The organism is Accumulibacter sp., from assembly GCF_023806565.1.
Lineage (GTDB): Bacteria > Pseudomonadota > Gammaproteobacteria > Burkholderiales > Rhodocyclaceae > Accumulibacter.
In genome coordinates this window covers 1-57,671 of sequence record NZ_JAMTDV010000062.1, presented here as the reverse complement: position 1 = coordinate 57,671, position 57,671 = coordinate 1, and the positions used below count along the sequence as shown (strand labels likewise).

Genomic DNA, 57,671 nt, shown 5'->3' with positions numbered 1-57,671 from the left:
CCTGATCGGCGAGCGTGGTCGCGAAGTCAAGGAGTTCATCGAGCAGATTCTCGGTGAGGAAGGACTCGACCGTTCGGTAGTCGTTGCCGCCCCGGCCGATGTAAGCCCTCTGATGCGCCTGCAGGGGGCGGCCTACGCAACCTGTATCGCCGAGTATTTCCGCGACCAGGGCCGTCATGTGCTGCTGATCATGGACTCGCTGACCCGCTATGCGATGGCGCAGCGAGAGATCGCTCTCGCGATCGGCGAGCCACCGGTCACTCGCGGCTACCCGCCGTCGGTTTTCGCGCGACTACCGCAGCTTGTCGAGCGCGCCGGAAATGGCGCCGACGGCGGTGGTTCGATCACTGGCTTCTACACAGTACTGGCGGAGGGTGACGATCAGCAGGATCCCGTAGTCGATGCCGCGAGAGCCATCCTCGACGGTCACATCGTGCTCTCGCGAACCTTGGCCGACGCCGGTCACTATCCGGCAATCGACGTCGAACAGTCGATCTCGCGCGCCATGGTGAACTTGGTAAACCCTGCACACCTCGAACACATCCGGAGGTTCAGGAGTCTGTTCGCGCGCTATCAGCGATCGCGCGATCTGATCAGCGTGGGTGCCTACGCCGCTGGCTCCGACCCGCAGCTCGACCAGGCGATCGCGATCTATCCGCGATTCGAGGAACTATTGCAGCAGAGCCTGAGTCAGCGCGCCGGGTTTGCGCAGAGTGTGACCGAGTTGTTCGCCCTGTTTGGTGCGGAACCGTGACCGAACCACTTTGCGCGTCCTCGGATCGGGCCGCGGATTGGTCGTGAGCAGACCTTTCGCCCTGCAGACGGTACTCGAACTGATGCGCCGCCGTAGCGACGAGGCGACGCTGAGCCTGGCTCGCCTGCTGGCGGCGGAACGCGATGCCCGGCAAAAGCTCGACATGCTGCTGCAGTATCGCGACGAGTACAGCGCCCGCTTTCGCCAAGCTGCCCAGGACGGGCTCGGGCAACCGGCGTGGCGCAACTACCAGGACTTTCTCGACCGCCTCGACGAAGTGATCGAGCAGCAGACCCAGGCAGTCGGCCGCCAGCAGGCGGACACCGCTGCCGGTCAGGCCGAGTGGCAAAATCGCCGCAACCGACTGCAGGCCTTCGACACTCTCTCCGCCCGCCACCGAGCCAGCGAAGAACGACTCGAATTTCGCCTCGAGCAAAAAACCCAGGACGAGTTCGCCGCCCGCAGCTGCGACGACGCACACGAGTCGTGAGAGCGGAGAGGCACGTTTGTTGCTTGGATGTTGGCTGCCGCTTTCGGAGAGGGAGAGATCATGAGCATTGCCATTGTTTCCGCGTCCACCGGAACGCCCGTTCGAGCAAACATCGATAACGGCAGGACGGCCACCGATCAGCCGGATGACAGTGTCGACTTTGCCAACATCCTGTTCGGCCTGCCGGCCACCGAGGCGAACCCCGCCGCAATCAGCCGCGATCGCGACGCGACAGCGGCCCGCGACGACGGGACCGTAACGCCGAAGGTCGACCCGACGGCAGCCGATCCAGCGCTCCTGGCCACGCCAGGCTTCTCGCCAGCTCTTGCGGGAGTTGCTGCTCCCGTCGCGACCAGATCGACGACCAGTCCGACCACTACGGGAGCGATCGATGGCTCGCCGACAGCCTCCGTGACAACCGCTGCCGGCAATGTGGCCGGCAGCCAGCTGCCGATTGGCGACGACCGGCAGCCACCGGCGGCCGGCTCCGCCGCCATCGACGGCGAAGCGGCAAGATTTGCCGTTGCCCAACTCGCTGCCCGTTCCTTCGAACGTGCCGCCCGTGGCGAGAGCGAACCGGTCGCGACTACAGTCACCCTGGCGCATCTCAACGCTCCGCCGCCGCACGCTGCAGTGGCCGGCCGCGAAGCCCCGCGCGAACTCGACGTGCCACTGCACGACCCCGCCTGGAGCAGCGAATTTGGCCACAAACTGTTGTGGTTGGCGGGAAACGACCGACAGGTAGCGCAATTGAGCCTGCACCCGCCACAGCTGGGATCGATCGATATCATCCTGAACGTCAACAAGGAGAGCGCCGACGCCCACTTCGTCTCGCCCAGCGCCGACGTGCGTGGCACCATCGAAGCAGCCGTGCCGCGCCTGCGCGAAATGTTCGCCTTGGCGGGCATCGACCTCGGCCAGGTTAGTGTGGGTAGCGAATCTTTCCAGCGGCAAACGGGCGATCAACCGGGACAACCGCGCCAGCCCCGTGTCGCCGCCGATAACGCTATACTTGCCGGTGATTCCGCCAGCGCGCTGCCGGGCAAGACCGTCGTCACCCGCTGCGGTCATGGATTGATCGACATTTTCGCGTAGAGACCGCCTCGCCGCCGGCGCTGCGCGCGACAGCCGGAACGACAGAGGCGGCAGGACCCAGGGAGAGATTTTCGCAATGGCCAAGGACACAAAGCCGGCAGCCGAGGGCGCGGGCGGCGCGCCGGCCAAGAACAAGAAGTTGTTGATCATCATCGCCGCCCTGGTGCTGCTTCTTGGCGTCGGCGCAGTGACCGCGTTCGTGCTGTTGAAACACTCGCCCGATCGCGACGACGAGGATGAAGTCGCTGTGGAGAAGGCCAAGCCGGTCAAACGCAAGAAGACCGACAGGAATGCGCCACCGGTCTACGTTGCGCTCGACGCCTTCACCGTGAACCTCGTACCGGAACATGGCGACCAATACCTGCAACTGGTCGTTTCGGTCGAGGTCGACGAGGCGCAGACTGCCGAACAGCTCAAGGTATACATGCCCAAGCTGCGCAACGACCTGACCCTGCTGCTATCAAGCAAGAAGGCTTCAGACCTGGTCACCACAGGCGGCAAGGAACAGCTCGCCGAGGAAATCAAGGACAAGATCAACGGCATACTTGACCCCGCCGGCAGAGGCAAGAAGCACGACTGGCCGGTCAAAGAGGTACTGTTTACTTCGTTCATCATCCAGTGATCGGCGATGAGTTCGGACTTCCTCTCGCAGGACGAAGTCGACGCTCTGCTCAAGGGCGTCAGCGGCGAGGCCGACGAACCCGAACCATCCGACGAGCCTGTCGAAGGCGCACGTACCTACAATCTGGGAACGCAGGAGCGGATCGTTCGTGGCCGCATGCCGACTCTCGATCTGGTCAATGAGCGTTTTGCCCGCTACCTGCGCATTGGACTGTTCAACTACCTCCAGCGCAGTGTCGAAATCGCCGTTGGCTCGATCCGCGTCCAGAAATACAGCGAGTTCACCCGCAACCTGGTAGTTCCGGCCAACCTGAATCTGGTTGCGGCCAAGCCGTTACGTGGCACAGCCTTGGTCGTCTTCGATCCCAGCCTGGTGTTTCTGGTCGTCGACAACATGTTCGGCGGCGACGGCCGCTTCCACACGCGAGTCGAGGGACGGGATTTCACTCCGACTGAACAGCGCATCATCCAGGGCTTGCTTGGAGTGGTTTTCAGCGAATACGCGCGATCGTGGAAACCGGTGTACGAGATGGATTTCGAGTACGTCCGCTCGGAGATGAATTCGCAATTCGCGAACATCGCGACGCCATCCGAGATTGTCATAGCGACGACTTTCTCGCTCGAATTGAGCGGCTCTAACGCCGACATGCACATCTGTTTTCCATACTCGATGCTCGAACCGATTCGCGACCTGCTCTACAGCGGCATGCAGAGCGACCAGCTGTCATCCGACCGCCGCTGGATCATCATGTTGCGCAAGCAGCTAAAGGACGCAGAAGTGGAGATCACGGCGAGACTGGCGATGCGGACTCTCAGCCTCCGCCAGATCCTGACGATGAAGGTAGGCGACGTCATTTCGCTGGACATCCCGGAAAAGACCGTCGCCCTGGTCGACGACGTGCCGCTGATGGAATGCCGGTACGGGCAGCAGGGCGGAAAGTATGCGCTCAAGATCGACCGCTTCCTCTCGTGCGAGGAACCGGAACCTGCTCTCGGAGGAAGCAATGGCTGAAGACGAATTCGCGAATCCGGCTGACGACGGCACCGCTCTCGACGACGACTGGGCCGCGGCGATGGCTGAACAACAGTCGATGAGTGATGGCTCGTCGGCAAGCAACCCGCCGCCCGCCGACCTCTTCCCGCATTTTGACGGAGAGGACAACAAGGCCTCGCTGATGAACGAGCTCGACTTGATCCTCGACATTCCGGTGCAGATCACCGTCGAGCTCGGGCGCACCAAGATCACCATCAAGAACCTCCTGCAACTGGCGCATGGTTCGGTGGTCGAGCTGGACGCAATGGCCGGCGAACCACTGAACGTCTTCGTCAACGGCACCCTGATCGCGCAGGGCGAAGTGGTGGTGGTCAATGACAAGTACGGGATTCGTCTGACCGACATCGTCACCCCATCGGAAAGGGCGCGCAAGATCGGACATTGAAAGCCGATCGGTTCCTGTACTGATTCTCGACGGCTACCGCCTGGGCGCGACCAGTTGATCTTCTCCTCGCTTGCTTTAAGATAGCAGCCAGCTCCCTTGGTTCTGGCCTCCCGATCGATGCGACACTTGGATTTCATCCGCTACCGCAGCACCCACAGCCCGTCCGGTCTGTTGCTTGCGCTGCTGTCGACCCGCGCCGGGGCACAGGCGGTGGCTGGTGAGGCGCCGGGAGTTTCCGCCGGCTTGCTGCTGCAGACGGTAGTCGCTCTGCTCGTGGTCATCGGGGTGGTGTTTCTCGCCGGGTACCTGCTGCGCAAAGTCAACGGCGGTCGCGGATTCGGCAGCAGCGGCCCCTTGCGAGTGGTTGGCGGCCTGATGATCGGCACCCGCGAGCGTATTGTGCTGGTGGAAATCGCTGACACCTGGATCGTCGTGGGGCTGGTACCAGGACAGATCCGCACCCTGCACACGCTGCCGAAAGGCGAGCTGAAAGCAGCCAGCGATGGCGAGCGGCATTTTGCACAGTGGCTGAAGCAGATCACTGAACGAAAGAATGAAGGCAGCTAAGCACTTCGCCACGCTGCTCGCACTGTTCGCACCAATGGCCGCCTGGGCCCAGGCCGGTGGCCTGCCGATGCTGACCAGCACTGCCGGCGCCGACGGTGTCCAGACCTACAGCCTGTCGATCCAGACGCTGCTGACGCTGACCGCGCTCACCTTCCTGCCGGCTGCGCTGCTGATGATGACCAGCTTCACACGCATCATCATCGTCCTTTCGTTGTTGCGGCATGCGCTCGGCACACAAACCTCGCCGCCCAATCAGGTGCTGGTCGGCCTCGCGCTTTTCCTGACATTTTTCGTCATGTCGCCGGTGCTCGACGACCTCTACTCCGACGCCTATCTGCCGCTCTCGGAGAACCGGATCACCTACCTGCAGGCCGTCGAGCGCGGCGCCGTGCCCTTGCGCAAGTTCATGCTCAAACAGACGCGGGAAGCCGACATCGCACTGTTCGCACGCATCACCAGAACGCCGAGCTTCGCCTCCACCGACGACATCCCGATGCGCCTGCTGATCCCGGCTTTCGTCACCAGCGAGTTGAAGACTGCCTTTCAGATCGGCTTCATCATTTTCATCCCGTTTCTGATCGTCGACATGGTCGTGGCCAGCGTGCTGATGTCGATGGGCATGATGATGATGTCGCCAGTGATGGTGGCGCTGCCCTTGAAGCTGATGCTGTTCGTCCTGGTAGATGGCTGGCACCTGCTACTGGGCTCGTTGGTCGCGAGCTTTGCCGCGTGACGCCCGAAGTGGTCATGCAGATCGGACGTCAGGCGGTCGAAATGACCTTGCTGATGGCCGGACCGCTACTCCTGGCGGCCTTGGCAATTGGCCTGATCGTCAGCGTCTTCCAGGCGGCAACCCAGATCAACGAGCAGACGCTGTCCTTCATTCCCAAGCTCGTCGGGATGTTCCTCATCCTGTTGCTCGCCGGCCCGTGGATGCTGGAGATCATGGTGGACTACGTGCGCCGTTTGTTCGAGAACATCCCTTTGCTGATTGGCTGAGCGGGCCATGCCATGATCAGTGTGAGCAGCGCCGAGATCAACGCCTGGGTAACGGCTTTTTTCTTCCCGTTGGCACGCATTCTCGCCCTCCTGGTGGCGTCGCCGCCGTTCGACAATCTCGCGCTGACCGTACAGGTCCGGCTGATGCTCGGCCTTGCGATCGCCATTGCAATCGCGCCGGTGCTGCCGTCGATGCCCCGCATCGATCCGGCGTCGGCAACCGGCCTGCTGCTCCTCGCCCGGGAAATGTTCATCGGCTTCGCGATGGGATTCGTCATGCGCCTGGTATTTGCGGCGGTCGACATGGCGGGCAACCTGATCAGCCTGCAGATGGGCCTCGGTTTTGCCAGCTCGTACGACCCCCAGAGTGCCGGCCAGACGGCAGTGGTGTCGGAGTTTCTGGGTCTTCTCGCGCTGCTGACTTTTCTCGCGATCAATGGTCACCTGATGGTGATCGCAACGCTGGTGCAGAGCTTCACCGTATTGCCGGTGAGCACACCCTCGCTATCCGCCGAGATCGGATCGAACCTGGCGACTTCCGGTGCGATCCTCTTTTCCTCGGGATTGCTCCTCGCGCTGCCGGTGGTCGTTGCGCTGCTGATCACCAACCTTGCGCTCGCCATCCTGAGCCGCGCGGCGCCACAGCTCAACCTGATGGCAATCGGCTTTCCCCTCACCATCGCGCTCGGCTTCACCGCCCTGATGCTCGCCCTGTCGTATGCGAGCGCCCCGCTACAGCATATGTTCGAGCGCGGTCTCGCAGCCATGCTGGCGGCAGCGCCCGTTCACTAAGGCTTCCGGGGTGGATCAGAGCGGACGAGTTGAATCACTCCCTCGGCGTAGCGATGGGTAAACGGGGTCGTCGACTCGATACCCTCCGAATACTCGAGCACCCGGTACGCGGGGAATCCTCTTTCGCGCTGTAACTGTAGCGCGCGACGCCGGAGAATCAGGGCGGATTCGCCGTCGCCACCAGTACGGAAGCTCTTGGCACGCATCGAAAGGTGATAGCTCTCGCTGTCGAGAATTCTTTCCTCGATCGTCCAGTTGGGTGCCAAGGGATCATAAATGGCGTAGGCGGCAAGCGCCGCGACAGCAGCGGGAGAAAGATATTCGGCACCACTCGCGTAGTTCACGGCGTAGGCCGCGCTTCCGATGAGTGCAGCGCCTCTGGGCGGATCCACCTGCACGGTCGGATTCGGCGACTGCATGAAGGAATAGTCGGCCCGTTTGCCCTCGGCGCGTGGCGACGCGTTCCAGTCCACGCTGCCACAGGCATTCAGCAGCAGCGCCAGCGACCAAACGGCGCTCGATCGCATGCGAGTCTTTCCTCCCTCTAGAGATACTTGAAAAGACTCAGGCCGGCGATCTGCACGAACGACTTCTGCGCCGCCTCGAGGCTGGTCTGCTGCCTGGTGAAATCCGAGATCGCCTGCGCGTAGTCCAGATCCTGCAAGCCCGACAAAGTCTGCTGGTACTGCACGTCAAGCGCCGATGAACTACTGCTTAGACCGTCCAGGACCTGCAAACGCGCCCCGACGGTCGCCTGCACCCGGCCAACATTGGCCAGCGCCTGATCCAGATTGTTGAGGTGTGCCTGCATCTGCACGGAGAACGCGGTCCTCGCCGTGCCCGAGTCTACCGGCGATCGCAGCAAGTCGAGCATTTCCTGCACGGTCTGAAACATGCTCTTGTTGGCACTAGGCTTGACGATGAAAGTATCGCCGTCGACGGGCGAACCATCGATCACGACTTGCGCTCCGAAATCGGTGGGTGGGGTGGTCGTGCTGTTCACCACGGGAATGGTCTGGCCAGGAGTAAAGCTCTGCACTGGCCCAATTGCCCTGGGTGCCAGCGGCGCCGCCGGCGGGGCGTTTGTCGAAGCATCGAAGAGCTGATAGCTGCTGACCCCGGCGACCGAAGAGAACCGGATCTGAACCTCGCGCTGGCTGCTCCCCTGCCACAGCGAATCATTGTTCAAAGCGCCTTGCCACTTCTGTCGATCAAGCAGGGAACCGGCATCGATCATCCCCGTTCCCTGATTGGGAAGGCCTGGCCCGTTGCCGCCGGCGGCCGTCGAGAAATTCCCGTTTCCTTCCCTGACGTTCATGAACAGGTCGCTACCCGCGATGTTGGCCGCCAGTTGCTGCGACGGACTCACTTGCAAGAGGCGTTCGCCATCGTCACCGAAATAGGCGACCGACGACGAGGTGGAAGTGGATGACGCGGCGGTGCGCACAAAGGGAATGGCCGTCCCCTGGTAGCCAGAAAACAGGTAGTCCCCTTCTGCGCTGCGGCTGTTGGCGATCCCGAGCATCTCGTCCAGTCGCGCCTGGAGCTCGGTCGCGATCGCCACTCGGTCGCTGTCCGAAAGCACCGTGTTGGCCGCCTGAACGGTTCGGCTGCGAACACTCTGCAGGAGATCGGTCAGGGCAGTGAGCTGATCGTCGATCATGCCGAGGCGGTTGCTCGCATCGCCCTGGTTGCGCGCGTACTCCGCGGCCACGTCCTTGGTTTGCGTAACTTCGAGCACGCGCGCAGCGGCCACCGGGTCGTCCGCCGGAGTCAGGATACGGCGCCCGCTGGCGATCCGGTTCTGCAACTTGAGGACCTGACTCTGGTTCTGCTCCATTCCGACCAGGCCCGCCGCGTAAATCTGAGTGGTACTGATGCGCATCGGACTCTCCTCAGCGAGCTGCGATCTGCAGAATCGTGTCGAAAAGACTGGCACCGATCTGCAGAGCTTTGGCCGACGCCTGATAGGCCTGCTGATAGCGCAGCAGATTGGCCGCCTCCTCGTCGAGATTCACCCCGGAAAGCGAATCACGGCTGCTCTGGGCCTGATCGAGAAGCGACTTTTGCGCATCGCCCGAAACCTGCACCTGGCGTGCCTTGTTCCCGGTCTCGCTGACCAACTGCGCGTATGCCTGCTGAAACGAGGCGGTCTTGCCGGACATCGTGTCCTGCGTCTGCAACTGTGCGAGAGCCAGCGCGTTGCGTCCGTCGGCGGTACCTCCCGTATTCCGAGCGATCCGGAAGGTATCGCCGTTGTTCGGCGAGCCCGATATCGCAAAGCTGAAACCGGTCGAAGGCGTGCTGGCAACCGAACCGACCAGCGTGATGGTCTCCCCACTGGTGTAAGGAAGGCTACCGGACGCATCGATGGTGACAGGCGTAGCGCCATCGAGCGCAACCAGCGAGCCCACGGTGAACCCTTGCAGCCGGCCGTTCTGGTAGCTGAGGGTAATCGGCATCGCCGCAACCGCGGCCGCATAGCCAGGTCCGGCATTACCTGCCGAGATCGTTGCACCGCCGGTATTGGCCGCGCCGAGAGCTGTGCGAACCGGCCCGGCCGCAGTGATCAGCCGAGGATCTGCAGCCAGCGCCGGATTCAGCGAAATCTTGCGCGCGGCGTCACGGCTTGGCTGGATGAGATAGCTCGACCCCGCCAACAGCGTAGCAGAACCGAGGGTGAAACCCTGCGTTGCCGCCTGCGCGTTCAGCGCCAACGTGTCCGTTCCGGCGGCGGACCACTGCTGGTTGTCGCTGAGGCGAGTCAGCGTCACGCTGCTCCCGTCGGAGGTCAAGCGGTAGTCGCTGGCGCCAAGATCGGTGTAGAAGTTGCCGCTGTACGGCGGCGGCGTCACGAAGGTGGCACTGACCGACGGGCTGCCGACCGGGTTGCGGCTGTTGGGAATGACCGTCGGAGCAGAAATCGAAAACAGATTCGGAGAAAAACCGTTGGGCGCCGCCGAAAGCTGCGATTGACCGAGCAGGTCCTGACCGAGCGCGCTCTGGGCATTGAAAGTCAGGGCCAGAGACACGGCGTTGCGCCCCAGTTCGCTGCGCGCAGTATCCAGAGACTCGGTGCGAAACGCCAGCAAGCCGCCAAGACTGCCGCCGTTGAGCAGCGATTCCGGGATCTCCTGCGGGGTGCCCCCTGTGCCAGTCTTCAGGGCCACTGCCAGACGCGACGGGTCACTGGCCGATGGCAATGTGGCGAGGCTCATCGCCTGGGCACCGACGACCAGTTGCTGACCGCTGCCGACAAATACATTGATGCTGCCATCGCTGTTGGTGGTCGTCGTAGCCTTGATCAGCTTGTTCAGTTGCGCGAGCAACTGGTCGCGACCATCCAGCAGGTCATTCGCGGGTTGGCCCGTAGCGGCTTCGGCAACGCCGATCTTCTGGTTGAGCGAGGCAATCTGCTCGGCGTACGAATTGATTCCGGCAACCGTCGAGTTGATTTCGCTATTGATGCCGTCGGACATTTGCGTCAGTTGATCCCCCATCGACTGGTAGCGGTCGACCAGGGCCTGGGCAGCGGAGATCATGGCCTGACGACTCGGCAACTGCGAGGGATTGGCCGCGACCTGCTGCACGCTGGTGAAGAAATCCTGGAGAGCCGGTGACAGGCCAGTCGTCGCATCGGCCAGCATGCCGTCGATCTGCGCGATTTGCGCCGCGTAGCTGTCCAGCCCACTGGCGCTGCTCTGCGAGCGATTGACCTGGTCGGTCAGAAAACTGCTGTAGATGCGTTCGATCGTGGCGACCTGCGCGCCCTGACCGACGAAACCAGAGCCCGTCTGCAGGCCGGGAGTGGTCGCCTGAATCGTCCGTTGACGCGTAAATCCAGGGGTGTTGGCGTTGGCGATATTGTGTTCAGTGGTTTGCAGGCCGAACTGGGCGGCGTTCAGACCACTGACACCGGTGCTGATGATTCCTGTGCTCATGCCGTCAGATCCTTCTTGATTGTCACGTAAACGGCGATTCCCTGCCCGTGTTTAGGCCCGCAAGTGTCACCTCGTTCAAGTCGCGGCAAGTGTCGGTCGCGGCGCCGTCGCGCCAATGACGCGTGTCAGCTTCTCGGCGTATAGCGGATCGGTAGCGTAGCCCGCCTGTTGTAATGCACGGGCAAACTGCGCGCCATCCTGCTGACCAATGACGCCGGCGAAACGGGGATTGCTGCTGAGCAGTCTGCCATAGTCCTCGAATGCCTCGGCGTACGAAGCATAGACGCGGAATTTCGCGCGCACCGATTGCGCCTGGCCATTGACGAACTCGGTGGTCGACGCTTCCACCGTCGGGCCCGACCACTTTCGTCCAGCCTTGATGCCAAAGAGATTGAACGTGCGCGTGCCATCGGTGTTCCGGATCTCGTGCTTCCCCCAGCCACTTTCGAGTGCCGCGTGGGCGACGAGAAAATCGGCCGGCACGCCGGTCAGAGCCGCCGCGTCGACGGCATACGGTCGGACCTGGTCGGCAAAATCGCGCGTGCTGGCCGACGCTGCCGGTGCCGTGGCGCCAATCGGCGTTCCCGCGCTCGATCGGCCGACCGGGCGCTCTGCGCCGACACGGGTCGTCGCCAGCCGTGCCGCCGGTGGTGAAGCGGCATCCGGCAAGCCCGCGCTAGCGGCCGCATTCCCGGCCAATTGCCGCTGCAACTGGCGCTCGATCGAATTGGCGAAACCCAGCGGCGCCTGCGCGGCAAGATTCTGCGCCAGTTGCTGATCGCCGATGGCGGTAAAGAATCGGCTTTGCTCGTTGTCCAACAGGCTGCCCTGCGGACTCGCGTCGCGCATGCTTTTCAGCATCACGTGCATCAACATGCCCTCGAACTGCCGCGCCGTCGCCTTGGCCCCGCCTTGTGGGTCCTGCCGAAGCCGGGTGCGCAGGTCGTTGGCGACGGCCGGGTCGATGGCCAGACGATTGAGGATCGGATCGGACGATCTCATGGGTTGAAGACGGTGTTTGGCCGGTTACCGGACACGGGGTTCAAATGATCTCGAGGTCGGCACGCAACGCACCGGCCGCTTTCATCGATTGCAGGATGGAAAGCAAGTCCTGGGGCCCGGCACCAAGCGCGTTGATCGCCTTGACCACCTCGGCCAGACTGACTCCCGCCTTCAACTGGATGAGCGAGCCGCCACCCTGCTTGACTTCGATTTCGCTTTGCGTCGTCGTCACCGTCTGTCCTGCCGCCAGCGGGTTAGGCTGGCTGACCTTCTGCTCGGTATTGATGACCACGGAGAGATTGCCATGCGCAACGGCACAGGAATCGATCGTCACCGTCTGGTTCATGACTACCGAGCCGGTGCGCGGATTGATGATCACCTTGGCGACCGCCTTCGTTGGACGCACTTCGAGATTCTCGAGCCGACCCAGAAAGGCAACGCGGCTGTTGGCTTCTTCCGGAGCACTGACGCGAATCAGTCGCCCGTCGACCGCCTGCGCCGTACCTGGCCCGATCTCGCGATTGATGACATCGACGACCCGTTGCGTGGTACCGAAATCGGTCGTGCCCATCTCGTAGTGGACGAACTGCCCCTGCCCAAGCGCCGTCGGCACTTCTCGCTCGACGGTCGCGCCACCGACGATACGACCGGCAAGCAGATGGTTGACCAGCACCCTGGCGCCAGGGGCCGACGCACCGGCTCCAGGAACCAGCAAATTGCCCTGCGCCTGCGCGTAGATCTGACCGTCGGCACCTTTCAGCGGCGTCATCACGAGCGTTCCGCCGCGCAGGCTCTTGGCGTTGCCCATTGACGATACGGTGACATCGATCTGTTGCCCGATTCTCGCGAACGGTGGCAGGTTCGCCGTCACCATCACCGCCGCAACGTTCTTTAGCTGCAGCGATTGCGTGGTAGACAGTGTCGTTCCGAGCTGCGCCAGCATGTTGATGATGCTCTGTGTGGTGAATGGTGTCTGCGTCGTCTGATCGCCGGTTCCGTCGAGACCGACGACCAGGCCGTAGCCGACCAGTTGATTGTTGCGCACTCCCTGCACCGACGCCAGATCCTTGATCCGTTCGGCGACGGCCGAGGTACTCAAGATCCACAGGACGGCAAGAACTGCCGTCCGATACCAACATCTGCCAGTTCGAGCATCGGATTTCGGGGGCATGGCGTGCGCTCCTCAGTAAGGCAGAACCGAAAGGAAGAATCGTGCCAACCAGCCCATCACCTGCGCTTCGCTGATCGCGCCACTCTCCTTGTATTCGATGCGTGCGTCGGCAATCTGGGAGGACGCGATGGTATTGGCCGCATTGACGAAATAGGGATTGACGATGCCTGACAGGCGGATGTATTCCTGTCCGTGCCCGATCGCCACCTGTTTCTCTCCGGAGACCAGCAAATTGCCATTCGCCAGCACTTCGATCACAGTCACCGTGATGGTGCCGGTGAACACGTTGTTGGCCGCCGCATCCCCCTTGCCGGCGGCGGTATTGCTGCTGCTGCCTTTGAGCTCGTAGAGCGATTTCCCGGGCAGATTGACGTTCGGTCCCGACGACGCGCTGATGCTGCCGGTTCGCGAAACATCGGTGGCCGACTTGGTCGCCGCCGAGGTGTTTTCGGTGATCGTCACGGTGATCGTGTCGCCGACGTAGCGCGCCCGACGGTCCTCGAACAGTGTCCGCGAGGCTCCCGCCTGGTAGATGCTGCCGGTCGCCGCCAAGCGTGCGGCGAGCGCTTCGGGTCGGTCCGCAGGGCGTGCGCTCATCGGCTGATGCACGTTGGTTGGTGGAACGGTCGTGCACGCGCTCAGGGCGAGCAAGTACAGCGCGCTCAGGGGCAAAAACGATCGAATGCGCATGCTCCGCCCCCTACAACTGCGTCAGGCGCGCCAGCATCGCGTCGGAGGTCGACACCACCTTGGCATTGAGCTCGTAGGCACGCTGGGTCTGAATCATCATCACCATCTGTTCCGCAACATTGACATTCGACGCCTCCACGTAATACTGCACGACGACACCAGATCCATTCGTTCCGGGAGTATTCGGCGTCGGCGTGCCACTCGATGCCGTTTCCAGGTAGAGGTTCTCGCCAATGCTCTGCAAGCCGCCATTGTTGATGAAGGTCGCCACCTGGATGGTCCCGATCTGCACCGTCGCCGAGGAATTGGGCTGCGTGATGCTGACCACGCCGTCGGTGCCGATGGTGACCGTCAACGCGTTCTGCGGAATGGTGATCACTGGCTGCAAGGGGTAGCCGTTGGCGGTGACGATCTGCCCCTGATTGTCCTTCTGAAACGATCCGTCGCGTGTGTAGGCAGTCGTCCCGTCGGGCAGCAGTACTTGAAAGAAGCCGGCGCCGTCGATCGCGAGATCGAGGCTGTTGCCGGTTTGCTGCAGGGAGCCCTGCGTAAAGATGCGACCCGTGGACACCGGAGTCGTCCCCAAGCCAATCTGCAGACCGTCCGGGATCTGCGTGATCTGCGACGACTGGGCTCCCGGCTGACGAATGGTCTGATACAGCAAGTCGGCGAAAATCCCGCGCGCCTGCTTGAAGCCGTTCGTGCTGACGTTCGCGAGGTTGTTGGCGATGACATCGATCTGCACCTGCTGCGCGTTGAGGCCGGTGCTGGCGGTCCATAGCGAACGGATCATGTTTGTTCCGTCAGGAATTGATGGTCAGAATCTGCGTGGCTGAACGCGCGTTCGCGTCGGCAGTCTGCAGCATCCTGACCTGCATTTCGAACTGCCGCGCCAGGCTGATCATGCGGACCATCGCATCGACCGAGTTGACGTTGCTTCCCTCAAGCGCCTCGGGAACCAGCTTCACATTCTCGTCGGCAAGTGCGGGGACACCGTTGCGAGTGCGGAACAGGCCATCGTCACCGCGCACCAGATCGCTTTCCGGAGGATTCACCAGTTTGATCTGACCGACCACGTTGACACTGTTGAGCGCTCCGGCGCCAACCCGCGGGATACTCGAAACCGTGCCGTCGGCGGCAATCACGATGTTGTTGTCGGGCGGCAGCGCGATCGGCCCGCCCTCACCGAGCACGAGAGAGCCGGCGCTGGTCTGCAGCAGCCCATTGGCATCGGTCCTGAGGTTTCCGGCACGGGTATAGGCCTCGCGCCCGTCGCTCCCCAGCACGGCAATCCAGCCTGCACCCTCGACAGCGACGTCCAGCGGCCGACCGGTAGTGGTTAGCGGCCCCTGGTCGAATGCGTTGGCGATCGAGGCATCGACCGCAAACGCACGCGTCGCCGCACCCGGGCCAAGGACGGGCACGGCGCGCGAGCGGTACTCGATTGCACGGTAGCCGACGGTCGACACGTTGGCCAGATTCTGCGCCACACCGGCCTGCTGCATGGCAGCCTGGCTGGCGCCAGTCATCGCCGTGAAGATCAGACGGTCCATTGTTCCCCTGTCACCCCTGAACCGACCGACTACCGCAGGTTGACCAGAGTCTGCATGACCTGGTCCTGGGTCTTGATCGTTTGCGCGTTGGCCTGGTAGTTGCGCTGTGCCGTGATCATGTCGACCAATTGTTTGGTCAGGTCTACGTTGGAATCCTCGACTGCCGCCGACTGCAATACGCCGCGACTGCCCGTCGCCGGCGCGCCGACCAGTTCGGGACCGGAGAGCGAGGTCAGCGCCCATTCATTGTTGCCCAGATTCAGCAATCCGTTCGGGTCGGCAAAGGTGGCGAGCACCACCTGCCCCATGTTGCGCGTCTGACCGTTGCTGTAGCGCCCCTGCACGACGCCGTCGCTACCGACGCCGATACCGACGAGACTGCCGGAAGTGTAGCCGCCCTGGGTGAGGCGGTCGACGCTCGATTCGCTGCCATACTGGGTGGTTCCGGTAAAGTTGATGGTTCCCGGCGACCACGGCGTGGCGGCACCGCTGCTCAGGTTCCAGGTGGGAAGCGTGTGCGTTGCCGTCGCGGCGGTCAGCGCGCCCGAGGTGTCGAAAATCAGGTTTCCGCCAGGAAGCTGTTGTGGATTGGCACCGTCGAGGGTCGCCCATACCGTCCACTGACCACCGCTGGGTGGGGTCGCTGGTGGATTGAGAACGTAATAGGTGGTCAGATTGTGCGCCACACCCAGGGTGTCGAAAACGGTCACGGCGGTCGAGAAATTGTAGGTTCCCGGATTGGCGAAGTCGAAGGGCGTGAGTTCCGGCGGCACGTCGCGAGAATCCAGGTTGACCACCGCACGCAGTTCGCCCGACAGTGGATCGCTCGTTGCGCGGGGCGCGATCTGGCTGGCGGACAACTGCAGTTCAATGGGGTTCGACGGGGAAATCTGGCCATTCACCCCAGCCGGGTATCCGGTCAGGCGAAGTTTCTTGTCGTTGATGATGTAACCCTCCTTGTCGACATGGAACTGGCCATTGCGCGTGTAGCTCACCGATCCGTTGCTGCTCATGCGAAAGAATCCACCGCCGTTGATCGCCAGGTCCATCGCATTGTTGGTGGTAGTCAGGTTGCCCTGCGTGAACTGCTGCTCGATCGCCGACACGCCGACCCCGATGCCGACCTGAGAAGCGCCGACAATCCCCAACGAAGCGGCGAAGACATCGGAGAAATCGGCGGTCGCACTCTTGAACCCGACGGTACTCGCATTCGCCACGTTGTTGCCGATCACGTCGAGCGCCGAAGACGCCGCATCCAGACCACTCAAACCCTGTTGGAAACTCATCCTTGCCCCCCGTCGCTAGAGAATCTGCTGGACCTTGTTGAAAGCAACCCTGCCGAGGCCGGCAAGATCCAACTGAACGCCGTCGGCGCCACGGACGAGCGCAGAAACCGTACCGACCTGCAGGGTGTCCGCCGCCACCTTGTCGGTACCGCGCACGGCGCTGACCGTGAACCGGTAATTGCCCGGCGCCGCCGAACCGCCGGCATCCGTCCTGCCGTCCCAGGCAAAGCTGAAGCTGCCCGCAGCGCGTGCGCCGAGGCTCTGGCTCTGCACCACCCTGCCAGCAGCATCGAGGATTGTCACCGTCACGTTGTCGGCCGGCGCGCCCAGATTGACGCCACCATATGCCGTGCCGCCGCTCAGCGACAAGGTCGATCCGGACACGAGCACGTTCTTCCCGATCAGTCCGGCAGCCTGCATCGCTTCGCTATCTTGGTAACTGCCGAGCAAACTGGCGAGCGTCGCGTTCAGCCTTTCGATGCCGGTCACCGTGTTGATCTGCGACATCTGGGTCGTCACCGCAGCGTTGTCGAGCGGGTTGAGAGGGTCCTGGTTCTTCAGTTGGGTCACCAGCAGCTTGAGAAAGCGATCCTGCACTGCCTCACTGGTCGAGGTCGACGCGGCATTGTTGCCGCCTGTCTTCGAGGCGTTGAGCGCGGCGAAGACGTCGCTGGATGAATTATTGGTCGATTGCACGGTTGCCATTGCCTTCTCCTGTTCGATTCCTACTGGCCAAGCGTCAGTGTCTTGAGCAGCAATTGTTTGGCGGTATTCATCACTTCGACGTTGGTCTGGTACGAACGCGCTGCCGAGATCATGTCGGTCATCTCGTCGACCACGTTCACGTTCGGCATCGTGACGTAGCCACGTGCGTCGGCGCCCGGATTGCGCGGGTCATAAACCAGTCGCCCCGGACCGCTGTCCTCGACCACCTGCGTGACGCGCACTCCTTGTGCGGCGGCACTTTCCATCGGCGTTGCCGCGAACACCACGTGGCGCGCGCGATACGGCTGACCGTCGGAGCTGACCACGCTGTCCGCGTTCGCGAGGTTGCTGGCAACCGCGTTAAGGCGTAGCGACTGTGCGGTCAGCGCGCTGCCCGCCACTCGAAAGGTGCCGAAATTGCTCATTGCGCCTGCACCGCGGCGAGCAGACTCCGGATCTGCTGGGTAAGGAAACTCACCCCCGCCTCGTAGTCGATGGCGTTCTCGGCGAACTGCGCTCGCTCGATGTCCATATTGACGGTGTTGCCGTCGGCGCTCGGCTGTATCGGCTGCCGATAGAGCAGGCGCAGCGGGCCGCCTGTCATGCTTCCCGGCAAGTGGCGCGGCGAAGTGTTCGCCAGCGCGAGGTTGCCGGCACTCCCGCCGGCAAGTGCTGCATGCAATGCCGCAGCAAAGTCGAAATCCTTCGCCTGATAATGTGGTGTGTCGGCATTGGCGATGTTGCCGGCAAGGATCTGCTGCCGGTTGGCGCGCAGGGTCAGCGCCTGTTGCTGTAGAAAAAGCGCACCGTCCAGCTTGTTGACCACCATGATCTCCCCTCGCGATGTCGTGCGAAGGTACCACGCAATACTCGTGCCAAGCACCAGGACCGGGCGCTGGAGAGGAATTCGGCGATGTACCGCGCCGAGCCGGGCGCTGCCTTGCCGGATCTGCGGCAAATATTGCCGCCGGCCGTGCATCGTCAGGCACCTGAGCAGGCTTCGCTCGCCAGGCGGATTCAGGCAGAATGGCGAAATGCACACTTGCCGCCTCTTCCGACCTCTTGGCCGCTCGCCGGCAGTGCTGTCCATCGTGCTGGCCGTGACAAGTTGCGGCGCGAACGCGCAGGCTTCGTTGTCTGCCGCGCTCGATCAGTTTCTCCGCATCCAGACGCAGGGATTGCCGGGGAAAGTCGCCTACAGCGTGGGATCGCTCGATCAGCATGCACAGCTCGCCCCATGCAGTGCGTTCGAGCCATTCCTGCCGCCGGGAAGCCGGCTCTGGGGAAAGACCACGGTCGCCGTACGCTGCGTGGCACCGATCGCGTGGACGGTGTATGTGCCGGTCACGGTGAAGATTTCCGGCAACTACGTGGTCACTGCGCGGCAGCTGGCAGCGGGCCAGATCGTCACCAGCGCCGACCTGCTGACACAGACCGGGGATCTTGGCACGCTGCCGGCCAGCGTCGTCACCGAGCCGGCGCAAGCGCTCGGCAAGACGGTCAGGAACGGCATCGCTGCCGGGCAACCGTTGCGCGGCGATCTGCTGCTTGCCGCCTGGGCTGTGCGCCAGGGACAAAGTGTCAAGCTGGTGTCCAGCGGCGACGGTTTCACGGTCAGCAACGAGGGAAAGGCACTCAACAATGCCAGCGACGGCCAGATTGTCCAGGTGCGGACCGCGTCCGGACAGGTGGTCAGCGGTGTCGCTCGCAGCGGTGGCATCGTCGACGTGGCGTACTGACAAGAGTGCCATCGGTATCGTAGGCGGCATGTTGCTGCAGCGAAAAAGTGCTAAAGTTCAGCCGTTCTCGGCCGTATCCTTGGTTGGGAACAATCGTTCAAAGGGAACGACCGTGAAGATCGACAGCACAACAAGTACCACGAGCAGTGTCAGCACGACGCGGCAACGTGCCGCCGTCACCCAGCCGGCAAGTGGCGCCGCGGCGGAAGTCCATCTCAGCGAACTGGCCGCACAACTGCAGTTCCCCGGGGAAGCAACGACCTTCGATGCGAGCCGGGTCGCTGAAATCAAACAAGCGATCGCCGAGGGCCGCTTCGAAATCAATTCCGAGGCGATCGCCGACAGCGTGATTGCCTCGGCCAGCGAACTCGTCGGTGCACGGCGGCAGACCTGACTGGCGCAATTGCAATGGCAACGACGGGTAACCTGACGACCAGTTTCCTGCCGACGATCGCGGCCGAAGTTGCCGACATGCAAGGCTTCGTGGCACTGCTCGAAAAGGAACAGGAGATGCTCGGCAAGGGCAGAACCGACGATCTGCCGGCCCTGGTGGAGAAAAAGAACGAACTTGCCGCGGCACTGGCGAGCATTGCCGACCGCCGCAGCCAGGCGCTTGTCGCGGCCGGACTGGCTGCGGATCGCGCCGGCATGTCCGCCCTGCTTGCCATGCAACCCGACGCCGACGGCGCGCGCGGGCTGTGGTCTTCGCTGCTTGCCCTGGCCACCCGGGCGCGCGAGTTGAATCGCGTCAATGGCGAACTGATCGCCTTGCGCATGCAGCACAACACGCAGGCGCTGCAGGCACTGCTCGGGACGCCGCTTGGCCTGTATGGGCCGGACGGGCAGAATACGCGGGTCGGCAGCCACCGCATCAGCGACTGCGCCTGAAACAACGAGCCGTCGTCCGAGCGCGCCGCTCCCTGCTACCTGGGCTCGGCTGGCGGTGCGTGCAGCGTGACCTCGGTTCCCTTTTCCGGAATGTCCGAATCGATCAGAATCGTCACCCGACGATTGCGTGCCCTGCCGTCGGCCAATAGGTTGGGTTCGACCGGACGCGTATCGGCATATCCGATCGCAGTCAACCGCTCGGCGGCCACTCCCGAGTCGGCGAACAGGCGCAGGACAGTGGTTGCACGTACTGCGGAAAGCTCCCAGTTGGATGGAAACTGCGTGTTCTTGATCGGCACGTTGTCGGTATGCCCCTCGATCGTGATCGGAAATTCGGCCGGTACCAGCACCTCGGCGATCGATTGCATGGCCTTCACCAGCGGCGCCTGCAACTGCGCCTGACCGGGCGAAAACAGGATGCTGTCGTTGATTTCTATGCTCACGCCGCGGCTGGTCTCGAGCACGCGAACCTTGCCCTGCTCGATCAGCGGCGCCATCACTTCGAGGATTTGCTTGGCGACATTGCGCATCTTGTCGCGCTGTTGCGCCTTGACCACCTCCTGTGTCGGGACCGCCTCAGCGGGCTTCTGCAGGAGTGGCGCAGATGGAGGCATGTTCATCGGCGTCTGGCCGCCACCGCTGCTGGGAATGTTGCGAAAAGCGGTGAGCATCGAGTTGCTCAGGATTCGATACTTACCCTCGTTTACCGATGAAAGCGCGTACATCACGACGAAAAAGGCAAACAGCAGGGTGATGAAATCCGCGTACGAAACGAGCCAGCGCTCGTGATTGTCGCGCTCATCTTCGCGTTTTCGCCTGCCCATGGCTCAGAAGATGTAGCCGCGCAGGCGGCTCTCGATGATCCGGGGATTGTCGCCATTGGCGATGCCGACCAAGCCGTCGACAATCATTTCGCGTTGCACGATGAGCCGGTTGACGTGCGTCTTCAGCTTGTTGGCGATCGGCAGATAGACCAGGTTGGCCAGGCCGACGCCATAAATCGTCGCAACAAAGGCGACGGCGATCCCGGCTCCGAGCTTCGATGGATCGGACAGATTCTCCATTACGTGGATGAGTCCCATCACCGCGCCGAGAATGCCGATGGTCGGCGAATAGCCGCCAGCCGCCTCCCAGACCCTGGCCGAAAGTTTCATCTCCTGTTCAAAGGTGCCGATCTCGACTTCCAGCACCTCGCGCAGCCTTTCCGGCTCGGCGCCATCGACCACCAGTTGCAGGCCCTTGCGGGTAAACCCGTCCTGCAACTCGCCGACGATCGCGTCCAGCGCCAGCAGGCCCTCGCGCCGCGACACCTGGCTCCAGCCGGTGATCTGCTGGATCAGTTGCTGATGGTTGACCACCGGCGGCGACCAGGTCCATTTCGCCATGCGAATGCCGCGCACGAACGTGGTGTAGGGACTCTGCAGCATCACTGCGCCCAGCGTACCGCCGACCACGATCAGAAAGGCAGTCGGCTGCGACAGCGACCCGATGTGACCGCCCTCCAGGATCTGCCCGCCGACGATTGCCAGCAAACCGATCAGCAGGCCGGCGACACTGGTCCTATCCACGGCGCCCGGCTCTCGTCGGCTTGCCACCCGCGTCGTCAAACAGGCGGGAACGCAAACGCATCACCGCCTGGCTGTGCAACTGACACACGCGTGACTCGGTGACCCCCATGACCTCGCCGATTTCGCGCAGGTTGAGATCCTGCTCGTAGTACAGGGCCATCATCAGCTTTTCCCGCTCCGGCAACAGATCGATCGCCTGGATCAGCGCCCGACGCATATCCTCGTCTTCGAACAGCGCGGACGGATCGGCATCGGCGTCCACCAGATGGCGTTCGAGGAAATCCTCGCCACGCTCGGCGACCATGTCCTCCAGATAGACCAGCTGATGCCCGCGGGAATCCTGCAGCATCTTCTGGTAGTCCGCAAGAGACATGCCCAGAGCATTGGCGAGTTCCTGTTCGGTCGGGGCGCGGCCGTTCTCCTGTTCGAGCTGGGCGATCGCCAGCTCGATGCGCCGAGAGTTGCGACGCAAGCTGCGCGGCAGCCAGTCGTTCTCGCGCAGCCCGTCGAGCATGGCGCCACGCACGCGCTGCGCAACATAGGCCTCGAACTGCGCCGCCATTCCCGACTGAAAGCGGCCGACCGCGTCGAGCAGGCCGAGCATTCCGTTTTGCACCAGATCATCCACTTCCACGCTGGCCGGCAAACGAGCCATCAGGTGACAGGCGATGCGCCGCACCAGCGGTGCAAAGCGCTGGACCAGCTGATCCCGGTTGAGCTGACCAGCAGCGTTATACATGCATGTTGGGAGGGCTATCAGGCGTAGATAGCGGCTGGATCGATACGGTGGCTCAAGTGTAGCAGTTGTTGCACGAAATGTTCGAGCCCGCCGACCACGTCGTCGTCCGCCGGCCAATTCAGAACTTCGCTGGCGACGCGATGACACGCCCGCGCCGCCGGCGATTCCGGAAACAAGCCGGCAACCGGCTGGCACAGTCTGAACGCCTGTCGCAGATGGTCGTCGAAGGGCACGTAGCCCGCATAGTCGAGACGGGCGAGCCGGCGACTGCGAGACACCTGTTCCATGTTTTCGTAAATCGCGCGCGCCTCGGCGGCCGCCCGCGCCCGGTTTACCAGCAGACGGAAATGCCTGCGCGAGTATCCGAGACTGACCTTCTTGATCAACGCATAGGCTTCGGTGATCGCCTGCATGCCGGGCGAGACGACGATGACGGTCTCCTGCGCCGCCAGACCGAGCGGCGAGAAGCCGAGCGGGTGATCCAGCGAGGCGTCGACCAGCACAACGTCCGCCGGCTGCCCCATCTCGCGAAAGCAGTCGAGCAGAATGGACTGCTCGGCCTGACCGAACGTGGCCAACTGCCTGACCAGCGTCGCCGCCGGCACGGCGCGGATTCCGGGTGCCAGCGAAAGCACCACCTCGGACAAGGATTTCTCGCGGTTGATCACCTGCTGCAGATCGGTCGCTGCGAATGCCCCGTAGGACGCGGCGATGCCGTCGTCGGTGTTCTCGTCCACCACCAACACCTGCCGGCCCTGGCGAGCCAGAGCAGCCGCCAGATTCGCGACAAGGACGCTCTTGCCGACGCCGACACTGCCGGCGACGAAGGTTACGACGCGAGCCTGCCGACGCCCCAGCAGGCGGCGCAAACCGGCCGCCTGATCTTCGCGGAACCTGGGCACGCTATCCCCCGGCGGACCACAGGCCACCGCCGGCGGCCATCATCAGGCTCGGTTCGACGCCGGTCAGACGATGCGGCGAATTCTCCGGCAGGTCCTTGAACGCGCGGTGCAGCAGGTATTGCCGATTTGGCAGATGCAGGTCTTCGGGCACCCGCTGCCCGTTCGAAACGTAGTGCAGGCACAGACCTTGCCGGATGATCACGTCGAGCGATGCCGCGAGGCTCGCCGCCTCGTCGATCTTCGTCAGGATACACCCGGCAAGGTCCAATCGGCCGTACGAGCGGACAACGTCGTCCAGTGTGTCGCCGCGGCTGGTTGCCGGAAGCAGCAGCAGCGACCGGACCTTGCCGTCGGCAAACATGGCTACCTGTTCGCCGACCATGCGGTCACGCTGACTCATGCCCATGGTGTCGATCAGCACCATATGCGTGTGCTGCAGGTTGCGCAGGGTGGCGCGCAGATCGCTCGCATCCCTCGCCAGATGCACCGAGACGCCGAGAATCTGTCCGTATATTCGCAACTGTTCGTGGGCCCCGATGCGGTAAGCGTCGGTCGTCACCAGAGCGAGCTTCCTCGCCCCGTGACGCAACACGCAGCGCGCCGCAAGCTTGGCGGTAGTTGTTGTCTTGCCGACGCCGGTCGGTCCAACCAGCGCGTAGATGCCGCCCCGATCAACGATGTCGGTGTCGCTGTCGATCGCCAGCAAACTGCGCTCGGCGCCCGCCTTGACCCAGGCCAGCGCTGCGCCGCTGTCCAGATCGCCGGGCAGATCGAGCAGGAGACGGCGAGCAAACTGCGGCGAAAAGCCGGCATCGAGTATCTGGCGAAGAATTTCTGTCTTCACCGGTGCCGCCCGCGCCGATTCGCCCCAGGCAAAGCCGGCCAGTTGCTGCTCGACGAGCCTGCGCAGGGTACGGATTTCCTCGATCACTGCCGCCGGAACCACCTCGGCCTCCGGCTTGGGCTCGTTGCTCGCCTGCGCCCGCGGCAGGTCCACCTGCGGCAGCGGTCTTGCCGCCAGCGGCGGCAGCGGACGCGCGGTTCGCGTACTGGATTGGCCCGCCGCCAGCGGCACTGCCGCTGGCGGCACTTGTGGCGGGACGCCGGCCCGCGCCAACGGCGGACTGGCCAGCGCAGCGGGCACCGGCTCCCTGGCCCGTGGCGCTGGGCGTTCCGCCGTCGGTACGATCATTTCCATATCGCCAGCGGCCACCGCCATGATCTCCACGCCGCCGGGAATCCCGCGGTTGGACAGAATGATCGCGTCTGGTCCGAGCGTCTCCTTGACCTTGCGCAATGCGTCTCGCGCCGTCGCGGCGATAAATTTCCTGACGTTCATGCTCTTTGTCCAATGATGGAGGTCACCTTGATCGTCCTGCTTTCAGGCACTTCCGCGTGCGCCAGGACCTTCAACTGGGAAATGCTGCGACGCAGGAAGCGCGACAGGAGCGTGCGCAAGGTCCCCGGAACCAGCAGGACCATCGGCGATCCGACCGCTTCCTGACGCTGCGCCGCCGCGACCGCCTCACGCAGCAGCGTATCCGCCAGGCCCGGTTCGATGCCGGCGCCATCGCCACCGCCGGCAACCGCCTGCAGCAGGAGGCGCTCGAGCCGTGGCTCGAGCGACATCACCTGCATCTCGGTGTTGCCCGGAAAGAGTTCCTGGACGATCGCGCGCCCGAGACTGGTCCGCACCTGTGCGGTCAATATCTCGGGGTCCTGCGAGCGTGGTGCGCCGTCGGCCAGGGTCTCGATCACCGTGCGCATGTCGCGCAGGTGCACGCCCTCATCGAGCAGGTTGCGCAACACTTTTTGCACGACGCCGAGGGGCAGGGCCTTGGGCACCAGATCTTCGACGAGTTTCGGCATGTCCTTGGCCACGTGATCGAGCAGCGCCTGCGTCTCCTGACGCCCCAGCAGTTCGGCAGCGTGCGTCAGGATCAGGTGATTGAGGTGTGTCGCGACTACCGTACTGGCATCGACCACCGTATAGCCGTAGGCCTGCGCCTGCTCGCGCAGGGCCGGGTCGATCCACACCGCCGGCAGCCCGAAAGCGGGGTCCTTGGTGGCCGTGCCGGGGAGATCGCCGGCCACCCGTCCCGGATTGATCGCCAGCAGGCTTCCGGGAAATGCCTCGCCGTCGCCGATCTCGACGCCCTTGAGGACGATCTTGTAAGCGTTCGGTTTCAGTTCCAGATTGTCACGAATGTGCACGGGCGACACGAGGAATCCCACTTCCTGCGCGAACTTCTTGCGGATGCCGCGGATCCGGCGCAGCAATTCACCGTCCTGCGATTTGTCGACCAGCGGGATCAGACGATAGCCGACTTCGAGGCCGAGCACGTCGAGCGGCGTGACATCGCTCCAACTGGCCTCCTGGGTTTCGCGCGCGACCGACGGCGCAACCGTCACCGGCACCGGCGCAACGGTGCCCTGCCGCTTTTCGAGTCGCGCGGCCATCACCGCGAACATGCTGGCCAACAGCAGAAAGACGAAATTGGGCATGCCGGGGATCAGACCCAGCAGACCGATGATCCCGGCAGTCAGGAACAGCAGCTTGGGGTTGTCGAAAAGCTGTGCGACGAACTGCTGCGAGACGTCCTGATCATCGCCGACGCGCGTCACCACCATACCCGCGGCGATCGAAATGATCAGTGCCGGAATCTGCGCCACCAAGCCATCGCCAATCGTCAGCAGGGTATAGGTGCGCGCGGCCGTGCCGAGATCCAGATCGTGTTGCAGAACCCCGACGAACAGGCCGCCAAAAACATTGATCAACATGATCAGGATGCCGGCCACCGCGTCACCGCGAACGAACTTCGAGGCGCCGTCCATCGAACCAAAAAAGTCGGCTTCCTGGGCAATGCCGGCGCGGCGCTTGCGCGCCTCCTCCTCACCGATCAGGCCGGCATTGAGATCGGCATCGATTGCCATCTGTTTGCCCGGCATGCCGTCGAGGGTGAAGCGCGCAGCCACCTCGGCCACCCGTCCCGCACCCTTGGTGATGACCACGAAATTGATGACGACGAGAATCGTGAACACTACCAGGCCGACCACATAGTTGCCGCCGACCAGGAAATGTCCGAAGGCTTCGATCACGCGCCCGGCCGCGCCCGGACCGGTATGCCCTTCGAGCAGGACGACCCGCGTCGAAGCCACGTTCAGCGACAGACGCAAGAGGGTCGTCACCAGCAGGACGGTGGGAAAGACGGAAAAGTCGAGCGGCTTCATCACGCTCATCGCCACCAGCATGACGATCACCGAAATTGCAATGTTGAAGGTGAAGAACAGATCCAGGACAAACGGCGGCAATGGCAGAACCATCATCGCCAGGATCAGCAGGATCAGCCCCGGACCCGCCAGTTGTCGCTGACCGAGACGGTCGAAGATCACGCGCAGCGCCACGCTTGCGTCAGCCATCGCCTGCCTCCGCAAGATGCTCGTCAAGAACGGCAAGCGTGCGCGGCGGCAGCGGACGGTTGCCGCCACTGTGCCGCCAAGTGCTCAACTGATAAATATACGCCAGCACCTCGGCCACCGCCGCGTACAGCGTCGCCGGGATTTCCGCATCAAGCTCGACATGACGATACAGGGCGCGCGCCAGCGGCGCCGCCTCGATCATCGGAATCTCGTTTTCGCCGGCGACCCGACGGATCGTCAGGGCGATCTCCCCCATTCCCTTGGCCAGCACCTTCGGCGCCCGCATGCCGCTCTTGTAGGCGACAGCCACCGCGTAGTGAGTGGGATTGGTAACGATGACATCGGCCATCGGGACGGCTGCCATCATCCGCTTGCGCGCCGCTTCACGCTGCAGACGCCGGATGCGCCCTTTGACCTCGGGATTTCCCTCCAGCTCCTTGCCTTCCTGCTTGAGTTCCTGGCGGCTCATCTTCAGCTTGTCGTGGTAGTGCCAGAGCTGGAATGGGACATCGACGGCGACGATCAGCGACATCGCCGCGACGATCACAAAGAAGGTAAAGGTGAGCAGATGGCCGGCGCTGGCCAGGCCGGCCGGAAGGGATTGGGCAAACATGGCGAGAAGATCATCCCGCTCGTTCCACAGAACCCACACGGCAACCCCACCGAGCAGGGAGGCCTTGGCCACGGCCTTGAGCAACTCGACCAGGCCGCTCCAGGAAAACACGCGGGCCAGTCCCGCGAGCGGATCGAGCCGCCCCAAGTCAGGCAGCAGGGCTTTCGGAGAGAAGCTCCAGCTGCCAAGGAAGAAAGGCGCGAGCAGCGCCGCAACGAGCAGTGCGACGAACAGGGGAGCGCAAATCAGCAAGCCGTCGAGCGAAACATCGGCGAGACGGAGCAGAACCAACGACGGATCGTGCGCCAGGCTCTGGTCGACCTGCAGACCTCGCCGGAAAACAGCCAACAGTCGCTGCACCATCCACGGCCCGATCAGCCAGAAGGCCGCTGCCGCGACGATCAGGATCAGGAACGCGCCAACCTCGCGCGAACGCGGTACCTGTCCCTCCTCGCGTGCCTGTTCCAGGCGTCTTGGCGACGCCTGTTCGGTCCTTTCGAGGTCGCTTTCCTCAGCCATGTCGAGCTTCCGTATTACTCGAGGCCATTATAGAAAAACAACCGTTAAAAGAGAGGATTATGAGCTTCTATTTAGGCGGATTCTCGCTTAGTTGCGCAGGAACAACAATTGTCTCGGAGGCGCACCGGTTTCGCCAGATTTTGCTTGCGTCCTCCTGTTCGCAAGTTCCGTCAGGCGAAAACCTCGAGCGCGCGCGTCGCTACACTGCGCGCATCCCGGTCGGCGACCGTGGCGAGATCGGCAAGCAGTTCTTTCATATCCAGAATCAGGACGATCTGGCCGTTCGACAGCGTCGTCACTCCGGCCACCCCGCGCGGACGGAAGTCGTCGAGCGCCTTGATCACGGCATCGTCGCGTCCGGCAAAATTGTCCACGGCAAGGATGAAACTCCGCTCGGCAGCCTGCATCAGCACTCCGTATTCCGGCTCCTGCACCTGCGGCCAACCAAGCAGGCGCGACAGCGCGATCACCGGCAGCACCTCGCCACGTACCACCAGCGTCTCCCTGCCACCGACTTCCTGCATCCGCTGCGGATCGATCGGCAGGATCTCCCTGACCATCGACAGCGGCAGCGCGAACGGCTGATCCCCCAGGAGAACGAGGAGAACCGGCAGGATCGCCAGGGTCAGCGGCAGTGAAATGGTGAACACCGACCCGTTACCCGGCTCCGAGCGGATTTCGATCGTGCCGTTGAGTTTCTGGATGTTGGTCTTGACCACATCCATGCCGACCCCCCGACCGGAAACGGCCGAAGCCTGCGACATCGTCGAGAACCCGGGCAGAAAGATCAGGTTCAGACTCTGCCGGTCATCCAGGGTGTTGGCGTCCTCTTCACTGATGATGTTCTTCTCGATCGCCTTGGCCCGAATCCGCTCGGGACTCATGCCGCGCCCGTCGTCGGCAATGATCAGGACGATGTGGTCCCCCTCCTGCCGCGCTTCCAGACGGACGACACTCTTCGGCCGTTTGCCCGCCAGGCGGCGCTCGTCCGGGGATTCGACTCCATGATCGACTGCGTTGCGGATCAGGTGGATCAGCGGGTCGGCCAAGTCCTCGATCATCGTCTTGTCGACCTCGGTTTCTTCGCCGACCAGCGTCAGTTCAACGTCCTTGCCGAGTTGGCGCGCCAGATCGCGTGCGATGCGCGGGTATTTCTGGAACAGGCGGCCGATCGGCTGCATTCGCGTCTTCATCACCGAGTTCTGCAGGTCGGAAACGAGCAGGTCTAGCTGGCTGACCGCCTGATCGAGCGCCTGCAGCGTCTCGGAGTCGGTCCGGCCAGCGATAATGTCGGCGCGCAGGCTGGTCAGCCGATTTTTCGTCAGGCCGATCTCCCCGGACAGATTGAGCACCTGGTCGAGGCGCGAAATATCGACGCGAATCGTCGTCTCGCGCGCGGCGGCTTTCTCGTCGGCCCGGCGCCCGGAAGGAACACCACTCGCCGCAGCACCGGGCCGGTCGCTTGCGCGACGCCCCTCGGGAGGAAAATGTGGCTGCAGCAGGGGCTCGTCGACCGCTGGCGGCGCATCACGGGAATCGGTCGACACGCGCTGCGCTGCGGCGACACCGGGCATGCCCCCCTGACCTGTCACCGCCTGGTGCAGCGCTTGCCAATCCGGACCCTCTTCGACCACGGTGTCGGCCCCAGCGGCGGGTGCGGCGTCAATCTCGCCGGCGAGCGCCGCCCGCAGGTCGGCGATTACCTCGGCCGCAGCCGGACGTGGCTGGGTGCCCTGCGCGATTTCGCCGAACATGCCGCGCACGCTCCGGGTCGCCTCAAGGATGGTATCCATCAATCCCGGCGTGAGCGCCATCTCCGCGTTCCTGAGCTTGTCGAACAGGTTCTCGGTCAAGTGGCAGAGAGTGACCAACTCGCCCGCGTTGAGGAAGCCGGCGCCACCCTTGATCGTATGAAAACCCCGGAAGATATCGTTCAGCAACTGGCGATCATCGGGACTCCGCTCGAGATCGACCAGCTTGTTGTCGACATCCGACAGGAGGTCACCGGCCTCCTGCAAGAAATCCTTGAGGAGATCCTCCATCCCGGCAAAATCGCTCATCCCGAACCTCCTAGAATCCCAGGCTGCCGAGCAGCTCGTCGACCTGTTGCTGCGTGGTTACGACATCGCCGCGCCCTTCGGCGTTGATCACCGGCCCGTTGAGCAGGCTCATCAGCGAATCGGTCCGCCGCTCGCCCGGCAGGGATTCGATGAGTACCCCCATCAGTTGGGCCTCGAGCTCCTGCGCGACCGTGATGATCTTCTTGATCACCTGCCCGGTCAGATCCTGAAAATCCTGGGCCATGACGATTTCGAGCAGCTGTGCCTTGGTCGCTCCAGTTTTCCCCGGCAGACCATCCTTGAGAAACGAACGCGTCTCTTCGGCGAGTTGCCTGAACTCGTCTACGCCCATCCGGTTGGCGAACAGCGCGTCCCATTTCGCGGCCAGGGCAGCCGAGCCCGCCTCCAGTTCGTCCTGTATCGGGTTCGCGATGTCCGTCGCATTCAATACGCGGCAGGCCGCCTGCTCGGTCAGATTGACCACGTAGTGGAGCCGGTCCTTGGCATCGGGAATCGCCGCCGCGGTACTCTCGAGGAGTTCGTGGTAACCGAGTTGGCCGAGCGTGTCGTGCAGCTGCCTGGTCATCTGGCCCACCCGCTGAAACACCCTCTCCTGCGACTGCCACTGCGCGCCACCCGCGACCGCTTCGCCATTGCCCGCGCCTTGTCCGGCGGCAACCGAATCGAACAGTGCCTGCAGTTCGTCGCTGTCGGTCGTTGCGTCCGCCACGCGCCCGTGCCCTGACAGCGACTCGGCAGGTGGTGCCGGCATCGCCGCGATTCCAGCAGCGATGGTGTCGAACAGTTCCTCGAGTTCGCGGGAATCCCCGGATTGATCGACGTTGCTCATCTCAGCCACCCATCTTGTCGAAGATCTTCTGCAGCTTCTCGGCCAGCGTCGTCGCCGTGAAAGGCTTGACGATATAGCCGCTTGCCCCCGCCTGTGCGGCCGCGATGATGTTTTCCTTCTTCGCCTCGGCGGTAATCATCATCACCGGCAGGTTCCTGAGCGCCGGCGTACTGCGAATTTCCTTGAGCAGCTGCAAACCGTCCATGTTCGGCATGTTCCAGTCGGTCACCACAAACTCGAATCCTCCTCCCTGCAGCTTCTTGAGTGCGACCGCACCGTCTTCCGCCTCATCGACGTTGACGAAACCGAGTTCCTTGAGGAGATTCCTGACGATGCGTCGCATCGTCGAGAAATCGTCAACCACCAGAATTCGCATCTTTGGATCAGCCATGTCGTACTCCTGATTGCTTCGGTTTGTTCAGCGCCTGCATTGCATCTGCCAGCGAGAAGCTCCGCCCGTCGTGCGCTCGCGAGGAGTTCTGCCCAGGCGTTCAACGTTCAAGCAGCGGACGCAGGGTATCGGCAAGAACGCCGGCGTCGAACTTGCCGACGTAGGCGTCCACCCCCACCGCCTTGCCCATCGCATGATTCGCTTGGGACGATAGCGACGAGTGCATGACCACCGGCACGCCGGCAAAGCGGGGGTCGCCCTTGATGTTCTTGGTCAGCACGTAACCGTCCATCTCGGGCATCTCGGCATCGACGAGAATCAGCCGGATCTCGTCGCGCACCGCTCGCCCGGTATGCACTGCGTGCGTGGCGATCGCCTGCAGCCGACTCCAGGCCTCTGCTCCGTTCGTCGCCTGTTTGTTTCGGACGCCGAGCTTGTCGAGCACCTCGGCGATCTTCCGTCGGGCGACCACCGAATCGTCCGCAAAGAACACGCTGACTTCTTCCTCGACGTTGGCCGGCGGAATGTCGACGATGACCGCCTCGCCAAAGGCATTGGCGAGAATCTGCTCGACGTCGAGAATCGACACCAGCTTTCCGTTGTCGAGTTCAGTGACCGCGGTGATCAGACCCTGATTGCTCGACAGTACCGTTTCCGGCGCCTTCACCTTCTCCCAGTCTACGCGGATGATGCGATCGACTTCATGCACCAGGAAACCCAGCGTGCGTTTGGAGAACTCGGCGACCATCATGGTTCCCCCGTAGCCCTCGGGTTGCTCCTTGTGCTCGAGAAAGGAAATCAGCGAGAGCACCGGAATGACATTGCCGCGCAGAGAAATCAGCCCTTCGACGCCGCGCGGCATGTTCGGTGTCCGGGTGATGTGCGGCGTCCGCCCGACTTCCCGCACCTTGAACACGTTGATCCCGAACGTTTCGCGCGTTCCCAGCGAGAACAGCAAGATCTCCATCTTGTTCGAACCGGCAAGCCGGGTGCGGGCATCGACGCCGTCGAGCAGCTTTTTCCGTTCGGCCATATCCATCGTGTCGCTCCAGAATGATCGGGCAATCCGCTATCAGGTCAACTGTCCCACCGCCGGAAGTTCGTGCCGCAGTCTGCGCGCCAAGGTTTCCGAAAGACGCTGCGGTTCGAACTTGGGCACATATTCGTCCACGCCGACGGACTTGCCGAGTTGCTGATTCGACATGCCGGACAGTGATGAATGCATGATCACCGGCACGCCGGCGAATCGCGGGTCGGACTTCACCTTCTTGGTCAGAATGTAACCGTCCATCTCCGGCATTTCAATGTCGGTGAGCAACAGGCTGATCAGTTCCGTTACAGCCTGACCGGACGCCTGCGCATAGTCCGCCATTTTTTCGAGTTCTTCCCAAGCCTCCCGACCGTTGATCGTGGACACGTATTTCACCCCCATCGCTTCCAGCGTCCGCCGGATCTGCTTGCGCGCGACCGCCGAATCGTCCGCAAAAAACACGGTCAAGCCCGAATTCCCGATCGGCTTGATATTGCGGTAGACGATTTCGTCATCATAGCCGGTCGTTTCCGAGAGGACCTTCTCGACGTCCATCATCATCACCAGGCGGCCGTCAGGCAGTTCGGTAACGGCAGTCACCAGGCCCCCCATCTCGGCCAGCAGCATCGCCGGCGGCACGCGCATCTGACTCCAGTCCAGACGCAGGATGGTGTCCACCCCCTCGACGAGAAAGCCCTGCGTGTGACCCGCATATTCGGTCACGATCATGATCGAGCGTGGCGTGTCGGTGGCTACGCCGGCATAACGGGCAAGATCAACGACCGGCACCAGCGCTCCCCGCAGGCTGACCATCCCCTGCACCGAGGGAGGCATCTCCGGCGCGGCGGTGATCGGCGGCGTGCGCATCACCTCGCGCACCTTGAACACATTGATCCCGAACGTCTCGCGCCGGCCCGTGCGCGCATCGGTACCGAGCGAAAACAGGAGAATTTCCAGCTTGTTGGTGCCGGCCAAGCGGGTACGTGCATCGATGCTCTTCAGTAGATCTGACATTCGTTTCCTCGCCATGTAAGGACCGCAGAGGAGCGGGCCCCGGCAATCCCGATGCAGGCCGGCGTGGCAAGGCCACCACCAACCCGCACACGAGTCTGTCCGGACCGCTCAGGAATCGGTCGTGTAGCCAATCCGGAAGCCCCCCCAGCGCCGGCCCTTGACACGGATCGGAGCCGAAATGTCGTGCAGGACTTCACCCGTATCGCGACGATAGGTTTGCAGCAGGAAGGGCTGTTCATGACTGCCGCAACGCTTGGCAACCGGGTCGTCGAAGATCCGCTTGCTGCGGTTATTGACGAAATCGACCTTTTCGTCGCCGGTCAGGGGTTGCGAGAACTTGCGATTGTGCGTCGGCACGTAACCATTGCGGTCGATGCAAATCGCGTAGGTGCACCATGGGTTCTGTTCAAGCACACTTTCCTGCAACGGGACCAGCGCCTGGTCGGTAAACTCGTCGAAGCGGCTCCGGAACTTTTGCGGCTTGGTATTCGCAATCGGCTGGTAGCGCTCGTCGAACAGATCCTCCAGCCGGATCCTGCCGGCATCGACCGCCTTCTCGAACAACTCGCCAACGGCGACTGCCGCCTGCCTGACGATTGCCGGCATTCGCCCGTGCGTCGCAATCGCGTGTTCGCCAGCACTCCCCAGGCGGAAGACATTGCTGATTTCACCCAGATTCTCGGCCAGGCACTCGACATGATCGACCGCGAGCAGCGTTTCGGCAGTGACCGCGTTGTTCGTTTCCGCCATTTGCCGGATGTTCTGCACGTGGTCGGCGATCGTCTGCCCGGTCCGGGTCTGCTGCGCCACCGCCACCGCAATCGCCTCGACCTTTTCCATCGTGCCGCGCGCGCCGCGGTTGATGCGCTCCAGCGATTGCGCCGCCTGCTGGGCCAGTTCGGCGCCGCTGCGCGCCTGTCCGCTGCCTGCCTCGATACTGGCAATCGCACTCTCCGTTTCGCTCTGGATCGCCGCAATCATCTGGCCGATTTCGCCAGTTGCCTGCGACGTCCGTTCCGCGAGCTTGCGCACCTCGTCGGCAACCACCGCGAAACCCCGCCCCTGGTCGCCGGCGCGCGCCGCCTCGATGGCCGCGTTGAGTGCCAGCAAATTGGTCTGGTCGGCAATCTCGCGAATCGTCTGGACGATGCCGCTGATCGCCTTGGAGCGTTCGCCCAGCGCGCACACCACCCGGGCCGACTGGGTGACCGATACGGCAATTCGCTCCATTTCCGCCGAAGCATTGCCAACGATCGCCATTCCCTCGGTGGACAGACGGCTCGCCGTTTCCGAGATGTTCGCGGTTTCGCTGGCGTTTTCACTCACCCGTTTCATGTTCTCGGTGAGCTCTGCCATCGCGCCAACGGTCGCCAGAGCGGCCTCGCGTTGCTGGGTAGACCCCGAAGCGACTCGCCTGGCGTCATCGATCAACCGTCTGGAGGCGTTGCCGATCTCGGCCGAGTTGAACAGCACCTTGCCGACGATCGTCGCAACCTCTGCCACCAGCCGATTGAAATGGGCGGCCACCGCTGCGATTTCGTCGCGCCCTTCGACCGGAACGCGTTTGGTCAGGTCGCCATCGAGGTACATCCGGGAGATCACGTCACGCAAACCTTCCAGACGTGCGACCAGATTCCGCTCAACGATCAGGCCAATCGCTGCAGCGAACAACAGCAGCAATGCGAAAGCACCCAGCCAACCATAGAGGCTGCCAGCGAATACGACAGCGCCGAGCCATCCCGCCGCCGCTGCCGCAGCCACCTGCAACAGCGTCGCGGCACGAATCTTCCAAGCGACTCCATACATTCTGGTTCCCCTCATCATCGTCTTCTCCTACTTTTTTGCAGTCTACGGCACGTGGCCTGCGCAGCTTTAGCGAGCGGCGATTGCGGCAACCGGTCAGCCCGCATCGTGCGTTTGCTCTTCGCCGGCGCCGTCCGACACCTCTCCGAGCGCTTCGTAGAGCGCCACCGGCGCAGTGCGGCCACGCACCGCGACGAGACCCAGCGGCCGGCAGCGCCAGTCACCGAGTGCGCGAAACGTGGCCTCGCCGATGATCACACCGGCACCGTACCGATCGGACAGGCTCTGGATGCGGGACGCCAGATTCACCGCGTCACCAAGCACGGTGTACGAGCGCCGGTGGCGCGAACCCATGTCTCCGACCACCATCGCGCCGCTGTTGATGCCGATACCGATCCGCAACGCCGGCCAGCCGCGCGCGACGAAGCGCCGATTGACTTCGCGCAGCGCACGCTGCATCGCCAGGCCAGCTTCGACTGCGTGCCGCGCGTGCTCCGCATCTTCCAGCGGCGCCCCCCAGAAAGCGACGATTGCATCGCCAATGTATTTGTCCAGCGTGCCACGATGACTGCGAATGATGTCGGTCATCTCCGACAGATAGTCGTTCATCAGTCGCGCCAGATCGTCCGGCGGCATGCTCTCGGCAAGCGTCGTGAAACTCCGCACATCGGCAAACAGGACGGTCAGTTCGGCGCTGCGTCCGGCCATCGTGTAGTGCTCCGGATCCCGGCTCATTTCGTCGACCAGCTCGGGGGGAACGTACTGGCCGAAGAGCGTCGCCAGGCGTCGTTTGGCGCGGCGTTCGACGAAATAACCGAAAAACAGGTGCAGCGCAAGCAGCCCCGCCACCAGCAACAGCGTCGCCGCCATCGGCAGCACCCATTGCAGCCGTGCCCACGCAAGCAGGGCGATGATCGTCAGCGACAACAGCAGCAAGGCCGACAGGCCGACTGCCGACGCCGGCGAAAGCCGGGGCAGGAAACGCAGGAGGACGACACCGACGAGCAGCAACAGACCTGCCTCGATCGTCGGCATATAGTCGGGAACGTGCAACAGGCGACCATCGAGCAAACCGGCAAGCAGGTTGGCATGTGCCTCCACTCCCGGGAATGCTTCGCCAACCGGCGTCACACGCTGGTCGAGCAGGCCCGGGGCTGTCGTCCCGAGCAGTACGATCCGACCGCTCAGACTGTCGGCCGGCAAACGGCCAGCGAGCACGTCGGCTGCCGAATGGTAGGAAAAACTCCCCTCGCCACCGCGGAAAGGCAGCAGCACGGCCGCCTGCGCGGCCACCGGGATGCGCAGCAGTCCACGCGCTGCCGACAGTTCGATCGCCTCGATCGTCGCGCCGGTCATCTGCCACGGTGCGCGCTCGGCAAAGCGCAGTTGCCATACGGGATTGCCCAGCAAGGTCTGCGCCATCACCAGCGCCAGAGCTGCGTAGACCTGTCCGTCGCAGGTCGCCAGCAGCCAGGCCCGCCGCGTCACTCCGTCGCGATCGACCGGCGCGCCCAGGAATCCGGCACCGCTGGCGGCCTGCTGCAGGATCGGCAAATTGCCGCCGTAACCGTTCCACTGGGAAAACTGTGCCGCCTGCTCCGCCATCGCCGGCAAGGCAGTCGGCAGAGCGCCGCTCTTCGCCGCCGGCGCGCCGGCCGACAGATGGAAACCGAGAATCACCGGATGACGGCCGATCGTCGCCGCCAGACGCCCATCGTAATCCAGCGCCGGTCGCAGCTCGTCGAGGGTCGCCCGGAAAGCCCGATCGTGGCGCAAGCGCCCGCGCGCCAGCCGCTCGAGCGCCGCCAGCCCGGAACTCTCGTCGGCCTCGGCCAGGATCACGTCGAGGCCGAGCAGCAAGGCGTCATACGTTTCGAAGATGCGCTCGATCAATTCGGCAAGAACAGCCCGATTCCACGGCCAGCGGCCGATCTCGGCCAGGGAACGCTGGTCGATATCGACGATCGCGATCCTCTCGTTGACCGCCTCGTGCGCGAACCAGCGCACGCGCACGTCGTAGAGGAAGGCGTCCAGGCGACGCAGCGGATCGATATCGACATGGTGCAGGCTGTAGGCGAGCAGCACGCCGAGCAGTGCGACGCTCAGCCATTGCCGCAGGTCGACCGAGGCCAAGCCGCGAAGCAAGGTTGAGCGAGGCTCAACGGAGCTTGATTTCGACACGGCGGTTGCGCGCTTCCGCAACATTGTCGGCGGTCGGCACGGCCGGTTCACGTTCGCCGCGGCCGGCAACGGTGATCGCGTCACGTCCTACGCCGGCCGCCACCAGCAACTCGCGCACCATGCCGGCGCGCTGCAGCGACAGGCGGTCGTTGTCGGCCAGGCTGCCCACCCGGTCAGTGTGCCCGATGACCACCGCTTCGCCTGCCGGCAGCGCCGCCACCTCGGCGCGGATGCGCGGCAGCAGGGCGCGCGACTCGGCCGTGAGCACCGTCCTGGCGAACTCGAAATAGAGCAGGTAGCTTCGCGGCCGCGGCGGTTGCATGGCCAGCAGGCGGCCATAGCTTTCGCGCACCATGTTCGCGCTGCTGGCGGTGCGGGTCGCCTTGCCGCCGGCGACGTCAGCGGCGGCAAAGGGCTCCGCGAGCACCACTTCGCCGGCGGCAGCGGCAACCACCAGTGATCCGCTGCTGCCGTCCGGTGCCGGCAACAGGACGACGTGGTCGGTCAGGCGCGCACAGGCCGAGAGACACAGCGCAAGAACCCAGCAGCCAGCGACCGCAGGTCTCATTCGTCGTCTCCGCGCGCTTCGACGATGAACTCGGTGCCGCGCACGCCGAGCACCACGTTGGGCGTCCGCAAGCGCACGTTCTGCGGTTCGTGCTTGGCGATCAGGCCGGTGACCACGCTCAGCGTACCCTTTACCAGCGTGGCGAGGAAGTTTCCCTCGTGCGTCGTGCTGTTGAAGCGGAATTCCTCGATCAGCAGGGTGCTGCGCGGGCCGGCGGTGAGCAGGGTATCGTCGGCCAGGGTGATGCCGACGGCACCATCCGCGCCAGTACGGATGCGGTCCCCCACTTGCACCAGCGTACCGACCTGCGCCGCCTGCGCCAGGCCGGCTCGATCGACGGTCACGCTGCCCTCGCAACGCTTGACCTTGCCGGCCGGTGGTACTCCCTCGGCAGCAACGGCGATCGTGGCAACGAGCCACAGTGCGAGCGATAGAAAGTTTCGCATGGCAGGCACTCCAGTCGTCAAGGTGAGCAGCCGCACGCGATCGGGACGAACGCACGCGGCAGCCAGCGGGCGGTGGCGCGAACGCCAGGCCGCGCAACGCCACTCAGCGCGCGCGAAAAAGCAGGCTGGGCCGGACTTCCTGCAGTACCTTCTGCATCGCGCGCCGGTTGCCGAGATTCAGGATGATCGGCGAACGGGTATTGGCAGCGATTCTTCCCTCCGCCGCTGCATCGCGGTAGACGATCACCACCACCGCTGCCTCGTCGGCAGTCTGCAAACCGAGCAGCTCGCAATCCGCGTCGGAGAGCTCGATCTGATAGGCGAGGTCGAGCGTCTCGGGAACGACGATCGGGAACATCACGGTCACGTCATCGAGCGACTGCAGCCAGAACACCGCGGGCTTGTCACCTTCCTCGTGAAAGATCTTGAATCGCCTGCAATCGGGAAAGCCGGCCAGACCATCGGCAAAGGTGAACACGCTGTCCGGATCCACCGGCACGTCCCTGAGACCGAAATGTTCGAGATCGATTTTCATGGCTTCCCCGTCCCGCGGCCGCATGCACGCGTGCCGAAGGCTGGCAATGTAACCCGAATCAGCGCGCGGCGGCAATTCGCCCGATGTGCGAAGATGCGCGCGGCAGCATCGACCGGCGAGCCATGCCGCAGCCGCCCGTTGTGGAGATCGACACATCAGAAGTGCGATGCGCATCGCACGCCTTGAGTTTTGCCTTCCGATTCTGCATAGTTTGCGCCTTTTCGCGCACGCCCCGAGCTGCCAACGCCGATGCCCACGAAGCCGGAAAATTCCCGCAGGATCGTCGCCACGATCGCCGCCGAGATCGGCTGCCGCCCGGCGCAGGTGCTGGCCACCGCTGCGCTGCTGGACGACGGCGCCAGCGTGCCCTTCATCGCCCGGTACCGAAAGGAAGTGACCGGCGAACTCGACGACGCCCAGTTGCGCACGCTGGAGGAGCGCCTGGGCTATCTGCGCGAGCTGGAAGAACGGCGCAGCGTCATCCTGGCGTCGATCGACAACCAGGGCAAGCTCACTCCCGAACTGGCGGCCGCGATCGACGCTGCCGAAAGCAAGCAGCGACTCGAGGATCTCTATCTTCCCTACAAGCCGAAACGGCGCAGCAAGGCGCAGATGGCGCGTGCCGCCGGTCTTGCGCCGCTCGCCGAGGCACTCCTGGCCAATCCGACCTTGTCGCCGGAAAGTGAAGCCGCACGCTATGTAAACGCCGAAGCCGGTTTCGCCGACGTGCGCAGCGTCCTCGACGGCGCCCGCCAGATTCTGATGGAACAGTTCGCCGAGGATGCCGGCCTGCTCGGCGAACTGCGCGCTCTGCTCGAAGCGCGCGGCGTGCTGAAGTCGACGGTGGTGGCGGGCAAGGAAGCCGAGGCAGCCAACTTTCAGGATTATTTCGCCTATTCGGAAGCGATCGTCGCGATCCCGTCGCATCGCGCGCTGGCACTCCTGCGTGGCCGCAGCCAGGACATGCTGCAACTGGCGCTGGTCCTCGACAGCGAGCTCGACCCGCCGGCGGGCGTCCGCCACCCCTGCGAGGTACGCATCGCGCGGCACTTCGGGATCGTCGACCAGGGCCGCCCGGCCGATCCATGGCTCGCCGAGACGGTGCGCTGGACCTGGCGGATCAAGGTTTCGCTGCAGCTCGAACTGGAACTGATCGGCGCTCTGCGCGAGCGCGCCGAAGCCGAGGCGATCCGCGTTTTCGGCGCCAACCTGCACGATCTGCTGCTCGCCGCGCCGGCCGGCAAGCACGCTACGATCGGCCTCGACCCCGGTCTGCGTACGGGCGTCAAGGTCGCCGTCGTCGACGCTACCGGCAAACTGCTCGAAACCGCAACGATTTACCCCCACGAACCCCGTCGCGACTGGGAAGGATCGCTGCATGTGCTGGCCACGCTGGCGCGCAAGCACCGGGTCCAACTGGTCAGCATCGGCAACGGCACCGCCTCGCGCGAGACCGATCGCCTCGCCGCCGAGCTGATCCGGAGACAACCGGATCTGCATCTGCGCAAGCTCGTCGTCTCCGAGGCCGGCGCGTCGGTCTACTCGGCGTCGGAGTACGCCTCTCGCGAATTTCCCGACCTCGACGTCAGCCTGCGCGGTGCGGTATCGATCGCCCGCCGCCTGCAGGACCCGCTCGCCGAACTGGTCAAGATCGATCCGAAGGCGATCGGTGTCGGCCAGTACCAGCACGATGTCAGCCAGACCCGGCTCGCCCGCGCACTCGACGCGGTCGTCGAGGATTGCGTGAACGCCGTCGGCGTCGATGTCAACACCGCCTCGGCGGCCTTGCTGACCCGAGTCTCCGGGCTGACATCGACGCTGGCGGCAAACATCGTCGCTCACCGCGACCGGCACGGCGCCTTCCGCAACCGGCAGGCACTGCGCGAAGTGCCGCGCCTGGGCGACAGGACTTTCGAACTGGCTGCCGGTTTCCTGCGCGTCAACGAGAGCGACCAGCCACTCGACGGCTCGGCGGTGCACCCGGAAGCCTATCCGCTCGTCGAGCGCATCCTCGCCGACGTCGGCAAGGGCATCCGGGATGTGATCGGCGACTCGCGGCTGCTCCAGGCGCTGCCACCGGAGAAATTCGTCGATGGAAGATTCGGCCTGCCGACCGTCTGCGATATTCTCAAGGAACTCGAAAAGCCCGGTCGCGACCCGCGCCCGGAATTTCGCACCGCAACCTTCCGCGAAGGCGTGGAGGCGGTCAGGGACCTGCAACCTGGGATGATCCTGGAGGGCGTGGTCACCAACGTCGCGAATTTCGGTGCCTTTGTCGACATCGGCGTGCATCAGGACGGACTGGTGCATGTCTCCGCGCTCGCCGACCGCTTCGTCAAGGACCCGCGCACGGTGGTCAAGGCCGGCGACCTGGTCAAGGTCAAGGTCATCGAGGTCGATCTGCCGCGCAAGCGAATCGCACTGAGCATGCGCCTGAGCGACGACCTGCCGCCTGCACGGAAGGCCGGCGGCCCGCCGGTGCGGGCGCGGCAACGCCCGCAGGAGCTACCGCCACCAACCGGCGCGATGGCCAGTGCCTTTGCCCGCCTCAAGCGCTGACCACCGGCGACGCACCCCTTGCCGTCACCTCCAGCGAGGACGCCCAACATGCCCAGGACCGCCACCGCCAAACGCAGAACCGCCGCCGACAGCGCCGAACCTCGTCTGTCCCGCCAGCGCAAACCGCAAGACCTGCCGACCGACGACTGGCAGCGGGCGCTGCGCCGCCAGTTCGGCCGCGAACAGCCGTTCGTGCTCGAAAATCTTGGCGACGATCCCGTTTTCTCCGAATTCTCCGTTTTCAACCCGGATAGCCGCCGCCGCTATCGCGTGGCGATTCGCGGCGCACAGACCGGCGACAATCACTGTTCGTGTCCTGACTTCGCGACCAACGATCTCGGTACCTGCAAGCACATCGAATTCACCCTTGCGCAGCTCGCCGCCCAACCACATGGCAAGGCAACGCTGACCGCCGGGTTTCGTGGATCGTTCAGTGAGCTGTTCCTCGATTACGCCGGCCTGCGCCGCATTCGCCTGCGTCTCGGCAGCGAGTTTCCGGCGGACTTGCAGCCGATGCTGCGGCGATTGTTCGTCGACGCCGACGGCTGGCAATTGCTGGCGCAACACTTCGCCGAGTTGCCACAGTTCATCGAGCAGGTGCGCGCCAGTGGCCACGACCTTCGCTGCGACGAAGACGCGCTGTGTTTCGTCGCCGAAGTCCGCGACGGCGAAGTTCGCCAACAGACGCTGGCCGCCGCCTATCCACTGGGGGCCGACAGCCCGGAGCTGAAAGCGCTGCTGAAGACCGAGCTCTACCCCTACCAGCGCGCCGGCGCCCTCTTCGCGGCGCGCGCCGGAAGGGCACTGATCGGCGATGAAATGGGACTCGGCAAGACCGTTCAGGCAATCGCCGCCAGCGAGATCTTCGCCCGCCACTTTGCCGCCGAGCGCGTGCTGGTAATCTGTCCGACTTCGCTCAAGCACCAGTGGGAACGCGAGTTTGTCCGCTTCACCGGACGCCATGCGACGGTAATCGGTGGGCTGCGTGCCGTCCGTCAGGCACGCTACGCACAGGAAGGTTTCTGCAAGATCACCAATTACGAGACGGTGAGCCGCGACCTCGACCTGATTCACGCCTGGGCGCCAGACGTGGTGATCGTCGACGAGGCGCAACGGATCAAGAACTGGAACACGATCGCCGCGCGCGCGCTGAAACGCATCGCCAGTCCCTACGCCATCGTGCTCACGGGCACGCCGCTCGAAAACCGCCTCGAGGAACTCATCTCGATCGTCCAGTTCGTCGATCAGTACCGCCTCGGCCCGACCTGGCGACTGCTCGACCGGCACCAGCAACGCGACGAGCGGGGTCGCGTCATCGGCTATCGCGAACTGCACCGGATCGGCGAGACGCTGGCGCCAATCATGGTGCGGCGCCGCAAGGCGGAGGTGCTCGAACAACTGCCCGAACGCGTCGATAACACCCTGTTCCTCCCAATGAGCCCGCTGCAGGCCGAGCATCACGAAGAAAACCGCGACATCGTTGCGCGCATCGTGCACCGCTGGCGGCATACCGGCTTCCTTTCCGACAAGGACCAATTGCGCCTGCACTGCTCGCTGCAGAACATGCGCATGGCGTGCAACAGCAGTTTCCTGATCGACCACGAGACCGACGACGGTTACAAGGCCGACGAACTGATCACCCTGCTCGACGACCTCTTCGCCGATCCGCAGGCCAAGGTGGTCGTCTTCAGCCAGTGGCTGCGCACGCACGAACTGATTGTTCGCCGACTCAGGCAGCGGGGCTGGGAGCATGTCCTGTTCCACGGCGGCGTTCCCGGCGAACAGCGCGGCGCCCTGGTCGAGCGCTTCCACCAGGACCCCGCCTGCCGCCTGTTCCTCAGTACCGATGCCGGTGGCGTCGGCCTCAACCTGCAGCACGCCGCGGCGGTGGTGGTGAACATGGATTTGCCGTGGAATCCGGCAGTGCTCGAACAGCGGATCGGCCGCGTGCACCGCCTCGGGCAGACGCGCGGCGTGCAGGTGATCAACTTCGTCGCCCGGGGAACGATCGAGGAGGGGATGCTCTCGGTGCTGGCCTTCAAGCAATCGCTGTTCGCCGGCGTGCTCGACGGCGGCGAAAGCGAGGTCGTCCTGCAGGGCACACGCCTGTCGAAGTTCATGGAGACCGTCGAGCAGGTTTCCAGCGCGGTCGAAGTACCCTGCGAGGAGCCGAGCCAGGAGGAGTTGCCGGTCGAAGCAAGCACGGAAGCCGCGAGCGCGATCGACGACGAGGCGGAGTACCGCGAGCCTGCGCCCGTCAGCGCTGCCGCGGAAACAGCCGTCGCCGGGCGCAGCGCCCCTGCGGAGCAGCCGCCGACGGCTGCGGCAAGCGCCGCCGCAGCCGATTCCTGGGCGCCGCTCCTGGCCGCCGGCGCGCAGTTGCTCGGCGAGCTCGCTGCCGCCTCGACCGGCGAGCGCGAGTCGCCCTGGGTGCAAACCGATCCCGCCACGGGGCAACGCTACCTCAGGCTGCCCGTTCCCGACCCGCAGACGGTGCAACGCCTCACCGAAGGGCTGTTGGGCTTGCTCGGCGGGCGAAAGTAGCGTTCATCAAGCGGAGGACAGAACCTCGTCATTCCGCCGCTCGCCGGAATCCACTGCGACAGCGTCTGGGCACCGGCCCCGGATCGGAGTCCGGGGTGACGTTCTCGCACCGGTGCGACGAGGTTCATTCTGCAGGACCGCTCCTGCCACCTCGGCATCACTCACCGCAGGCCTGCCATGGCCGGGAAGCCAACTACCATGAAAATTCGGCGCTGAACTCCGGTATTTCATGGTAGATTTCCGCATGCTTCCCCGCTCCAGTCAGCTCGATCGCCTGTTTCAGCTTCTGACTCAGTTCCCGGTAGTCGCCCTCCTCGGACCGCGACAGGTGGGAAAGACCACGCTTGCCCGGCAGTTGGCCGGAAAATGGGGCAATCCGGTCAAGCAATTCGATCTCGAAGATCCTGACGATCAGGCGCGCCTTGCCGATCCCGCCTTCGTGCTGCGTCCACTGACCGGGCTGGTCGTCCTCGACGAAATCCAGGCCCGGCCCGATCTGTTCCCGCTGCTGCGGGTCCTGGCCGACCGCCCGGACGCCCCCGCCCGTTTCCTGATCCTGGGCAGCGCGGCACCGGAGCTTGTTCAGCGCACTGCGGAGACCTTGGCGGGACGCGTCGCATTTCATGAACTGGACGGTTTTGGGTTGGACGAACTTGCCGCAGCAAACCGCCTGAACACCGTGACTGCAGACTGGCTCGACACCCGTTGGCTACGCGGCGGCTTCCCCCGGGCGTTGTTGGCCAGCGATCTCCGGAGCAGTCTAGAATGGCGAGAAGCGTTCGTTCGTACCTACCTGGAGCGGGATCTACCGCAACTGGGAATAAACCTGCCGGCAATCACCTTGCGTCGCTTCTGGACCATGGTGGCCCACTCCCATGGCCAGACCTGGAACAGCAGCGAAATTGCCCGGTCGCTTGGTGTGAGCGACAAGACCGTGAGCCGCTATCTCGACATCCTTGAGGGTACGTATATGGCGCATCGGCTGTTGCCTTGGCACACCAATCTGGGCAAGCGGGAAGTGAAGGCAGCCAAGGTGTATGTCTCCGACAGCGGCGTCTTGCACAGCCTCTTGCGGATCAGTGACTTCGACTCGTTGCTGGCGCACCCCATGTGCGGCGCATCGTGGGAAGGATTGATCGTGCGCGAGATCATTCGTCGCAGCGGCGCACAACGGGGCGAAGCCTTCTTCTGGGGTACACATACGGGTGCGGAACTGGACCTGCTGATCGTCAGGAATGGCAAACGCGTCGGCTTCGAAATCAAGCTGACCCGCGCCCCGAGAGTCAGTGCCGCCATGCGATCCGCCCACGCGGCCCTCCGCCTCGATCACTTGTACGTGATCTGCCACGCCGAAGGTTCACCCTGGCCGCTCGGAGAAGGGATCACCGCCGTGCCCGCGGAGAGCATTGATGCGGCACTTGTTGCATAGGGGCGAACCTCTCTCGTCAGGGACGGGAGGGGACTTGCCGTCGCGTGGGCGCAGACGAGTCTGCAGCAAGCCAACGTTCGCAGCGCGTGTCTAAACTCCAGTCAATAGAGAAGTATCGTGCTTTTTCACCCTTGAAGTCCGTGGCCATCCTGGAGTAGTCTAGCCTGTAGTCTAGTCTGTTAGAGGAAAAATCTCATGCGCGAGATCGGGGCCTTCGAAGCGAAAAACAAACTCGGCACCTTGCTCGATTGGGTCGAGAGTGGCGAAGAAGTGCTCATCACCCGGCGCGGCAGGGCTGTCGCGCGCCTGGTGCCCGCCGGACCAGGCTTTGACCAGGCCAAGGCCAGACGTGCCGTCGAAGGCATTCTGGAGGCGAGCCGCGGCGTCACGCTAGGCGACCTCAAGATCAAGGATCTGGTGAATGAAGGTCGGCCGTGAGTTTCGTTCTGGATAGTTCCATCGCCTTATCCTGGTGTTTCGAGGACGAACGCACGCCCGCCACGCGCGCGCTGCTGGTACGTGTCGGGGTCGCGGGCGCGTGCGCGCCCGCGCTGTGGCCGCTGGAAGTTCTCAATGCGCTGGCGATGGCCGAGCGCCGCAGCCGGATCGACAGCGAACGTCGGCAACGCCTCGCCGGATTCCTGCACGATCTCCCGGTCACGATTGACGACGAGACGGCCAGCCAGGCATGGGCAGTCGCGTCCCAACTGGCCGCACGGTTCCGGCTGACCGTCTACGACGCCGCCTATCTCGAACTGGCGCAACGCCTCAACCTTCCCCTGGCGACGCTCGACCAGGAGCTGCGCGCGGCGGCTGCCGCGCTCGGCGTCCCGCTGCTCGGCACTTGACCTGGGGAGACCATCCGATGGCCGGCCCCCAGCTCACGGGTTTCTCTCACGCCGAATTCTCGCGCACCCGCGCAACACACAGCTTCGCTGCTTCATGCTCCACCGCATGATCACGATCCTCGGCAAGCCCGATCAGGATGTTGAGATCGAGGCCGACGCCACCTTCCAGCCATGCCAGTACGGCGTGGACATCTCACGCCCGTTCTAAGTGGCGGAACTGATGCCAGAAGGCGACTGCGCTTGCCGCACGAAGAGCCGCTTTCTTGCGAACGCCTTTCGGCCGCCTGTCGAAGAATGCTTCGCTACTTTGCGGTCGTTTCACATTGACGTACGCTGCACCTTCCCGGGGAGCGAACCTTCGCTACGGCAGAGCCAATGACAATTGATCTGGTTCCCGGCAACTCCCCACGTGACAGGCCGCCGTGCGTGCGCGAACCCGAACTGAATCCGCAGTGGAGAATGTTGCGAACGAGCACCGCGTTGCTGCTCGTCTGCGGCTTCTGCCTCTTTCTCCCGACCATCTTCCACGAGCTCTTCGCCGACGACGAGATCTACCTGGCTTACACCAATCGCATGATCCGTCAGTTGCCGTGGACCGAACTTCACCAATTCCTGGTGAAGCCTGGCAACCCCTGGGAATACCTGCCCGTTCGCGACTTCACCTACTGGCTGGACTTCCGTCTGTTCGGCGATGAACCGGCCACCTTTCATGTCACCAATCTCGTCTGGTACTCGTTCTCGGCCGCGAGCTTCTGCTGGCTGGCAAGGGAACTCGTCCTCTTCTTTCGGCCGGCGTGGGCTGCCCAGGCCGGCGTGCTGGCAATGTGCGGAACCGTGCTCTTCGTCGTCCACCCTGCGCACGTGGAAGCGGCTGCCTGGGTCGCCGCCCGCAAGGATCTGATGGCCGGGACTCTCGGCTTCCTGTCGGCGGCGGCGCTCGTCCAAGGGATGCGCACGAGCTGGCCAGCCCGGAATGTTCTTTTGGCGGCGGCATTGCTCCTGCTCGCATGTTTCAGCAAGGCGGCGGGAATGACTCAGGTCATGTTCTTGACCGCCCTGATCGCTGCAGCTTGGCGCCATTGCCCGGGAATTCCCGCTACGCGCAAGCTCGTCACGCTGCTCCTGCTCTGGGCGCTCGTGGTCTTTGCCGCATTCGTCCATATGAAGATCGGCGAAACAACCGGAATCCGCATCGAAAACCATCCCGGTTTCTTGGTCTCGACCGAACGTGCGTCGCGAATTTTCGCTGCGCTTGCGCGACTGCTGCTTTGGCCATACCCGCTTGGCCTCTATCACGACGTCTACGACGCTGGAAACTGGCATTGGCTCGCTACGGCTGGTGGCCTCCTTCTCGTCATGCTGGCAGCCGGTGCGATTTTCTTTCGGCGGACGCTCTGGCCGCTTGGCGTAGTGCTGATCGTCGCTCCCTGGACCGTCTATCTGCAGTTCATTCCCTTCACCACCTGGTCGATGGCCAGCGAACGCTTCCTGTTCGTTTCCGTCGGTGGACTGACGCTGATCCTGGTCGACCTCATGGGGCGCCTCGCACAACCACGCACAATTCTCGCCGTCGTGTTGCTGATAGCCGTTCCGATGGGAATGCTGACGTGGAACCGGGTGAACGAGTGGGAACTGGGTTACCGTCTGCTGGCCATGGAATACGAGCGTCAGCCAGGGTTCCACAACGCCATTCGCGATCAGGTGCTCCACGTCCTGCTGCCCCAGCGGCAATATGCCGAAGCCGAGGCACTGGCGGAAGGCATTCCTCGCGACTACGCGGCTGCGGCGCTGGTCGCCTTCGTCCGTGCCGAGCACGTCCTCACAGCGCGAAACGACGATGTCGGAGAAGGACTGGCGATCAGCGACTCCACCCACAGCTACTGCCTGGCCATCGCTTCCGCCCGGCAGGCGCTGTCGGCTGCTTTTTCGCAGATCGTCAGCGAGCGTGATCTGTCCTACAACAATTTGCTTCGGTCGCTTGAGCGGCAGATCGAGCTCCGCCACGCGAATGTGGCCCTAAGCTGTGCTCCCCATGGCTAACGCGGGAGGATTCTGTAGACACGCCAGGTCTGCTGGCTGTCGTCGAGTGGTTCCAGATTCAGTCGAGCGCTGAAGAACTCGTGAAGGGCTGCATCGCCATTCACCAACGCTCGATTGAATCCGCGCAGGTGTTCTGGTTTGGTGAGGTAGGGGGACGAGACAAGACGGCGAATCGGGTTGGTGTGCGACCGGTCGACGTACTGCACGATGCCCGTGTGATGATCAGTAAAGCTGAAGTTGGTGTCGCAACCTCGCAACGCCTGCGCATAGGACGAAAGCTGAAGTCCCGGCCTGCCCCGGACGTACATGCTCCCGCCGAACATGTCGACGCCGAACACGCGGTCGCTTTTCTCGAGCTTCCCGATCGCTTCCAGAAATCCACCCATTTGCTCTTCTTCCCAGTCTCGCCACGACTTGATCGTCGCCAGCGAAAAGACGATGAGCAGAGTAAGTCCGGCCGTAAAACAGTAAAGCCGGGGTACGCGTGGGGCCGGCAGGGCAAGCAGCAGCAAGGTCAGGCCACAAGGCAGCCAGCGCTGGCTGAAGAAGATCGTATTCATGTAGTTCCACGGCAGCACCCAGTAGGCCATGATAAACCCGACGGCAGCAACGAGAAGCGGCTTGTCGGTTTCCGCTTCGAGATGCCGCCACCGGGTAAAGACAGACAGAGCGATCCAGAAAGCCAGGACGACGATGTATGTCGACTCCAGACCGCCCTGCAGTCCGCCTTGTGCGGCATTGGCAAAGTAGTTGAGGTCAGCACGTTCCAAAGGCATCGCGCCCCAATCGACCCCGGTTTCTACGCCGCTGGCACGCCGCGCGGCGGCCAGTTGCGGGTACCAGGTGCAAGCCAGCACCCAGCCCGGAAGCATGCACCCCAGCGATTGCCGCCAGGAACCGGGCTGCCGGTCGATGAATCGGGCAATTAGCCACACATTGGCCATCAGGAACCAAAGTGCATGCGCGTAATACAGCAACAACCCTGCACCAGCCATCACAAGCGCTTGGCTTCGACCAGGGCGAGCGCGGGCAACCTGCATGAATAGGCAGAAAACTGGCCAGCCAATGAGGAAATTGAGCAGGCCCCAGTAGAACAGGAAATTGAACACGAGCGGCACACCGATCAACCAGTTCTCGGCGGGCCGGTTGTGAAATCTCCCAAGAACGTAGCTAGCCGACACCCATGCTACCGCCAGCACACTCATCGTCAGGCGCGCAGCGGTGAGTGGGTCCGCAACCTGCCAGAAACCATAGATCAGGCCATAAACGAGCGTGTTGGGGTAGTACCAAGGACTCAGCATCAGTTCTGGGCGCCGCCCGGCCAAGGTTTCTTCCAGCAGAAAAATCTGGCCCAGGTGCTGGGGAAGATCCGTCACTGGCGGAATACTAACAACCCAGAACGGGAACGCCACCGCAACAAGCACAATAAACGCAAGACCGAGAGATCTCCATCCAAAGACATCAATCGCAGACATCAACCGAAGCCCTCATTTGGTTCACAGTCATCAGGCAGGGCAAACACAAAATAATCTGCAAACGTCGAAATCCAGAAGTATCAATACGAAGAAAAGCCCTGCCTACCTTGCATTTGTAGTGGTACGTGGAAGATCGGCAGATTGTGCTGACCCTCTGAAAGGCTCAAGTCGATTTGATCCGACAACCTTTTCTCTGACGACATAAACCGGCGTCTTCTGCCCGCCGAGGCAGGAATGCATTACAAAATTGACATCCCCATCAATCAGTACGGGCCCGCCAAGATCGGATTCCGACACGTTGCCTAAGTCTCTGTAGTGCCTCCCATTCAAGCGCAGCAGCGCTCCCCAACGATCTGGTGCAAGCAAAGGCTTGCGAGTCGCGGCAACGATATCATCGTAGTACTGGCGCACCAATGGATGTGTGAAACGATTCTCGCCAGTAACGACTGATTCGAGGTACTGGCGCGGAACATATCGCTCGAAATGACCGACTCTTTGCGTGCCAGTTCGCAGGGGCATGCGTCCAAGAAAAGCATCACTCAATGCAAGCGGGTCGACAATATAACGGTTTGCCCCGGCATAATAGCCAACCATTCCGATATGGCATGCAATCAGGATTTCCTTTCCAGAACCAAGCGACTCCCGAATTTGCTCTCCTGTCGTCCTGAACGGGTGGCTGAGACCAAATTTCGCGACCGTAATAAAATCGGTATAACCATAATAGATGCCTCTCTCATCAGCGATACCATCGACAATCTTTGCCCGGATATACTCACTGCTGTTGGCACCGGTCAACCGGACCACAACCAGCACAACTAGGGGGAAGAAAATTAAGGTTTGCGAAATCCGCCGGTCCATCGCCCATCTTTGGCCAGCCACATCCTGTTGTGCCTCAACCATGCTAGAAATGATATTGGCAAGAATAATTGCCGAAACCACAGAAGGACCAACAAAAAATCTCCCGGCCATGTAGTCACCACCGACAGAGAAGAGATAAGCTGTAAAGAGAAGCAGAGCGGAGAGCAAAGGACCCAAATGGCGGGTTCGGTAAGCAGCTGAAATAAAGACCGCAGCACTGATCAGGCAAAGTTCTACTGGGCCGAAATGCTGCATGTACTCGAAAAATCGCGTCGCCTGCCGAGCGACATCGAAAGTAACGTTACCCGAAACGATTTTCGCGTTTGCTGAGTTAGGAACTGGTGAGCCATAATAAAAGACTGAAAAAGCTGTCCATAAGAATAGTGGCATTGCGCCCACCAAGACCTGCCTACCCTGGCCAAGCCATGAACTACCTGAAATCGAGCGGATGGACCTAAACACCTGAACGACGAGGAATGGCACCGTAAGCAGGAGACTATCGTGTCGCGTTATCACGCATAGGCTGGCAACGAGAGTCAAGAGCAAGGTCTGGTAAGCGCCACGCTCCAGTCGGCACCACAGGTGCACGAAGCAGGAGAGAGTCAGAGCGACCAAGGGCGTTTCCAGACCGGAAGACGAATAGTCGACAAAGCAACGAGTCAACAGAAGTATCGTGGCCAAGACGAAGAAAACGGCCGGAATCCGCAATGATGCGAAATACAGGTTGGACAGAGTCAGGGTGGTAAGCCCAAAAGACAGGAAAATTGTCGTAAAAAAAAACTCTCCAGTGATAGCAACAGCGCCGGTCGTCAGCAGCATCCAAAGAGGCGAGGTAAATACCTGTACACGTTCTCCAATGTTCCAGACAGGGCCTTCACCAGACAAGAAATTCTCGATTACTCTGAAATTAATGAATGCATCCTCCGTAATCCATGCATTACGGAAAAATATGTAGGGAAAAACAATCACAAAGATCAGAAGCGCGAGGCGCTCATCGTTGCCGGTGGCGGAAGACGTCGTTGACACGGAGGCCATAAGCTTTGCTATCTACCTCTTGGCATTGAGTTATCGGAAGATCGTCTACTCCGGTTTAGCAACCGTTTCGTCCTGCAATGGTGAAATCCGGCACGCGAAAGCCCAGCTTAGAGCACCGAGCATCAACCCGGCAAGCAGATCGACAGCATAATGCCAACCAAGAATGTTGGTAGCAGCTACCGTGAGCGCGAGCAGCACAGCATTAAATAGGGAGACGGTCGCACTTTGCCGCATGGCCGCGAACATGATCAGTGCAATACCTACGTGAAGACTGGGAAGAGCTGCGATATAGGCAAAGGGCGAAATCTCGTGCAAGATGCCGGCAACGGTACTGTCCGTGCTCCAGGTCAGGAAGCGGGCCAAATGCCAGGTGTCAGGAGCCAACATGCGAAGATCCCTAAAAAGATCTGGTGCGTAGAATATTGGTCCTTTAGATGGCACGACGAAATAGATGGCTGGTCCAATAGAGTATATGAGGAACATGGCGGCAAGATAACGCCTTCCGTTCACCCAATCCCTGGCACCGTGAAAGAACAGGGCTGACCAACAGACCTGCTGCAGAAGACCAATGTATGCGATATCGAGGAATTGCACAATTGATCCATGCGAACTGCGCCAGTGCGCTAGCAATTGGTAATACGATTTCCCCAGTAGCAGTGCATCTGCATTCCAAAGCAGAATGTCATTGGGGACAGCCAAAATAAACAGGCTGCCTTTGATCATGGTATGGAAGTAGGCTATGCAAGTGTAGGCCGCGAATACGGCAGAACCAGCAGCAGTCGATCTCAAGATCGACAACATCCCAAGACTGATGCTGGAATGCCTTGCAAGTTCAAGAGCGGGGACGCCGGACAGAATGATGCAGAGAGCGAGAAAGTCGACGAACGAACCTGTGGGAGGGTTCAAGACATGCAATCCAGAAAGACAAAGCAGGATTGCTGCCATGGTTCCCCATGCCCACAGAAACCGGCCTACGAATAAGCGATGCCAAATGGAGGGGTCCGACTCTTTGGCAACCCCAGCGGCCCAGATTCCAAGCGCAATACACCAGAAACCAGTTCGGTCAAATAACTCATAGCAAATGCGTGCAATTCCCCACCATTCATAGGCGCCGCGAACCAGCGTAGCGTTCAATATTGCCCCGATTCCCAGAGAGAGCGCGGGAACGAGTACAAAAAAACATAACTCATTGGCGCTGGGAAGATGTCTGTCTTGTCGAGGATAATCCACGTATCGATTTTCTGAATTGATTCTTCTCGACCGACCCGTCGAAGCGAACGGGTCCTGCCCGGTTGTTGCAAGTGATCAGGTGTTAAAGCCGCATCCGCTTGAACACCCATTCCGGAATGCTCCGTATCACCGCCATGATGGCCCACCAGAACCACGGCAAGTAAACGACATTCGCCCGCTTGCGGATGGCCCTGACGATTCCCCGGGCGATGTCGTCCGCTTGCGCCCAAAGCACCCCCTTGGCAAAGTCTCTGGTCATCGGCGTGTCGACGAATCCCGGCTTGATCGTGATGACGTTGCAACCCGCGGCGTGGAGTCGGTTACGCAGGCCCTGCAGGAAGATCGCCAGCATCCCTTTCGCCGAACCGTATACGTAGTTGCTCTGCCGGCCACGGTCGCCAGCGACCGAGCCGATCACCACCAGCGTGCCGCTGCGCGCCTCTTCGAGGTGGCTGGCGACCAGCGTACAAAGACTGACGGCGCTCAAGGCATTGGTATGGATCGCGGCCATGGTTGCCGTGACATCGTCCTGGCACGCTTTCTGGTCGGGCAGCGTGCCGTGGGCGATGAGCACCAGATCGATTCCGCCGAGCGTCGCGATGGCGCTGTCGACGAGCTGTCGATGGCGTGGTAGGTCGTCGAGGTCGGCGGTCGCACGATGCACGGGATGACCGATACGCACCGCGAGGTCGTCGGCAATCGCGGCCAGCCGCTGCGCGTTGCGGCCGACCAGAAAGAACGCCGCCTGTGGCGAGGCCAGCCGGCGGGCGGTCGCTTCTGCGATTGCCGAGGTCGCACCGAAGATGAGAATGCGTTGCACGCCACTACTCCCGCTGGCTGACCCGGCGCCAGAAGTCCGACGAAAAACAGGGATCGACGTACGACTGGAAGGACTCCCACGCCGGGTAAGCACGCCGGAAATCGTCGCCACGCATGCAGGCATCCTTCGCCGGGTACAGGGCCCCGCCGGCCTGTCGCACGATGCCGTCAAGAGTGGTGAACAACGACTTCGTCGCTGCCCCGCGATTGGGAAAATCCAGTGCCAGCGTCACGCCCGGGCGCGGAAACGAGAGCATCGCCGGCGAGCGCAAGTTGCCGAAAGTCTTAAGCACCGCCAGAAAGGAACCCTGCCCGCTCGCCGCGACGCGAGCGAGCACTTCGCCGAGCGCCGCACGGGCGCCATCGTGCGGCACGACGAACTGGTACTGATGGAAACCCCGTGGTCCATAGATGCGGTTCCAGTTGCGTACGTGGTCGAGCGGATAGAAAAACGGTTCGTAGTGACTGCTGCCCTGACGGCGACGAGGCAGGCGATAGTACAGGAAGTTGAAGGCGCGGAGAACCGGGGTATTGACCAGCGAGAACGGGGGCATGCACGGCACGTCGAGCCGGCTGCGCCGAAAGGCTGGCGGACTCGTCTCCGGCGGCGCGTGCTTGCCTGCCAGGTAGATGCCACGGCCGAGCGCCGGTCCGCGCGCGGCGCAATCGATCCACGCCACCGTATATGGCCACTTCGCAGCGCTCGCCTGGTCGAGCTCGAAGTACTCGTCGAGATTGCCGAACTTCGTCGTTTCAACCGTGACCCAGGGGTTGTCCACGCGCTGCAGGCGGATTTCCAGCCAGGTGATCAATCCGGTCAGACCGAGGCCGCCGGCGCTCGCCTGGAACCACGGATCATCCGGCAGGCAGAGCCGGCGCTCGCCGTCCGAGCGCAGCAGCTCGAAACGCGTGACGTGAGCGCTGAAGCAACCAGCCACGTGATGATTCTTGCCATGCACATCGTTGGCCAAGGCCCCCCCGAGGGTGACGAAACGCGTTCCCGGCGTGACCGCCGGAAACCAGCCACGTGGAACGACGATCTCGAGAACCTCGTCCAGCGTCACCCCGGCTTCGGCTTGCAGCAGACCGTTGACCGCGTCGAAGGCGATGAAGCGGTCGAGCCCGCGTGTAAGCAGTGCATGGCCGCCATCGTTCAGCGCGACGTCTCCGTACGAACGCCCTAGACCGTAAGGCAGCAGCGTGCCGTGATCGATGGCGGCGAGCGGAAGGTTGCGGTCGTTTGGCCGCAGCAGCGTCTGCCGGGCGGTTGCCACTCGCCCCCAGCCGGCAAGGGTGTCGGGCTTGGTCGCTTTCACCGCGCCAGCCAGACAGCGAGCGAAGCGACGACGGCGATCGCGCGGCTCACCCGGTCCTTGAGGGCAAACACCAGCGGGTCGTCGTGCATTTCGCCGCGGTGGGCGAGCAGCCAGACGCGATTCACCCAGAACAGCAAGAGCACGCAGAGGAACCAGAGATACTCGATGTGGCGATAGAGAACCCTGCCGGATTCGCTGTTGATGTAAAGCGCCAGCACGAGCACCGAGAGCTGACCCGACACCATGCCCATGGTTTGCAGCAGGGGGAAGTCGCGCACCTGGTAGCCGCGTCCATGCACCGTCAGCGAACCGGAGTCGCGCTGCACGAGAAGCTCGGTGTAGCGCTTGACGAGGGCCAGGCTCATGAAGAGGAAGAACGAAAGAGCAAGCAGCCAGAACGACAGGGGAACTTCAATCGCTTCGGCGCCCGCCACCAGACGCACGGTGTACAACCCGGCCAGAATCAGGATGTCGACCAGGACGAGCTGCTTCAAATAAAAAGTGTAGGCGAGCGTGATGCCGAGATAGGCAGCGAGCGCCGCACGGAAGGTCAGCGGCAGGAAAGCGGCCAGAACGAGTGCCGCGACGAACAGGGCGGCGGTACCGAGAACCCCCTGCGGCAGCGGCAACAGACCCGCCGCGAATGGCCGCAATTTCTTGCGCGGATGGCGCCGGTCGGCATCCAGGTCGAGCAGGTCGTTGAGCAGGTACACGCTCGATGCGGCCAGGCCGAAGATCAGGAAAGCCAGACACGCCTGCGTGACTGCCGTCTGGCGGTCCCAGGCGTGAGCTGCCAGAAGGGGCACGAACACCAGCAGGTTCTTTGCCCACTGGTGAATGCGCGTCGCCCGCAGCCACGTCCACGAGCGCGCCGGGCGATCGTCGTACACGGCGGCTACCTCACCCTGCGAGCGGGCACGAGCGAGAACACCGTGTTCCGGCGTGACGACGATCGTCTTGCGGGCATGCCGCCAGACGGGCAGATCAGCGCGTGCGTTGCCCGCGTAATCGAAGGCGCGCTCGCCATAAAGTGCGACCAGTCGCGCCGCCTTGGCCTGCCCGGACAGGTTGATGGCAGGGTTGTCGGTGGCGAGAACCTCGTCGAAGAGACCCAGGTAACTGGCCACCGCGTCTACCCAGGGGCGGGGCGAAGCACTGACGAGCACCGTCCGCCGCCCCTCCGCGCGCGCCGTCCGCACCAGGTCGAGAACCGCCTCGTTGTAGGGCAGCGTAGCGGGGTCACAGCACGACAAACGCGCCAAGGCCAGCTTGCAGGCCGCCCTTCCCCTCGCCAGTTCCCGCGTCAGTCCAAGCAGTCGCAGCGGGTGGTGCTTGCCAAGGGCCAGCAGCGATTCCGCGGTCAGGTCGGTGCGGCTGAGCGTTCCGTCCAGATCGACGCAGAGCGGCGGCGTGACACAATCCGTTTCAGACATGATCGACAACCGCGCCGAACGCTGCGGAAACCGCGATCAAGCGATGCGACCTCGGTTCAGGCACCGGCGGATCCCGGCGTTTCGCTCGCAGAAATCGTCCGAAAAAAGACGCTTTCGAGCGAAACGCAGGGCTCCACCTCCTGCAGAACGCCGCCACTGGCATGCACTTCGGCGATGACCGCGGGCAACTCGGCGGCGCCCGTCTCGCGCGCATACAGACCCGGCCGCAGCTCGACGAAGTCCCGGAGCGCCGCACTCCCGCGGTAGCGCAGGACATAGCGGTCGGCCTGATCGGCGGCCAACTCCTGCGGTGAGCGAATGGTCAGCAATTCGCCACGATGGATGAGACCGAAGCGGTCGGCGATCCGCTCGACGTCGTGCAGCACGTGCGACGAAAAGAACAGCGTTCCTCCCTGACGACGGTATTCGTCGAGGATGTCGACGACGTCCTTGCGACCGACCGGGTCGAGTCCCGACAGCGGCTCGTCGAGGATCAGCAGCCGCGGCTGGATCGCCAGCGCGTGTGCCAGCGCCGTGCGCTGCAACATTCCCTTGGAAAAGCCGCGCAGTCGGCTGTCGGCGACTGCCGCCAGATCGAAGCGGTCGAGCCAGTGCAAGCAATGCCGGCGCTCGTCGTCGACGCGCACCCGATGCAGGCGCAGGCCCATGCGCAGAATTTCGCTCGGCGTCAGATGGTCCTGCAGACTCGGATTTTCGGGAACGAAGCCGAGCCCCCGGCGAGCCTCCGGTTCGCGCACGCTGCGCCCGAAAATGGTCGCGCTGCCGGTGGTCGGGTGCAGCGCGCCGATCAGGATCTTGATCAGCGTACTCTTGCCCGCCCCGTTCGGGCCGATGAAGCCGAAGGTTTCGCCGGCGTCGATGCACAGCGAGATCCCTTTCAGCGCTTCCTTCGCCGGCTTGCGCCATGCCCCTGGATAGGTCTTGCGGATCGCCTCGACGCGAATCGCTTCGCTCACTTCGTCCTCCCGGTAATGCCCGCTGCCGGCTGCACGACCTCCGGCCTGCCCTCGGCATCGATTTCGTATGGCAGGCCGAAGGGATCGGCCGGAATGGTCGGCAGGATCGAGCGTTCCAAGAGTTGTTGCAGGCGTTTGGGCGGCTGGCCGGTGAGCGCAGTGTAGCGGGCGATCGCGCGCTCGAGCAAGAGCAGGTTTTCCAGACGCTCCGCGCGCTTCTCAAGGAAACGGCCAAAAGCCTTGTGCCGGGTTTCCCTGGCCATCGTACGCAGGAGGCGAATCGAGAATTCGAGATCCTCACCCTTGCTGAGCCAGGCTGCTGCCATTTGCTGCAACTGGATCTGCTCGAGTTCGTCGCTGCTGTGGCTCGCCGCAATGCGCAGCCATTTCGCCCCTTCGACCGGATTTTTCCGAAAGTGGAGTTCGTCGAAGCCGTAGTAGAAGGGCGGAAGCGCGTCGAACGGGCGCGCTGCCGTCGCCTTTCGCAGAACGTATTGCGCCGCCGCCACTTCGCCCGCCCACGGCAGGATCGCGGCGGCGATGTAGTAGTTGTCCTCGTGTGCCGGATTGAGCCACGCGGCGTCGGACTGGACGATGCCGAGAATGCGATAGTTCTCGGCCTGCATCGTTTCGGTGGATGCCACGAGCGCGCGAAAGCCGGCCAGATTGGCCGCCAGATAGCGGTCGCCGGCAGCCATCAGCACCTGCACGAAGCGCGGCAAGGCGACCTGCATTTC

56 protein-coding genes (1 of these 56 running past the window's edge) are annotated in these 57,671 nt (G+C 63.0%); 19 read left to right on the top strand and 37 right to left on the bottom strand.

Annotated elements, in window-relative coordinates; genetic code table 11:
- The 10 genes from fliI to fliR form a co-directional block, all read left to right on the top strand.
- On the top strand, positions 1-754 hold the 3' portion of the coding sequence (gene fliI, locus NFV80_RS07065) for a flagellar protein export ATPase FliI (protein WP_295327953.1). Its footprint begins 671 nt before the window's first position; 754 of the gene's 1,425 nt are visible here — the last part of the coding sequence; its start codon lies beyond the left edge, outside the window; it ends in the stop codon at positions 752-754.
- Positions 755-797: 43 nt separating this feature from the next.
- A complete protein-coding gene (gene fliJ / locus NFV80_RS07060; RefSeq protein WP_295327955.1) occupies positions 798-1,244 on the top strand; it encodes a flagellar export protein FliJ in 447 nt (148 codons plus the stop codon).
- A 60-nt stretch (positions 1,245-1,304) separates the two neighbouring features.
- The gene (locus NFV80_RS07055) at positions 1,305-2,339 is read left to right on the top strand and encodes a flagellar hook-length control protein FliK (protein WP_295327957.1); all 1,035 of its coding nucleotides are present in this window, start codon (positions 1,305-1,307) and stop codon (positions 2,337-2,339) included.
- Between the two features lie 76 nt (positions 2,340-2,415).
- Entirely contained in the window at positions 2,416-2,961 is a 546-nt protein-coding gene (locus tag NFV80_RS07050) for a flagellar basal body-associated FliL family protein (protein WP_296758247.1), read from the top strand.
- A gap of 6 nt (positions 2,962-2,967) precedes the next feature.
- Complete coding sequence (gene fliM / locus NFV80_RS07045) at positions 2,968-3,972, top strand: flagellar motor switch protein FliM (protein ID WP_295327963.1); 1,005 nt, start codon at positions 2,968-2,970, stop codon at positions 3,970-3,972.
- Positions 3,965-4,399 carry a flagellar motor switch protein FliN gene (gene fliN / locus NFV80_RS07040; RefSeq protein WP_295327965.1) on the top strand — a complete coding sequence of 145 codons (435 nt, stop codon included), beginning with the start codon at positions 3,965-3,967 and terminating at the stop codon, positions 4,397-4,399. Before fliM ends, fliN begins: the two co-directional genes overlap by 8 nt.
- A 117-nt stretch (positions 4,400-4,516) precedes the next feature.
- Positions 4,517-4,966 (top strand): flagellar biosynthetic protein FliO, encoded by a 450-nt coding sequence (gene fliO / locus NFV80_RS07035; protein WP_295327968.1) that lies wholly within the window; start codon positions 4,517-4,519, stop codon positions 4,964-4,966.
- Positions 4,953-5,699, top strand: coding sequence for a flagellar type III secretion system pore protein FliP (gene fliP, locus NFV80_RS07030; protein WP_295327970.1), 747 nt, complete (start codon positions 4,953-4,955; stop codon positions 5,697-5,699). Before fliO ends, fliP begins: the two co-directional genes overlap by 14 nt.
- Positions 5,696-5,965, top strand: a complete 270-nt coding sequence (fliQ, locus tag NFV80_RS07025) for a flagellar biosynthesis protein FliQ (protein WP_295327972.1) — start codon at positions 5,696-5,698, stop codon at positions 5,963-5,965. Before fliP ends, fliQ begins: the two co-directional genes overlap by 4 nt.
- Before the next feature lie 12 nt (positions 5,966-5,977).
- On the top strand, positions 5,978-6,757 hold the full coding sequence (fliR, locus tag NFV80_RS07020) for a flagellar biosynthetic protein FliR (RefSeq protein WP_295327975.1): 780 nt from the start codon (positions 5,978-5,980) through the stop codon (positions 6,755-6,757).
- Here fliR and NFV80_RS07015 read toward each other — a convergent pair.
- The 12 genes from NFV80_RS07015 to flgB form a co-directional block, all read right to left on the bottom strand.
- Positions 6,754-7,284, bottom strand: coding sequence for a hypothetical protein (locus NFV80_RS07015; RefSeq protein WP_295327978.1), 531 nt, complete (start codon positions 7,282-7,284; stop codon positions 6,754-6,756). The two genes, fliR and NFV80_RS07015, sit on opposite strands and share 4 nt — an antisense overlap.
- Positions 7,285-7,301: 17 nt before the next feature.
- Entirely contained in the window at positions 7,302-8,642 is a 1,341-nt protein-coding gene (gene flgL / locus NFV80_RS07010) for a flagellar hook-associated protein FlgL (RefSeq protein WP_295327981.1), read from the bottom strand.
- Positions 8,643-8,652: 10 nt separating this feature from the next.
- Entirely contained in the window at positions 8,653-10,698 is a 2,046-nt protein-coding gene (gene flgK, locus NFV80_RS07005; protein ID WP_295327984.1) for a flagellar hook-associated protein FlgK, read from the bottom strand.
- 75 nt (positions 10,699-10,773) lie between these two features.
- Positions 10,774-11,700 carry a flagellar assembly peptidoglycan hydrolase FlgJ gene (flgJ, locus tag NFV80_RS07000; RefSeq protein ID WP_295327987.1) on the bottom strand — a complete coding sequence of 309 codons (927 nt, stop codon included), beginning with the start codon at positions 11,698-11,700 and terminating at the stop codon, positions 10,774-10,776.
- A gap of 40 nt (positions 11,701-11,740) precedes the next feature.
- A complete protein-coding gene (locus NFV80_RS06995) occupies positions 11,741-12,871 on the bottom strand; it encodes a flagellar basal body P-ring protein FlgI (protein ID WP_295327990.1) in 1,131 nt (376 codons plus the stop codon).
- A 12-nt stretch (positions 12,872-12,883) separates the two neighbouring features.
- On the bottom strand, positions 12,884-13,561 hold the full coding sequence (locus NFV80_RS06990) for a flagellar basal body L-ring protein FlgH (RefSeq protein WP_295327993.1): 678 nt from the start codon (positions 13,559-13,561) through the stop codon (positions 12,884-12,886).
- Positions 13,562-13,571: 10 nt separating this feature from the next.
- Positions 13,572-14,354 carry a flagellar basal-body rod protein FlgG gene (gene flgG, locus NFV80_RS06985; RefSeq protein ID WP_295327995.1) on the bottom strand — a complete coding sequence of 261 codons (783 nt, stop codon included), beginning with the start codon at positions 14,352-14,354 and terminating at the stop codon, positions 13,572-13,574.
- A gap of 10 nt (positions 14,355-14,364) precedes the next feature.
- Entirely contained in the window at positions 14,365-15,114 is a 750-nt protein-coding gene (locus NFV80_RS06980; protein ID WP_295327997.1) for a flagellar basal body rod protein FlgF, read from the bottom strand.
- Positions 15,115-15,143: 29 nt separating this feature from the next.
- The gene (gene flgE / locus NFV80_RS06975; protein ID WP_295327999.1) at positions 15,144-16,400 is read right to left on the bottom strand and encodes a flagellar hook protein FlgE; all 1,257 of its coding nucleotides are present in this window, start codon (positions 16,398-16,400) and stop codon (positions 15,144-15,146) included.
- 15 nt (positions 16,401-16,415) lie between these two features.
- Positions 16,416-17,105, bottom strand: coding sequence for a flagellar hook assembly protein FlgD (locus tag NFV80_RS06970; protein WP_295328000.1), 690 nt, complete (start codon positions 17,103-17,105; stop codon positions 16,416-16,418).
- A 20-nt stretch (positions 17,106-17,125) separates the two neighbouring features.
- Positions 17,126-17,530 (bottom strand): flagellar basal body rod protein FlgC, encoded by a 405-nt coding sequence (flgC, locus tag NFV80_RS06965; protein ID WP_295328002.1) that lies wholly within the window; start codon positions 17,528-17,530, stop codon positions 17,126-17,128.
- Positions 17,527-17,934, bottom strand: a complete 408-nt coding sequence (gene flgB / locus NFV80_RS06960; protein ID WP_366143417.1) for a flagellar basal body rod protein FlgB — start codon at positions 17,932-17,934, stop codon at positions 17,527-17,529. Before flgB ends, flgC begins: the two co-directional genes overlap by 4 nt.
- 304 nt (positions 17,935-18,238) lie before the next feature.
- On the opposite strand from flgB, the gene flgA reads away from it, so the two are divergent.
- The 3 genes from flgA to NFV80_RS06945 are packed head-to-tail and all read left to right on the top strand — an operon-like array spanning position 18,239 to position 19,732.
- Positions 18,239-18,844: a flagellar basal body P-ring formation chaperone FlgA gene (gene flgA, locus NFV80_RS06955; protein ID WP_296758238.1), complete on the top strand. Its 606-nt coding sequence runs from the start codon at positions 18,239-18,241 to the stop codon at positions 18,842-18,844.
- 28 nt (positions 18,845-18,872) lie between these two features.
- On the top strand, positions 18,873-19,238 hold the full coding sequence (flgM, locus tag NFV80_RS06950; RefSeq protein ID WP_295328005.1) for a flagellar biosynthesis anti-sigma factor FlgM: 366 nt from the start codon (positions 18,873-18,875) through the stop codon (positions 19,236-19,238).
- A 14-nt stretch (positions 19,239-19,252) separates the two neighbouring features.
- Positions 19,253-19,732 (top strand): flagella synthesis protein FlgN, encoded by a 480-nt coding sequence (locus tag NFV80_RS06945; protein WP_295328007.1) that lies wholly within the window; start codon positions 19,253-19,255, stop codon positions 19,730-19,732.
- A gap of 35 nt (positions 19,733-19,767) precedes the next feature.
- Here the strand turns inward: NFV80_RS06945 and motD are convergent, their stop codons facing one another.
- From motD to fliW, 17 genes are all read right to left on the bottom strand, one after another.
- On the bottom strand, positions 19,768-20,556 hold the full coding sequence (motD, locus tag NFV80_RS06940) for a flagellar motor protein MotD (RefSeq protein WP_295328009.1): 789 nt from the start codon (positions 20,554-20,556) through the stop codon (positions 19,768-19,770).
- 3 nt (positions 20,557-20,559) lie between these two features.
- The gene (locus NFV80_RS06935) at positions 20,560-21,300 is read right to left on the bottom strand and encodes a flagellar motor protein (RefSeq protein WP_295328011.1); all 741 of its coding nucleotides are present in this window, start codon (positions 21,298-21,300) and stop codon (positions 20,560-20,562) included.
- Positions 21,293-22,039 carry an RNA polymerase sigma factor FliA gene (locus tag NFV80_RS06930; RefSeq protein ID WP_295328013.1) on the bottom strand — a complete coding sequence of 249 codons (747 nt, stop codon included), beginning with the start codon at positions 22,037-22,039 and terminating at the stop codon, positions 21,293-21,295. Before NFV80_RS06930 ends, NFV80_RS06935 begins: the two co-directional genes overlap by 8 nt.
- Before the next feature lie 17 nt (positions 22,040-22,056).
- Positions 22,057-22,941, bottom strand: a complete 885-nt coding sequence (locus tag NFV80_RS06925) for an AAA family ATPase (protein ID WP_295328015.1) — start codon at positions 22,939-22,941, stop codon at positions 22,057-22,059.
- A 1-nt stretch (position 22,942) separates the two neighbouring features.
- Complete coding sequence (gene flhF, locus NFV80_RS06920) at positions 22,943-24,280, bottom strand: flagellar biosynthesis protein FlhF (RefSeq protein ID WP_295328017.1); 1,338 nt, start codon at positions 24,278-24,280, stop codon at positions 22,943-22,945.
- On the bottom strand, positions 24,277-26,361 hold the full coding sequence (flhA, locus tag NFV80_RS06915; RefSeq protein WP_295328019.1) for a flagellar biosynthesis protein FlhA: 2,085 nt from the start codon (positions 26,359-26,361) through the stop codon (positions 24,277-24,279). The genes flhF and flhA overlap by 4 nt, the downstream gene beginning before the upstream one ends.
- Positions 26,354-27,493: a flagellar biosynthesis protein FlhB gene (gene flhB, locus NFV80_RS06910; RefSeq protein ID WP_295328021.1), complete on the bottom strand. Its 1,140-nt coding sequence runs from the start codon at positions 27,491-27,493 to the stop codon at positions 26,354-26,356. Before flhB ends, flhA begins: the two co-directional genes overlap by 8 nt.
- Before the next feature lie 170 nt (positions 27,494-27,663).
- Positions 27,664-29,553 carry a chemotaxis protein CheA gene (locus tag NFV80_RS06905; protein WP_295328023.1) on the bottom strand — a complete coding sequence of 630 codons (1,890 nt, stop codon included), beginning with the start codon at positions 29,551-29,553 and terminating at the stop codon, positions 27,664-27,666.
- A 10-nt stretch (positions 29,554-29,563) separates the two neighbouring features.
- A complete protein-coding gene (cheZ, locus tag NFV80_RS06900; RefSeq protein ID WP_295328025.1) occupies positions 29,564-30,403 on the bottom strand; it encodes a protein phosphatase CheZ in 840 nt (279 codons plus the stop codon).
- 1 nt (position 30,404) lies between these two features.
- Complete coding sequence (gene cheY, locus NFV80_RS06895; RefSeq protein WP_295328027.1) at positions 30,405-30,794, bottom strand: chemotaxis response regulator CheY; 390 nt, start codon at positions 30,792-30,794, stop codon at positions 30,405-30,407.
- 100 nt (positions 30,795-30,894) lie between these two features.
- A complete protein-coding gene (locus NFV80_RS06890; protein ID WP_296758231.1) occupies positions 30,895-31,833 on the bottom strand; it encodes a chemotaxis protein in 939 nt (312 codons plus the stop codon).
- A gap of 33 nt (positions 31,834-31,866) precedes the next feature.
- Positions 31,867-32,838 (bottom strand): chemotaxis protein, encoded by a 972-nt coding sequence (locus NFV80_RS06885; protein WP_295328030.1) that lies wholly within the window; start codon positions 32,836-32,838, stop codon positions 31,867-31,869.
- A 108-nt stretch (positions 32,839-32,946) separates the two neighbouring features.
- Complete coding sequence (locus tag NFV80_RS06880) at positions 32,947-34,662, bottom strand: methyl-accepting chemotaxis protein (RefSeq protein ID WP_295328032.1); 1,716 nt, start codon at positions 34,660-34,662, stop codon at positions 32,947-32,949.
- Between the two features lie 75 nt (positions 34,663-34,737).
- A complete protein-coding gene (locus NFV80_RS06875; protein ID WP_295328034.1) occupies positions 34,738-36,774 on the bottom strand; it encodes an adenylate/guanylate cyclase domain-containing protein in 2,037 nt (678 codons plus the stop codon).
- A 25-nt stretch (positions 36,775-36,799) separates the two neighbouring features.
- A complete protein-coding gene (locus NFV80_RS06870) occupies positions 36,800-37,390 on the bottom strand; it encodes an OmpA family protein (protein WP_295328036.1) in 591 nt (196 codons plus the stop codon).
- Positions 37,387-37,836 (bottom strand): FecR family protein, encoded by a 450-nt coding sequence (locus NFV80_RS06865; protein ID WP_295328038.1) that lies wholly within the window; start codon positions 37,834-37,836, stop codon positions 37,387-37,389. Before NFV80_RS06865 ends, NFV80_RS06870 begins: the two co-directional genes overlap by 4 nt.
- Before the next feature lie 103 nt (positions 37,837-37,939).
- On the bottom strand, positions 37,940-38,371 hold the full coding sequence (gene fliW, locus NFV80_RS06860) for a flagellar assembly protein FliW (RefSeq protein WP_295328040.1): 432 nt from the start codon (positions 38,369-38,371) through the stop codon (positions 37,940-37,942).
- Between the two features lie 249 nt (positions 38,372-38,620).
- Between fliW and NFV80_RS06855 the strand changes: the two genes are divergently transcribed.
- The 6 genes from NFV80_RS06855 (at position 38,621) to NFV80_RS06830 (ending at position 47,791) form a co-directional block, all read left to right on the top strand.
- On the top strand, positions 38,621-40,930 hold the full coding sequence (locus NFV80_RS06855; RefSeq protein WP_295328042.1) for a Tex family protein: 2,310 nt from the start codon (positions 38,621-38,623) through the stop codon (positions 40,928-40,930).
- Positions 40,931-40,978: 48 nt separating this feature from the next.
- Positions 40,979-43,474, top strand: a complete 2,496-nt coding sequence (locus tag NFV80_RS06850) for a DEAD/DEAH box helicase (RefSeq protein ID WP_296758226.1) — start codon at positions 40,979-40,981, stop codon at positions 43,472-43,474.
- 244 nt (positions 43,475-43,718) lie between these two features.
- Entirely contained in the window at positions 43,719-44,903 is a 1,185-nt protein-coding gene (locus tag NFV80_RS06845) for an ATP-binding protein (protein WP_295328046.1), read from the top strand.
- 195 nt (positions 44,904-45,098) lie between these two features.
- Complete coding sequence (locus NFV80_RS06840; protein WP_295328048.1) at positions 45,099-45,341, top strand: type II toxin-antitoxin system prevent-host-death family antitoxin; 243 nt, start codon at positions 45,099-45,101, stop codon at positions 45,339-45,341.
- A complete protein-coding gene (locus NFV80_RS06835) occupies positions 45,338-45,751 on the top strand; it encodes a type II toxin-antitoxin system VapC family toxin (protein ID WP_295328050.1) in 414 nt (137 codons plus the stop codon). The genes NFV80_RS06840 and NFV80_RS06835 overlap by 4 nt, the downstream gene beginning before the upstream one ends.
- Positions 45,752-46,126: 375 nt before the next feature.
- Complete coding sequence (locus NFV80_RS06830; protein ID WP_296758223.1) at positions 46,127-47,791, top strand: hypothetical protein; 1,665 nt, start codon at positions 46,127-46,129, stop codon at positions 47,789-47,791.
- Here the strand turns inward: NFV80_RS06830 and NFV80_RS06825 are convergent.
- The 8 genes from NFV80_RS06825 to NFV80_RS06790 form a co-directional block, all read right to left on the bottom strand.
- Positions 47,788-49,266 (bottom strand): hypothetical protein, encoded by a 1,479-nt coding sequence (locus NFV80_RS06825; RefSeq protein ID WP_295330937.1) that lies wholly within the window; start codon positions 49,264-49,266, stop codon positions 47,788-47,790. The genes NFV80_RS06830 and NFV80_RS06825 overlap by 4 nt on opposite strands.
- A 102-nt stretch (positions 49,267-49,368) precedes the next feature.
- On the bottom strand, positions 49,369-51,159 hold the full coding sequence (locus NFV80_RS06820) for a hypothetical protein (RefSeq protein ID WP_295330940.1): 1,791 nt from the start codon (positions 51,157-51,159) through the stop codon (positions 49,369-49,371).
- 45 nt (positions 51,160-51,204) lie between these two features.
- Positions 51,205-52,293 (bottom strand): phosphatase PAP2 family protein, encoded by a 1,089-nt coding sequence (locus NFV80_RS06815; RefSeq protein ID WP_295330942.1) that lies wholly within the window; start codon positions 52,291-52,293, stop codon positions 51,205-51,207.
- 178 nt (positions 52,294-52,471) lie between these two features.
- Positions 52,472-53,209, bottom strand: coding sequence for an SDR family oxidoreductase (locus tag NFV80_RS06810; protein ID WP_295330944.1), 738 nt, complete (start codon positions 53,207-53,209; stop codon positions 52,472-52,474).
- 4 nt (positions 53,210-53,213) lie between these two features.
- Positions 53,214-54,524, bottom strand: coding sequence for an FAD-binding oxidoreductase (locus NFV80_RS06805; RefSeq protein ID WP_296758219.1), 1,311 nt, complete (start codon positions 54,522-54,524; stop codon positions 53,214-53,216).
- Entirely contained in the window at positions 54,521-55,957 is a 1,437-nt protein-coding gene (locus tag NFV80_RS06800) for a UbiA family prenyltransferase (protein ID WP_295330948.1), read from the bottom strand. The genes NFV80_RS06805 and NFV80_RS06800 overlap by 4 nt, the downstream gene beginning before the upstream one ends.
- Positions 55,958-56,013: 56 nt before the next feature.
- Positions 56,014-56,934, bottom strand: coding sequence for an ABC transporter ATP-binding protein (locus NFV80_RS06795; protein WP_295330950.1), 921 nt, complete (start codon positions 56,932-56,934; stop codon positions 56,014-56,016).
- The coding region (locus NFV80_RS06790) for a hypothetical protein (RefSeq protein ID WP_296758216.1) at positions 56,931-57,671 on the bottom strand (741 nt) is incomplete at its 5' end. The genes NFV80_RS06790 and NFV80_RS06795, both read right to left, overlap by 4 nt.

Bases quoted from the DNA above. Each gene is read 5' to 3' on its own strand.
- NFV80_RS06995 (WP_295327990.1), bottom strand. From the start codon at position 12,871: ATGCCCCCGAAATCCGATGCTCGAACTGGCAGATGTTGGTATCGGACG.
- flgL (WP_295327981.1), bottom strand. From the start codon at position 8,642: ATGCGCATCAGTACCACTCAGATTTACGCGGCGGGCCTGGTCGGAATG.
- flhA (WP_295328019.1), bottom strand. From the start codon at position 26,361: ATGGCTGACGCAAGCGTGGCGCTGCGCGTGATCTTCGACCGTCTCGGT.
- flgK (WP_295327984.1), bottom strand. From the start codon at position 10,698: ATGAGCACAGGAATCATCAGCACCGGTGTCAGTGGTCTGAACGCCGCC.
- flgB (WP_366143417.1), bottom strand. From the start codon at position 17,934: ATGGTGGTCAACAAGCTGGACGGTGCGCTTTTTCTACAGCAACAGGCG.
- NFV80_RS06830 (WP_296758223.1), top strand. From the start codon at position 46,127: ATGACAATTGATCTGGTTCCCGGCAACTCCCCACGTGACAGGCCGCCG.
- NFV80_RS06905 (WP_295328023.1), bottom strand. From the start codon at position 29,553: ATGAGCGATTTTGCCGGGATGGAGGATCTCCTCAAGGATTTCTTGCAG.
- fliP (WP_295327970.1), top strand. From the start codon at position 4,953: ATGAAGGCAGCTAAGCACTTCGCCACGCTGCTCGCACTGTTCGCACCA.
- NFV80_RS06945 (WP_295328007.1), top strand. From the start codon at position 19,253: ATGGCAACGACGGGTAACCTGACGACCAGTTTCCTGCCGACGATCGCG.
- NFV80_RS07015 (WP_295327978.1), bottom strand. From the start codon at position 7,284: ATGCGATCGAGCGCCGTTTGGTCGCTGGCGCTGCTGCTGAATGCCTGT.
- NFV80_RS06855 (WP_295328042.1), top strand. From the start codon at position 38,621: ATGCCCACGAAGCCGGAAAATTCCCGCAGGATCGTCGCCACGATCGCC.
- NFV80_RS06850 (WP_296758226.1), top strand. From the start codon at position 40,979: ATGCCCAGGACCGCCACCGCCAAACGCAGAACCGCCGCCGACAGCGCC.
- fliR (WP_295327975.1), top strand. From the start codon at position 5,978: ATGATCAGTGTGAGCAGCGCCGAGATCAACGCCTGGGTAACGGCTTTT.
- NFV80_RS06870 (WP_295328036.1), bottom strand. From the start codon at position 37,390: ATGAGACCTGCGGTCGCTGGCTGCTGGGTTCTTGCGCTGTGTCTCTCG.
- flgJ (WP_295327987.1), bottom strand. From the start codon at position 11,700: ATGAGATCGTCCGATCCGATCCTCAATCGTCTGGCCATCGACCCGGCC.
- NFV80_RS06970 (WP_295328000.1), bottom strand. From the start codon at position 17,105: ATGGCAACCGTGCAATCGACCAATAATTCATCCAGCGACGTCTTCGCC.
- fliO (WP_295327968.1), top strand. From the start codon at position 4,517: ATGCGACACTTGGATTTCATCCGCTACCGCAGCACCCACAGCCCGTCC.
- cheZ (WP_295328025.1), bottom strand. From the start codon at position 30,403: ATGAGCAACGTCGATCAATCCGGGGATTCCCGCGAACTCGAGGAACTG.
- NFV80_RS07050 (WP_296758247.1), top strand. From the start codon at position 2,416: ATGGCCAAGGACACAAAGCCGGCAGCCGAGGGCGCGGGCGGCGCGCCG.
- motD (WP_295328009.1), bottom strand. From the start codon at position 20,556: ATGGGCAGGCGAAAACGCGAAGATGAGCGCGACAATCACGAGCGCTGG.
- NFV80_RS06980 (WP_295327997.1), bottom strand. From the start codon at position 15,114: ATGGACCGTCTGATCTTCACGGCGATGACTGGCGCCAGCCAGGCTGCC.
- NFV80_RS06930 (WP_295328013.1), bottom strand. From the start codon at position 22,039: ATGTATAACGCTGCTGGTCAGCTCAACCGGGATCAGCTGGTCCAGCGC.
- NFV80_RS06825 (WP_295330937.1), bottom strand. From the start codon at position 49,266: ATGTCTGCGATTGATGTCTTTGGATGGAGATCTCTCGGTCTTGCGTTT.
- fliW (WP_295328040.1), bottom strand. From the start codon at position 38,371: ATGAAAATCGATCTCGAACATTTCGGTCTCAGGGACGTGCCGGTGGAT.
- NFV80_RS06820 (WP_295330940.1), bottom strand. From the start codon at position 51,159: ATGGCCTCCGTGTCAACGACGTCTTCCGCCACCGGCAACGATGAGCGC.
- NFV80_RS06890 (WP_296758231.1), bottom strand. From the start codon at position 31,833: ATGGATATGGCCGAACGGAAAAAGCTGCTCGACGGCGTCGATGCCCGC.
- NFV80_RS07055 (WP_295327957.1), top strand. From the start codon at position 1,305: ATGAGCATTGCCATTGTTTCCGCGTCCACCGGAACGCCCGTTCGAGCA.
- NFV80_RS06885 (WP_295328030.1), bottom strand. From the start codon at position 32,838: ATGTCAGATCTACTGAAGAGCATCGATGCACGTACCCGCTTGGCCGGC.
- NFV80_RS06865 (WP_295328038.1), bottom strand. From the start codon at position 37,836: ATGCGAAACTTTCTATCGCTCGCACTGTGGCTCGTTGCCACGATCGCC.
- NFV80_RS06990 (WP_295327993.1), bottom strand. From the start codon at position 13,561: ATGCGCATTCGATCGTTTTTGCCCCTGAGCGCGCTGTACTTGCTCGCC.
- fliM (WP_295327963.1), top strand. From the start codon at position 2,968: ATGAGTTCGGACTTCCTCTCGCAGGACGAAGTCGACGCTCTGCTCAAG.
- flgG (WP_295327995.1), bottom strand. From the start codon at position 14,354: ATGATCCGTTCGCTATGGACCGCCAGCACCGGCCTCAACGCGCAGCAG.
- NFV80_RS06800 (WP_295330948.1), bottom strand. From the start codon at position 55,957: ATGTCTGAAACGGATTGTGTCACGCCGCCGCTCTGCGTCGATCTGGAC.
- cheY (WP_295328027.1), bottom strand. From the start codon at position 30,794: ATGGCTGATCCAAAGATGCGAATTCTGGTGGTTGACGATTTCTCGACG.
- flgM (WP_295328005.1), top strand. From the start codon at position 18,873: ATGTTGCTGCAGCGAAAAAGTGCTAAAGTTCAGCCGTTCTCGGCCGTA.
- NFV80_RS06880 (WP_295328032.1), bottom strand. From the start codon at position 34,662: ATGATGAGGGGAACCAGAATGTATGGAGTCGCTTGGAAGATTCGTGCC.
- flgE (WP_295327999.1), bottom strand. From the start codon at position 16,400: ATGAGTTTCCAACAGGGTTTGAGTGGTCTGGATGCGGCGTCTTCGGCG.
- NFV80_RS06840 (WP_295328048.1), top strand. From the start codon at position 45,099: ATGCGCGAGATCGGGGCCTTCGAAGCGAAAAACAAACTCGGCACCTTG.
- flhB (WP_295328021.1), bottom strand. From the start codon at position 27,493: ATGGCTGAGGAAAGCGACCTCGAAAGGACCGAACAGGCGTCGCCAAGA.
- NFV80_RS06845 (WP_295328046.1), top strand. From the start codon at position 43,719: ATGCTTCCCCGCTCCAGTCAGCTCGATCGCCTGTTTCAGCTTCTGACT.
- fliN (WP_295327965.1), top strand. From the start codon at position 3,965: ATGGCTGAAGACGAATTCGCGAATCCGGCTGACGACGGCACCGCTCTC.
- flhF (WP_295328017.1), bottom strand. From the start codon at position 24,280: ATGAACGTCAGGAAATTTATCGCCGCGACGGCGCGAGACGCATTGCGC.
- flgC (WP_295328002.1), bottom strand. From the start codon at position 17,530: ATGAGCAATTTCGGCACCTTTCGAGTGGCGGGCAGCGCGCTGACCGCA.